General features: G+C 72.4%; 54 protein-coding genes and 2 tRNA genes (1 of these 56 running past the window's edge). 28 read left to right on the forward strand and 28 right to left on the reverse strand.

Annotation, left to right across the window (positions count from 1 at the left end; genetic code table 11):
* The 5 genes from ribA to G567_RS0120290 all read left to right on the forward strand — a co-directional run.
* Nucleotides 1-757, forward strand: a 757-nt coding sequence (ribA, locus tag G567_RS0120270; protein WP_028931421.1) for a GTP cyclohydrolase II RibA, incomplete at its 5' end; no start/stop codon positions are given.
* Nucleotides 754-1239, forward strand: coding sequence for a flavin reductase family protein (locus tag G567_RS0120275; protein WP_028931422.1), 486 nt, complete (start codon nucleotides 754-756; stop codon nucleotides 1237-1239). The genes ribA and G567_RS0120275, both read left to right, overlap by 4 nt.
* A gap of 80 nt (nucleotides 1240-1319) precedes the next feature.
* Nucleotides 1320-3308: a 3-oxoacyl-[acyl-carrier-protein] synthase III C-terminal domain-containing protein gene (locus G567_RS0120280; RefSeq protein WP_028931423.1), complete on the forward strand. Its 1989-nt coding sequence runs from the start codon at nucleotides 1320-1322 to the stop codon at nucleotides 3306-3308.
* Nucleotides 3309-3359: 51 nt separating this feature from the next.
* Nucleotides 3360-9050 (forward strand): ATP-binding protein, encoded by a 5691-nt coding sequence (locus G567_RS30145; RefSeq protein ID WP_051233341.1) that lies wholly within the window; start codon nucleotides 3360-3362, stop codon nucleotides 9048-9050.
* Entirely contained in the window at nucleotides 9043-9795 is a 753-nt protein-coding gene (locus G567_RS0120290; RefSeq protein ID WP_028931424.1) for a beta-ketoacyl-ACP reductase, read from the forward strand. Before G567_RS30145 ends, G567_RS0120290 begins: the two co-directional genes overlap by 8 nt.
* A 71-nt stretch (nucleotides 9796-9866) precedes the next feature.
* Here G567_RS0120290 and G567_RS0120295 read toward each other — a convergent pair whose 3' ends face one another.
* Nucleotides 9867-11066 carry a glycoside hydrolase family 3 N-terminal domain-containing protein gene (locus G567_RS0120295; protein WP_028931425.1) on the reverse strand — a complete coding sequence of 400 codons (1200 nt, stop codon included), beginning with the start codon at nucleotides 11064-11066 and terminating at the stop codon, nucleotides 9867-9869.
* A 321-nt stretch (nucleotides 11067-11387) separates the two neighbouring features.
* Here G567_RS0120295 and G567_RS0120300 point away from each other — a divergent pair, with 321 nt between their 5' ends.
* Nucleotides 11388-12239 (forward strand): mycofactocin-coupled SDR family oxidoreductase, encoded by an 852-nt coding sequence (locus G567_RS0120300; protein ID WP_028931426.1) that lies wholly within the window; start codon nucleotides 11388-11390, stop codon nucleotides 12237-12239.
* Between the two features lie 11 nt (nucleotides 12240-12250).
* Here the strand turns inward: G567_RS0120300 and pcaG are convergent, their stop codons facing one another.
* The 3 genes from pcaG to G567_RS0120315 are packed head-to-tail and all read right to left on the reverse strand — an operon-like array spanning nucleotide 12251 to nucleotide 14733.
* The gene (pcaG, locus tag G567_RS0120305) at nucleotides 12251-12814 is read right to left on the reverse strand and encodes a protocatechuate 3,4-dioxygenase subunit alpha (protein WP_028931427.1); all 564 of its coding nucleotides are present in this window, start codon (nucleotides 12812-12814) and stop codon (nucleotides 12251-12253) included.
* Entirely contained in the window at nucleotides 12807-13526 is a 720-nt protein-coding gene (pcaH, locus tag G567_RS0120310) for a protocatechuate 3,4-dioxygenase subunit beta (RefSeq protein WP_028931428.1), read from the reverse strand. Before pcaH ends, pcaG begins: the two co-directional genes overlap by 8 nt.
* 19 nt (nucleotides 13527-13545) lie before the next feature.
* Nucleotides 13546-14733 (reverse strand): 4-hydroxybenzoate 3-monooxygenase, encoded by a 1188-nt coding sequence (locus tag G567_RS0120315; RefSeq protein ID WP_028931429.1) that lies wholly within the window; start codon nucleotides 14731-14733, stop codon nucleotides 13546-13548.
* Between the two features lie 67 nt (nucleotides 14734-14800).
* Between G567_RS0120315 and G567_RS0120320 the strand changes: the two genes are divergently transcribed.
* From G567_RS0120320 to G567_RS0120340, 5 genes are all read left to right on the forward strand, one after another.
* Complete coding sequence (locus G567_RS0120320; RefSeq protein ID WP_028931430.1) at nucleotides 14801-15556, forward strand: IclR family transcriptional regulator; 756 nt, start codon at nucleotides 14801-14803, stop codon at nucleotides 15554-15556.
* A gap of 214 nt (nucleotides 15557-15770) precedes the next feature.
* The gene (locus G567_RS0120325; protein ID WP_028931431.1) at nucleotides 15771-16769 is read left to right on the forward strand and encodes an acetamidase/formamidase family protein; all 999 of its coding nucleotides are present in this window, start codon (nucleotides 15771-15773) and stop codon (nucleotides 16767-16769) included.
* Nucleotides 16770-16780: 11 nt separating this feature from the next.
* Nucleotides 16781-17542 carry an SDR family NAD(P)-dependent oxidoreductase gene (locus G567_RS0120330; RefSeq protein ID WP_028931432.1) on the forward strand — a complete coding sequence of 254 codons (762 nt, stop codon included), beginning with the start codon at nucleotides 16781-16783 and terminating at the stop codon, nucleotides 17540-17542.
* Nucleotides 17542-18669, forward strand: coding sequence for an epoxide hydrolase family protein (locus G567_RS0120335; protein WP_028931433.1), 1128 nt, complete (start codon nucleotides 17542-17544; stop codon nucleotides 18667-18669). Before G567_RS0120330 ends, G567_RS0120335 begins: the two co-directional genes overlap by 1 nt.
* 301 nt (nucleotides 18670-18970) lie before the next feature.
* Nucleotides 18971-19609, forward strand: a complete 639-nt coding sequence (locus tag G567_RS0120340) for a hypothetical protein (protein WP_147201094.1) — start codon at nucleotides 18971-18973, stop codon at nucleotides 19607-19609.
* Nucleotides 19610-19683: 74 nt separating this feature from the next.
* Here G567_RS0120340 and G567_RS0120345 read toward each other — a convergent pair whose 3' ends face one another.
* From G567_RS0120345 to G567_RS0120375, 7 genes are all read right to left on the reverse strand, one after another.
* Nucleotides 19684-20880 carry an FIST signal transduction protein gene (locus G567_RS0120345; RefSeq protein ID WP_051233348.1) on the reverse strand — a complete coding sequence of 399 codons (1197 nt, stop codon included), beginning with the start codon at nucleotides 20878-20880 and terminating at the stop codon, nucleotides 19684-19686.
* An 82-nt stretch (nucleotides 20881-20962) separates the two neighbouring features.
* On the reverse strand, nucleotides 20963-21616 hold the full coding sequence (locus G567_RS0120350) for an ABC transporter ATP-binding protein (protein WP_028931436.1): 654 nt from the start codon (nucleotides 21614-21616) through the stop codon (nucleotides 20963-20965).
* Nucleotides 21610-22596: an ABC transporter ATP-binding protein gene (locus G567_RS0120355; RefSeq protein WP_245585725.1), complete on the reverse strand. Its 987-nt coding sequence runs from the start codon at nucleotides 22594-22596 to the stop codon at nucleotides 21610-21612. Before G567_RS0120355 ends, G567_RS0120350 begins: the two co-directional genes overlap by 7 nt.
* Nucleotides 22593-23543, reverse strand: a complete 951-nt coding sequence (locus G567_RS0120360; RefSeq protein ID WP_084796302.1) for an ABC transporter permease — start codon at nucleotides 23541-23543, stop codon at nucleotides 22593-22595. Before G567_RS0120360 ends, G567_RS0120355 begins: the two co-directional genes overlap by 4 nt.
* Nucleotides 23536-24534 (reverse strand): ABC transporter permease, encoded by a 999-nt coding sequence (locus G567_RS0120365; protein WP_028931439.1) that lies wholly within the window; start codon nucleotides 24532-24534, stop codon nucleotides 23536-23538. The genes G567_RS0120360 and G567_RS0120365 overlap by 8 nt, the downstream gene beginning before the upstream one ends.
* Entirely contained in the window at nucleotides 24531-26120 is a 1590-nt protein-coding gene (locus tag G567_RS0120370) for an ABC transporter substrate-binding protein (protein ID WP_028931440.1), read from the reverse strand. Before G567_RS0120370 ends, G567_RS0120365 begins: the two co-directional genes overlap by 4 nt.
* A gap of 200 nt (nucleotides 26121-26320) precedes the next feature.
* On the reverse strand, nucleotides 26321-27613 hold the full coding sequence (locus tag G567_RS0120375) for a competence/damage-inducible protein A (protein WP_028931441.1): 1293 nt from the start codon (nucleotides 27611-27613) through the stop codon (nucleotides 26321-26323).
* A gap of 154 nt (nucleotides 27614-27767) precedes the next feature.
* Between G567_RS0120375 and G567_RS0120380 the strand changes: the two genes are divergently transcribed.
* The 3 genes from G567_RS0120380 to G567_RS0120390 all read left to right on the forward strand — a co-directional run bounded on the left by G567_RS0120380 (nucleotide 27768) and on the right by G567_RS0120390 (nucleotide 28851).
* On the forward strand, nucleotides 27768-28154 hold the full coding sequence (locus tag G567_RS0120380; RefSeq protein ID WP_028931442.1) for an STAS domain-containing protein: 387 nt from the start codon (nucleotides 27768-27770) through the stop codon (nucleotides 28152-28154).
* A 24-nt stretch (nucleotides 28155-28178) separates the two neighbouring features.
* Nucleotides 28179-28274: transfer RNA gene (locus G567_RS0120385), tRNA-Sec, on the forward strand.
* 52 nt (nucleotides 28275-28326) lie between these two features.
* Entirely contained in the window at nucleotides 28327-28851 is a 525-nt protein-coding gene (locus G567_RS0120390) for a CvpA family protein (RefSeq protein WP_028931443.1), read from the forward strand.
* Between the two features lie 65 nt (nucleotides 28852-28916).
* Here the strand turns inward: G567_RS0120390 and G567_RS0120395 are convergent, their stop codons facing one another.
* The 6 genes from G567_RS0120395 to G567_RS0120420 all read right to left on the reverse strand — a co-directional run bounded on the left by G567_RS0120395 (nucleotide 28917) and on the right by G567_RS0120420 (nucleotide 34135).
* Nucleotides 28917-30410, reverse strand: a complete 1494-nt coding sequence (locus G567_RS0120395; protein ID WP_028931444.1) for a glutamine synthetase family protein — start codon at nucleotides 30408-30410, stop codon at nucleotides 28917-28919.
* A complete protein-coding gene (locus tag G567_RS30150) occupies nucleotides 30407-31150 on the reverse strand; it encodes a type 1 glutamine amidotransferase (RefSeq protein ID WP_051233342.1) in 744 nt (247 codons plus the stop codon). Before G567_RS30150 ends, G567_RS0120395 begins: the two co-directional genes overlap by 4 nt.
* Nucleotides 31147-31461 (reverse strand): hypothetical protein, encoded by a 315-nt coding sequence (locus tag G567_RS30155; RefSeq protein ID WP_037057766.1) that lies wholly within the window; start codon nucleotides 31459-31461, stop codon nucleotides 31147-31149. The genes G567_RS30150 and G567_RS30155 overlap by 4 nt, the downstream gene beginning before the upstream one ends.
* Nucleotides 31462-31471: 10 nt before the next feature.
* A complete protein-coding gene (locus G567_RS0120410) occupies nucleotides 31472-32062 on the reverse strand; it encodes an aromatic-ring-hydroxylating dioxygenase subunit beta (RefSeq protein WP_037057767.1) in 591 nt (196 codons plus the stop codon).
* The gene (locus G567_RS30160) at nucleotides 32062-33366 is read right to left on the reverse strand and encodes an aromatic ring-hydroxylating oxygenase subunit alpha (protein WP_037057768.1); all 1305 of its coding nucleotides are present in this window, start codon (nucleotides 33364-33366) and stop codon (nucleotides 32062-32064) included. The genes G567_RS0120410 and G567_RS30160 overlap by 1 nt, the downstream gene beginning before the upstream one ends.
* A 118-nt stretch (nucleotides 33367-33484) precedes the next feature.
* Nucleotides 33485-34135, reverse strand: coding sequence for a GntR family transcriptional regulator (locus G567_RS0120420; protein WP_051233343.1), 651 nt, complete (start codon nucleotides 34133-34135; stop codon nucleotides 33485-33487).
* Between the two features lie 523 nt (nucleotides 34136-34658).
* Here G567_RS0120420 and G567_RS0120425 point away from each other — a divergent pair.
* Both G567_RS0120425 and G567_RS0120430 read left to right on the forward strand, forming a co-directional pair.
* Nucleotides 34659-35390, forward strand: a complete 732-nt coding sequence (locus G567_RS0120425) for a hypothetical protein (protein ID WP_147201093.1) — start codon at nucleotides 34659-34661, stop codon at nucleotides 35388-35390.
* Entirely contained in the window at nucleotides 35387-38620 is a 3234-nt protein-coding gene (locus G567_RS0120430) for a bifunctional cytochrome P450/NADPH--P450 reductase (protein ID WP_028931449.1), read from the forward strand. The genes G567_RS0120425 and G567_RS0120430 overlap by 4 nt, the downstream gene beginning before the upstream one ends.
* A gap of 11 nt (nucleotides 38621-38631) precedes the next feature.
* On the opposite strand, the gene selD is transcribed toward G567_RS0120430, so the two are convergent.
* Nucleotides 38632-39675: a selenide, water dikinase SelD gene (gene selD / locus G567_RS30165; protein ID WP_084796299.1), complete on the reverse strand. Its 1044-nt coding sequence runs from the start codon at nucleotides 39673-39675 to the stop codon at nucleotides 38632-38634.
* Between the two features lie 154 nt (nucleotides 39676-39829).
* On the opposite strand from selD, the gene G567_RS0120440 reads away from it, so the two are divergent.
* From G567_RS0120440 to G567_RS0120465, 5 genes are all read left to right on the forward strand, one after another.
* Complete coding sequence (locus G567_RS0120440; RefSeq protein ID WP_028931450.1) at nucleotides 39830-40543, forward strand: hypothetical protein; 714 nt, start codon at nucleotides 39830-39832, stop codon at nucleotides 40541-40543.
* Nucleotides 40544-40705: 162 nt separating this feature from the next.
* Nucleotides 40706-42028 (forward strand): L-seryl-tRNA(Sec) selenium transferase, encoded by a 1323-nt coding sequence (gene selA / locus G567_RS0120445; RefSeq protein WP_028931451.1) that lies wholly within the window; start codon nucleotides 40706-40708, stop codon nucleotides 42026-42028.
* Between the two features lie 51 nt (nucleotides 42029-42079).
* The gene (gene selB / locus G567_RS0120450; protein WP_245585726.1) at nucleotides 42080-43891 is read left to right on the forward strand and encodes a selenocysteine-specific translation elongation factor; all 1812 of its coding nucleotides are present in this window, start codon (nucleotides 42080-42082) and stop codon (nucleotides 43889-43891) included.
* A gap of 51 nt (nucleotides 43892-43942) precedes the next feature.
* The gene (locus G567_RS30170) at nucleotides 43943-44356 is read left to right on the forward strand and encodes an STAS domain-containing protein (RefSeq protein ID WP_051233344.1); all 414 of its coding nucleotides are present in this window, start codon (nucleotides 43943-43945) and stop codon (nucleotides 44354-44356) included.
* Nucleotides 44357-44498: 142 nt separating this feature from the next.
* Nucleotides 44499-44792: a WhiB family transcriptional regulator gene (locus tag G567_RS0120465; protein WP_028931453.1), complete on the forward strand. Its 294-nt coding sequence runs from the start codon at nucleotides 44499-44501 to the stop codon at nucleotides 44790-44792.
* Between the two features lie 28 nt (nucleotides 44793-44820).
* Here the strand turns inward: G567_RS0120465 and G567_RS0120470 are convergent, their stop codons facing one another.
* Nucleotides 44821-45402, reverse strand: a complete 582-nt coding sequence (locus tag G567_RS0120470; RefSeq protein WP_028931454.1) for a hypothetical protein — start codon at nucleotides 45400-45402, stop codon at nucleotides 44821-44823.
* Between the two features lie 325 nt (nucleotides 45403-45727).
* On the opposite strand from G567_RS0120470, the gene G567_RS30175 reads away from it, so the two are divergent.
* The 3 genes from G567_RS30175 (at nucleotide 45728) to G567_RS0120485 (ending at nucleotide 48311) form a co-directional block, all read left to right on the forward strand.
* Nucleotides 45728-46165, forward strand: a complete 438-nt coding sequence (locus G567_RS30175) for an ATP-binding protein (RefSeq protein WP_037057769.1) — start codon at nucleotides 45728-45730, stop codon at nucleotides 46163-46165.
* Entirely contained in the window at nucleotides 46162-46941 is a 780-nt protein-coding gene (locus G567_RS0120480; RefSeq protein ID WP_028931455.1) for a SigB/SigF/SigG family RNA polymerase sigma factor, read from the forward strand. Before G567_RS30175 ends, G567_RS0120480 begins: the two co-directional genes overlap by 4 nt.
* A gap of 86 nt (nucleotides 46942-47027) precedes the next feature.
* Nucleotides 47028-48311 (forward strand): NAD(P)/FAD-dependent oxidoreductase, encoded by a 1284-nt coding sequence (locus tag G567_RS0120485; protein ID WP_245585727.1) that lies wholly within the window; start codon nucleotides 47028-47030, stop codon nucleotides 48309-48311.
* Between the two features lie 44 nt (nucleotides 48312-48355).
* On the opposite strand, the gene G567_RS0120490 is transcribed toward G567_RS0120485, so the two are convergent.
* Complete coding sequence (locus G567_RS0120490; protein WP_028931457.1) at nucleotides 48356-48577, reverse strand: DUF3618 domain-containing protein; 222 nt, start codon at nucleotides 48575-48577, stop codon at nucleotides 48356-48358.
* Nucleotides 48578-48698: 121 nt separating this feature from the next.
* Here G567_RS0120490 and bcp point away from each other — a divergent pair, with 121 nt between their 5' ends.
* The gene (gene bcp / locus G567_RS0120495) at nucleotides 48699-49166 is read left to right on the forward strand and encodes a thioredoxin-dependent thiol peroxidase (protein WP_028931458.1); all 468 of its coding nucleotides are present in this window, start codon (nucleotides 48699-48701) and stop codon (nucleotides 49164-49166) included.
* A gap of 400 nt (nucleotides 49167-49566) precedes the next feature.
* Nucleotides 49567-49640 (forward strand) — tRNA-Leu (locus G567_RS0120500).
* Between the two features lie 42 nt (nucleotides 49641-49682).
* On the opposite strand, the gene G567_RS0120505 is transcribed toward G567_RS0120500, so the two are convergent.
* The gene (locus tag G567_RS0120505; protein ID WP_051233350.1) at nucleotides 49683-50354 is read right to left on the reverse strand and encodes a TVP38/TMEM64 family protein; all 672 of its coding nucleotides are present in this window, start codon (nucleotides 50352-50354) and stop codon (nucleotides 49683-49685) included.
* Between the two features lie 121 nt (nucleotides 50355-50475).
* Between G567_RS0120505 and G567_RS0120510 the strand changes: the two genes are divergently transcribed.
* Nucleotides 50476-50886 carry a carboxymuconolactone decarboxylase family protein gene (locus tag G567_RS0120510; RefSeq protein WP_028931460.1) on the forward strand — a complete coding sequence of 137 codons (411 nt, stop codon included), beginning with the start codon at nucleotides 50476-50478 and terminating at the stop codon, nucleotides 50884-50886.
* A gap of 144 nt (nucleotides 50887-51030) precedes the next feature.
* Here the strand turns inward: G567_RS0120510 and rdgB are convergent, their stop codons facing one another.
* From rdgB to G567_RS0120540, 6 genes are read right to left on the reverse strand one after another with little or no spacing between them, the layout of a single operon-like run.
* On the reverse strand, nucleotides 51031-51639 hold the full coding sequence (gene rdgB / locus G567_RS0120515; RefSeq protein ID WP_028931461.1) for an RdgB/HAM1 family non-canonical purine NTP pyrophosphatase: 609 nt from the start codon (nucleotides 51637-51639) through the stop codon (nucleotides 51031-51033).
* Nucleotides 51636-52391 carry a ribonuclease PH gene (rph, locus tag G567_RS0120520; protein WP_028931462.1) on the reverse strand — a complete coding sequence of 252 codons (756 nt, stop codon included), beginning with the start codon at nucleotides 52389-52391 and terminating at the stop codon, nucleotides 51636-51638. The genes rdgB and rph overlap by 4 nt, the downstream gene beginning before the upstream one ends.
* A gap of 53 nt (nucleotides 52392-52444) precedes the next feature.
* Nucleotides 52445-53230: an MBL fold metallo-hydrolase gene (locus G567_RS0120525; protein ID WP_028931463.1), complete on the reverse strand. Its 786-nt coding sequence runs from the start codon at nucleotides 53228-53230 to the stop codon at nucleotides 52445-52447.
* Between the two features lie 10 nt (nucleotides 53231-53240).
* The gene (locus tag G567_RS0120530) at nucleotides 53241-53648 is read right to left on the reverse strand and encodes a hypothetical protein (RefSeq protein WP_028931464.1); all 408 of its coding nucleotides are present in this window, start codon (nucleotides 53646-53648) and stop codon (nucleotides 53241-53243) included.
* Nucleotides 53641-54006 (reverse strand): hypothetical protein, encoded by a 366-nt coding sequence (locus G567_RS0120535; protein ID WP_037057771.1) that lies wholly within the window; start codon nucleotides 54004-54006, stop codon nucleotides 53641-53643. The genes G567_RS0120530 and G567_RS0120535 overlap by 8 nt, the downstream gene beginning before the upstream one ends.
* The gene (locus G567_RS0120540; protein ID WP_028931466.1) at nucleotides 54003-55196 is read right to left on the reverse strand and encodes an MFS transporter; all 1194 of its coding nucleotides are present in this window, start codon (nucleotides 55194-55196) and stop codon (nucleotides 54003-54005) included. Before G567_RS0120540 ends, G567_RS0120535 begins: the two co-directional genes overlap by 4 nt.
* 90 nt (nucleotides 55197-55286) lie before the next feature.
* On the opposite strand from G567_RS0120540, the gene G567_RS0120545 reads away from it, so the two are divergent.
* Nucleotides 55287-55610 (forward strand): ArsR/SmtB family transcription factor, encoded by a 324-nt coding sequence (locus tag G567_RS0120545; protein ID WP_028931467.1) that lies wholly within the window; start codon nucleotides 55287-55289, stop codon nucleotides 55608-55610.
* On the opposite strand, the gene murI is transcribed toward G567_RS0120545, so the two are convergent.
* A protein-coding gene (gene murI / locus G567_RS30180; protein WP_051233345.1) for a glutamate racemase crosses the window boundary here: on the reverse strand, nucleotides 55568-55853 show its end. Its footprint extends 569 nt past the window's final position; 286 of the gene's 855 nt are visible here — the last part of the coding sequence; its start codon lies beyond the right edge, outside the window; the stop codon is at nucleotides 55568-55570. The genes G567_RS0120545 and murI overlap by 43 nt on opposite strands.

The raw sequence follows: 55853 nt of genomic DNA on the forward strand, positions 1-55853 counted from the left end.
CGACGAGGACCGGGAGAACGAGGGCGACCTGATCATGGCCGCGGAGAAGGTCACCCCGGAGGCGATGGCCTTCCTGATCCGCCACACCAGCGGGGTGGTGTGCGTCGGGCTGTCCGCCGAGCGCGCCGAGGCGCTGCGTCTGCCGCCGATGGTGGCCGAGGGCGAGGACCCGCGGGGGACCGCGCTCACCTACCGCACCCTGCCCGAGGGCCCCGCCCCCGGCACCGAGCACGTGGCGCTGGTGCGCGGGCAGGTCGACCAGGCCGGCGACCCGGCCGCCGCCCCGGTGCTGGTGCGGGTGCATTCGGAATGCCTGACCGGCGACGTGTTCGGCTCCCGGCGCTGCGACTGCGGCCCGCAGCTGGCCACCGCGCTGGCCCGGATCGCCGCCGCCGGCCGCGGCGTGCTGGTCTACCTGCGCGGGCACGAGGGCCGCGGCATCGGGCTGTCGCCCAAGCTGCGCGCCTACACCCTGCAGGACGCCGGGCTGGACACCGTGGACGCCAACCTGGCCCAGGGCCTGCCCGTGGACCGCCGCGAGTACGGCCTCGGCGCCCAGATCCTGCGCGAGCTGGGGGTGCGCAGCATCCGGCTGATGACCAACAACCCGGTCAAGTACCGCGGCCTGGCCGGCCACGGCCTCCACCTCGCCGCCCGCGAACCGTTGATCATCCCGGCGAACCCGGACAACCTGGCCTACCTGACCACCAAACGCACCCGGCTGCACCACGCCCTGAGCGCCGGCGAGGTCTCATGAGCCCCGCATCGGAGCAGCCCCGGCTGTTCCGCGAGGCGATGGCCTCCTTCCCCAGCGGGGTCACCCTCGTCACCACCACCGACCCGGGCGGGCGCTGGTGGGGCTTCACCGCCACCTCGTTCTGCTCGGTCTCCCTCGACCCGCCGCTGGTCCTGGTCTGCCTGGCCCGCACCGCCGAATGCCACCCGGTGTTCGCCGCGGCCCGGCGCTGGATCGTGCACATGCTGCATCCCGACCACGCCGAGCTGGCGATCCGGTTCGCCACCCGCGGCGCGGACAAGTTCACCGACGCCGGCTTCGCCGCCGACCCCCGCGGCCTGCCGGTGCTGCCCCGCGCCTGCGCCACCCTGGCCTGCACCACCCACGCCAGCTATCCCGGCGGGGACCACACCATCCTGCTCGGCCAGGTCGAGCACACCCGCCTCGGCGAGGCCCAACCGGCGATCTATTTCCGCCGCAACTTCCACACCGTGAGTGCGTAACAGTGTTCTAACACTGTTACGCACTCACGAGGGATCTACATTGGCGGGGACAGTGGCGGATCCCATTCCGAAGGCGGACGATGAAACCCTTCGTGATCAACCGGAATGGCCGGCTGGTCTTCCCGGCCAACGTCCTCACCGAGCTCGACTTCTCGGTCCTCGACACCCTGGAGCAGTTCACCGAGGTCATCGCGCGGGATTTCGAGGCCAAGGCCCCGACCGGCTCGGACATCCTGGCCAGGGTCGAGTCGAACGCCTACCCCAGCCGCTACGAGCTGCTGCGCGACCTCGGCCAGAACCTGTACTGGGTCAACCGGTACTCGATGACGATGTTCGACAAGCGCCCGACCCGCTGGCGCGACCTCCCGCGCTCGAACCCGCACGTCTTCCTCCCCGTCCTGACCCCGTGGGAGGACAGCGTGCGCAAGGTCGCCGCCGTCGCCGACGCCTACCACCGGCTGCCGGCGACCTGGGACCCCGGGACCGAGGATCGGATCTTCGGGCTGCTGTTCGATGTGTTCCGGCACCGGCGCCACCAGGCCACCGAGCTTTCCGCGGTCAAGCCGACGGTCGCCCAGTTCCTCGCCGCCCCCGGGGCGCTGACCGTCGTGCTGCCCGGGCACGACCCCGACTACCCGATCTTCGGCATCGACGAGATCCTCGAGTGCCACGAGGACGTCCCCGAGCTCGAGGCGCTGATGCGGTGGGCGATGGTGCTGCACGACCAGTACCCGTGGGACCGCTCGAAAGCCGAGCTACGCCCGGCCACCCAGATCGGCGACGACGACTTCGTCGTCGCGCTCCATCCCCGCAACCGCGAGGTCGCCGCGTTCATCGACCGGGTCACGGGACGCCGGGGGCCGGGCACCCCGCGACTCGCCGGGTTCCGGCCGGCACCCGCCCGCAAGCCCGTCCGACCCTACCCCCCGGTGCGGGTCCGGGAGGCGTTCCCGATCCGGCCGAAGCTGGAGGCGCTCGCGATCGTGCGCGGCGAGCACGTGTGCGACAACGTCGATGTCATCCGCAACGCGAGTTTCTCCTGGTCCCCGATGACCGCTGCGGAGATCGCGGCCAAGACCGGCATCGAGCGGCGCCGCTACACCGGCCGGGACCTCGCCGATCTCGCCCTCGACGCCGCCCGCGCCGCCCTCGACCATTCCGGTCGGACGCCGGAGGAGATCGGCGCGGTGCTGGTCAGCACGTGCACCAGCGACCAGCTCATCCCCTCGATCGCCTGCTGGCTCTCCGGCCAGCTCGGCCTGTGGCAGACCCACGCGTCGTTCGACCTGGTGGCCGCCTGCGCCGGGCTGCCCTACGGCCTCGCCGAAGCCGTCCGGCTCCTGCAGGAGGTCAACCGGCCCGTCCTGTTGATCTGTGCCGAGAAGTTCTCTGACAAGATCGGCAGCGTCCGCACCTCACGGATGATCTTCGGTGACGGCGCGGCGGCACTGCTCGTCACGCCCGCCGGGCCCGGTGCGGCCTGCGACGTCGACGTCGTCCAGACCTATGCGAGCGGACCGTGGAGCGAGGTGAGCTCGATCATCTGGCCCAACCCGGCGTTCGACAACGACGTCACGGTCTACGGGCCGGAGGTCAGGGCCCTTGTCCAGCGCTATCTGGCCCAGATGCTCGACGAGCTGCGCACCCAGACCGACCCCGACGACCCCGGCCGCTCGCTGCTGGACGGCATCGAGCTGATCGTCCCGCACCAGGCCAACAAGACGATGGTCGTCGACCTCGCCCGCGAGGCCGGCTTCTCGGTCGATCAGCTGTACTTCAACATCAGCAGGATGGGCAACGTGTCCGCGGCGAGCATCCCGATCGCGCTGTTCGACGCGATCCGCGACGGCGTCCTCGATCGCCCGATGCGGGTCTTCGCGCCGGGTTTCGGTGCCGGCGCGGTCGGCGGGTACGCCGTCCTGCGCGTCGATCCGGCGATCGCCGCCCCCGAGGTGATCGGTTCGGACGTTCTTCCCGCCGTGTCGAGTGCCGCCGGTGACGATTCCGTAGCAGCATCCCGGTCGATGACGACAACGACAGAGGATATGCGGGTCGCCTTCGGTGAGTGATCCCGCCGATGCACCGCGTCGACCGACGACGAGCTCAAGGATGATCCCTGCATGAACCCCGTGGCCCAACCCTTTCGGCGTCTGGTGATCGTGAACCGCGGCGAACCCGCGATGCGGCTGATCAACGCTGTGCGCGAGTGGAACGCCGAGATCCGCTCGCCGGGATCGAGCGTCGGCGCAGCGGGTCGCCCGCCGCTGCGCACGATCGCCGTGTACACCGCGGTCGACCGGCAGGCGATGTTCGTCCGCGAGGCCGACGAGGCCGTGCTGATCGGACCGGACGACCCCGACCATCTGGGGGCCAGCCCGTACCTCGACCACGCCGAGCTGGAGCGGGCGCTGCGGCACTGCCGGGCCGACGCCGTGTGGCCGGGCTGGGGGTTCGTCTCGGAGAAGGCCGAGTTCGCGCAGCTGTGCGAACGGCTGGGAATCACCTTCGTCGGGCCGTCCGCCGAGGTGATGCGGCGGCTCGGAGACAAGATCGAGTCGAAGCGCATCGCCGAGCAGGTCGGGGTGCCGATGGCCGCCTGGAGCGGTGGCCCGGTGGCCGGGATCGAGGACGCGCGCGCCCACGCCGCGGCGATCGGCTACCCGCTGATGGTCAAGGCCACCGCAGGCGGGGGCGGGCGCGGCATCCGGCTGGTCACCCGGCCCGAGGAGCTGGACGAGGCGTTCGAGCGGGCGAGCTCGGAGGCGTCGAAGACGGCCGGGGACGCGACGGTGTTCCTGGAGCGCGCGGTGTCCGGCGGCCGGCACGTCGAGGTCCAGGTCGTCGCCGATGCCTCCGGTGAGGTGTGGACGCTGGGGGTGCGCGACTGCAGCGTGCAGCGACGCAACCAGAAAGTGATCGAGGAGTCGGCCTCGACCGCGCTGGACGCCGAGCAGGAGGAGCTGCTGCGCAGCTCGGCCGCGCGGCTGGTCAAGGCCGTCGGCTACGTCAACGCGGGGACCGTGGAGTTCCTCTACGAGCCCAAGGAGCGACTGCTGTCGTTCCTGGAGGTCAACACCCGGCTGCAGGTCGAGCACCCGGTCACCGAGGCCACCACGGGTGTGGACATCGTCAAGCTGCAGCTGCACGTCGCCGCGGGAGGCAAGCTCGCCGAGATCGCGCCGGCCGCACCGCCCCCATCGGGGCACGCCATCGAGGCCCGGCTCACGGCCGAGGACCCGGAGCGCGGCTTCGCCCCCGCGCCGGGGCGGATCGAGCACCTTTCGCTGCCCAGCGGCCCCGGCATCCGCGTCGACACCGGGGTGGCCGCGGGCGATCTCATCCCGCCGCAGTACGACTCGATGATCGCCAAGGTCATCGCGTGGGGCCGGGACCGCGCCGAGGCCCGCGCCCGGCTCACCCGCGCGCTGCGCCAGACCTCCGCGGTGATCGACGGCGGCACCACGAACAAGGCGTTTCTGCTCAACCTGCTCGGCCGGCCCGAGATCGTCACCGGCGAGGCGGACACCGGCTGGCTCGACGCGATGATGGCCGAGGGCTACAGCCCGCCCCGACGCCTGGACGTCGCGCTGGTGGCCACCGCGGTCGAGGCCCACGACGCGCATGTCGCCCGGCAGCAGAGGCGGCTGTTCGGCTCCGCCGAGCGCGGCCGCCCCGAGGTCGGGCACGAGACGTGGCATCAGGTCGACGTGCGCGCCGCGGGCCGGCCCTACCGGCTGCGGGTCGCCCGGTCCCGGCCCCGGCGCTACCGGGTGGAGCTGGATCTGCCCGGCGGCGCGACGCAGGACGTCGACGTCGACGTCGAGCGCTCGGGCCGGTTCGAGCGCAGGCTCAGCGTGGGCGGTGGGGACGCCTTCGCCGTCCTGTCCGTCGCGCAGGGCCCCGATTATCTGGTCGAGGTCGACGGCGCGGTGCACCGGATCTCCGGCGGCGAGGCCGGGATGGTCCGGGCACCCGCGCCCGCGATGGTCGTCGCGATCCCGGTCAGCGCCGGCGACACGGTCGCCGAGGGCGACGTCGTTGCGGTCGTGGAGAGCATGAAGCTGGAGACCGCGTTGCGCGCCCCGGTCTCCGGGCAGGTCGCCGAGGTGCTTGTCGCGGCGAACACCCAGGTCGAGGGCGGAACCCGGATCGTCCGGCTGGAGCCCGCGCCGGAGTCCGGGGAGGACGGGGCGGCGGCGGATCGCGCCGACTTCGCCCAGCTCACCCGGCCCCGGACGGGCACCGGTGACCCCGTCACCCCGGCCGCGGACGCGCTGGCCACGCTGCGCTCGCTGGTTCTCGGTTTCGACGTCGACGAACGGGAAGCGCGTCCGATGCTGGCGCAGCTGGCCGCCGCCCGCGCCGAGCTGCCCGACGATGCCGGGCGGCTCGCCGCCGAGATCGCCGTGCTGCAGATCTTCGCCGACCTGTGCGCGCTGTCCCGCAACCGCCGCGTGGAGAACGGAACGCTCGACGACGCGTCGGCCGTCGACGCCGAGGCCGCCCGCAACCCGCAGGAGTACCTCTACGCCTACCTGCGCTCCCGGGACGCCGACGCCGAGGGCCTGCCCGAGTCGTTCCGGATCAGACTGCGCCGGGCGCTGGCCCACTACGGTGTCACCGACCTGGAGCCCTCGGCCGAGCTCGGCCCGGCGCTCTACCGGATCTTCCTCGCGCACCGCAGGGCGGCCGCGCATGTGCCGGTGGTCTCCGACCTGCTGCAATGGCGGCTCGGCCATCCCGACTCGTTGCCCGAGCACGTCCGCGAGGACTACCGGAAGGTCCTCGACCACCTCGTCGCCGCGACCCAGCTGCGCCATCCCGTCGTCGGCGACCTGGCCCGGCAGGTGCGGTACCGGCTGTTCGACGCCCGGCTGATCGCGCAGGGACGGGCCCGGGTGCAGCAGCACGTCCGCGATCGGCTCGACCACCTGGCCACCGGCCCCGCCGAGCGGGCCGCCCAGATCGACGAGATCGTGGCCGCGGGCGAGCCGATTCTCGAGGTGTTCGCCGAGCGGCACCACGCCGCGATGCTCGAGGTGATGACGCGACGCTACTACCGGATCCGGCCGGTGGGGCCGGCCCAGGTCCTCGACCACGGCGGGCGGCCCCTGTTGCGGGCCGGCTACCGGCACGACGGCAAGGAGTACACGATCCTCGCCACCGTCGCGAGCGGCCGAGCCGATATCAACGATCCGCGGGCCGACGCCCCCGCCGCGGTGTCGACCGACCTGCACCGGATGGTCGATGCGCTGCCACCGCGGCACACCGCGCTCATCGACCTCTACGTCACCTCTGACGACTCCGCGGGCGCCGAGCCGAACGCCCGCGCCGAGCGGATCCGCGGCAAGCTCGGCACCATTCCGCCGTCGGTCGGCAGGGTCGCCGTCGCGGTGCGCCGCGCGGACGGCGACGGCGACGGCACGACGATGTGGTTCACCTTCCGTGGCGGCCGCGACGGCGAACCGGTGGAGGACCGCATGCTGCGCGGGCTGCACCCTATGGTGGCCGAGCGGCTGGGGCTGTGGCGGCTGTCGAACTTCGAGCTGACCCGGCTGCCCGCCGCCGTCGACGTCCACCTGTTCCGGGCTCAGGGCCGCACCCTGCCGGACGACCAGCGGCTGTTCGCGCTCGCCGACGTCCGCCAGCTCACCACCGTGCGCGACGACCGCGGCAGGCTCACCGGCCTGCCCGAGATCGAGCATGTCCTCGACGCCTGTCTGGACAGCCTGCGGGCCGCTCGCTCGGCTGATCGCAGCATGGCCAAGCCGGAGTGGAACAGGGTGCTGCTCTACGTCTGGCCGGTGGTCGACGTGCCCCTGACCGAGCTCGACGAGGTCGTCCGGGCGCTGGCCCCACGCAGCGAGGGCCTCGGGCTGGAGCAGGTGCTCGTGCAGTTCCGCACCGTGGTCCCGGGCGGCGAGCCGCGCGAGCGCATGCTGCGGTTGTCCCGGCCACCCGGCGCCGGGCTGACGCTGCGGATCACCGATCCCCCGGTCCATCCGCTGCGCGAGCTGGACGGCTACGCGCAGAAGGTGATCCGGGCGCGGCGGCGCGGGGCCGTGTACCCCTACGAGCTGGTCGCCCTGCTCACCCGATCGCCCGATGAGGGTGGCGCACCGGGGACGTTCACCGAATACGACCTCGACGAGACCGGTGCGCCGTTACCGGTCGACCGGGCACCCGGCGGCAACACCGCCAACCTGGTCCTCGGCGTCGTGACCACCCCGACGGCGCGCTACCCCGAGGGGATGACCAGGGTCGTGCTGCTGGGCGACCCGACCAAGGCGTTGGGCGCCCTCGCGGAGCCGGAATGCGCCCGGGTGCTCGCCGCGATCGAGCTGGCCCGCAGGCTCGGCGCGCCGATCGAGTGGTTCGCCGTCTCGGCCGGCGCCAAGATCGCGATGGACAGCGGCACCGAGAACATGGACTGGATCTCCCGGGTGCTGCGCGGGATCATCGAGTTCACCCAGGACGGCGGCGAGATCAACATCGTGGTCGCCGGGATCAATGTCGGCGCCCAGCCGTACTGGAACGCCGAGGCCACGATGCTCATGCACACCAAGGGCATCCTGGTGATGACGCCCGATTCGGCGATGGTCCTCACCGGCAAGCAGTCGCTGGACTACTCCGGCGGCGTCTCGGCCGAGGACAACTTCGGGATCGGCGGCTACGACCGGATCATGGGCCCGAACGGGCAGGCGCAGTACTGGGCGCCCGATCTGTCCGGCGCGGTCGACGTGCTGCTCGCCCACTACGCGCACACCTACACCGCGGCCGGGGAGCGGTTCCCGCGCCCGGCGCCGACCACCGACCCGATCGACCGCGACATCAGCTCGGCGCCGCACTCCGGGCCGGGCACCGAGTTCACCCGGCTCGGCGAGGTCTTCTCCGCCGAGACGAACCGGGAGCGCAAGAAGCCGTTCGACATCCGGTCGCTGCTGCGTGGGGTCGCCGACGCCGACCACCCGCCCCTGGAACGCTGGGCCGACTGGCGCGACGCGGAGTCCGTCGTCGTCTTCGACGCCCACCTCGGGGGACAGCCGATCGCACTGCTGGGCATCGAGTCGCGCCCGCTCCCGCGGCGGGGCCGCTCGCCCGTCGACGGACCGTCACAGTGGACGGCGGGGACCTTGTTCCCGCGCTCGTCGAAGAAGACCGCACGGGCCATCAACGCGGCCAGCGGCAACCGCCCGCTGGTGGTGCTGGCCAACCTGTCGGGCTTCGACGGTTCGCCGGAGTCGCTGCGGGAGCTGCAACTGGAGTACGGCGCCGAGATCGGGCGGGCCATCGTCAACTTCGATGGGCCGATCGTGTTCTGCGTGGTGTCGCGCTACCACGGCGGCGCGTTCGTGGTGTTCTCCCAGACCCTGAACGACAACATGGAGATCGCCGCCCTGGAGGGTTCCTACGCCTCGGTCATCGGTGGCGCACCCGCCGCGGCCGTCGTGTTCTCGGGGGAGGTCAACAAGCGCATCGCCGCGGACGCACGGGTCGCCGGTCTCGAGGCCCGGCTCGCCGAGGCTGTGGAGGACGGGGCCGAGACCGATCTGGCCCGGCTGCGCTCGGAGCTCGTGACGGTCCAGGCGGCCGTGCGCGCGGAGAAGCTCGGCGAGGTCGCCGACGAGTTCGACAGCAGGCACAGCATCGAGCGCGCGCGCCGCGTCGGTTCGGTGCACGAGATCGTCCCGGCCGCGAAGCTGCGGGCCTACCTGGCCGACGCCGTGCGGCGGGGGATGGCCCGCACCCTCGCCGGGGGGCGACACGAGGGAGCCGAGGAGAACGGGGAGAACGGGGAGCGACATGAATGACCGAACGAGCAGCCGACGGGTGGCGATCGTGACCGGTGGCGCGCGAGGCATCGGGGCCGCGATCACGACGTCGCTCTCCCGATCCGGGGTGCACGTCGCCGCCGGGTACAGCCGCAGCGGGACCACGGCCGAAGAGCTTGCGGCAAAGCTCACCTCCGAGGGCGCGTCGGTCTCGGTGCACCAGGGCAACGTCGGGAACCCGGAGGACTGCAACCGGGTGGTGGACGAGGTGCTCGACGCGTATGGTCGCGTCGACATTCTGGTCAACAACGCCGGGATCACGGTGGACAAGACGGTCCGGAAGATGACCGTCGACGACTGGCACGCGGTGCTACGGATCAACCTGTCGGGCGCGTTCTACATGACCAAGGCCGTGCTGGAGAACATGATCGCCAACGGCTTCGGCCGGATCGTCAACATCAGCTCGGTGATCGGGCAGACCGGCAGCGTCGGGCAGGCCAACTACGCAGCGTCCAAGGCGGGGCTGTTCGGGATGAGCCAGAGCCTGGCCCGCGAGGTCGCGCGCAAGGGGATCACGGTCAACTGCGTGGCGCCGGGCTATATCGAGACCGAGATGGTGGCGATGGTCCCGGAGCAGGTGCTGGAGAAGCTGCTCGCCGGAGTGCCGGTCGGGCGCCTCGGGCAGGCCAGCGAGATCGCCCGCGCGGTACAGTTCCTCGTCGACGACGACGCGGGCTATATCACCGGCAGCGTGCTCGCCGTGAACGGCGGCCTCGACATGTAGCCCTGTGAGTGCGTAACAATGTTAGAACACTGTTACGCACTCACAACCCTGTCTGATCTGCAGATTCGTGCTCAGGAGCGATCAACACAGACGCCCTTGGCGGCGAGGACGCGGGCAACGGCGCGATCGTTGTCCGCCGCGCTCAGCGTGCCGTCCGCCAGCGCCCGCTCCAACGCGTCCAGCACGGGGCCCGCCGGGGCGACGTTGGACGACAGGGCGACGTCCGCGCCGGCCTGCAGCGCCGTGACCGTCGCCCGCGGCAGCGTGAACCGGTTGCTGATCGCTTTCATCGCGCCGAGGTCGTCGGTGATGACCAGGCCGTCGAAGCCGTACTCGCCGCGCAGCAGCCGGTAGACCGCGGGGGTGAGCGAAGCGGGCAGCCCGTCGGTGAGGCCCGGGACGTCGAGGTGCCCGACCATGACGCCGCTGCCGTCGGCCAGTGGTCCCCCGGGGCCGACGAGCGCGGAGTAGGGGCGCAGGTCGTCGCGTTCGAGCCGGTCCTGTGGCGGCGTGCTGACCCGGCCCTTGTGGGAGTCGCCGCTCGCGTGGCCGTGGCCGGGGAAGTGCTTGAGCACCACGGTCACGCCGGCCTCCCGCTGCCCCTCGGCGAAGGCCCGCGCGTACCGGATGACGACGTCTGGGTCGTCGGAGAAGGCGCGGTCCCCGATCACCGAGCCCGCGGGCCGGGCGCCGACGTCGACCGTCGGGGCGAAGTTCATCGTCACCCCGCGGGCGCGCAGCTGCCGGCCGCGCTCGAACCCGATGGCCCGAACCTGCTCCGGGGTCATGCTCGCGGCCATCCTGCGGGCGCTGGGCATCGAGCCGTCGAGCTTGTCGATGCGCTGCACCCGTCCGCCCTCGTCGTCGACGGCGACGGTGACGGGCAGCGCGGCCGCGGACTGTACCGCGGCGAGCTTGTCGTTCCGCAGCAGCGCGGTGGCCTTCCCGCCCACGAAGATCCCGCCGACGTGCGCGGTGCGGACGATCTCGGCAGCGCCGACCGGGTCGGCCGCATCGACGCCGACCATCAGCCGCTGGGCCAGCCGATCTCGCTCCGAGAGGCCGGCGACGACAGCGGCGCAGGCCGGCGGGCCCGGGGGCGCGGATGGCTCGGCCACCGGTTGCGTTGCCGCACCGCCGGTGGCGCGGGCGTGGGACGACGTCGGGGTCGCGGTGGCCGCCCAGACTCCCCCCACGATCGCGGCCACCACCAGGCCGGCGAGGAGAGGCACGACGGCACGGGGGCGGCGGCGCTGCTGGTGGGACGGCATCGGCACCGATTGTCCCTGACGCCGCGGCATTCCCCCTGCTCACCCCCACCCGTGAGTGCGTAACAGTGTTCTAACACTGTTACGCACTCACGGGTGGGGGTGAGCGAGAGATGATCCCTGGACCTCCTCGTCCGAGAGCGATCCGGCACCGGGAAGGTCACGTTCGATCACGTATTTCGGCCTGTGGCGACGGTAACGACAGGAGGCCGACGGTGAACCTCTCCGAACGGACGGGAGCGCCACCCCGTCGCTGCATTGACCTCGGCGGCGGTTCGCAGAACGGTGGAGCACGGATCGCCAACGACGAGGTTGGAGGAACCCATGGGTCGTGTGGAGGGAAAGGTCGCGCTGGTCACCGGCGCCGCACGTGGACAGGGCCGGTCGCACGCGGTACGGCTGGCGCAGGAGGGCGCCGACGTCATCGCCGTCGACCTGTGCCATCAGCTCGACAGCGTCCCCTATCCGATGGCGACGCCCGCCGACCTCGACGAGACCGTCAAACGCGTCGAAGAGCTGGATCGCCGGATCCTGGCCCGGCAGGCCGATGTGCGCGACCTCGCGGCGATCGAGGCAGTGGTCGCGGAGGGCGTGGCCGAGCTCGGGCATCTGGACGTCGTCGTCGCGAACGCGGGCATTGCCAGTTTCGCGCCGACCTGGGAGCTCACCGAGGACGTCTGGCAGGAGATGATCGACGTCAACCTGACCGGCGTGTGGAAGACCGTCAAGGCGACGGTGCCACGGCTGCTGGAGCAGGACACGGGTGGATCGATCATCCTCACCAGCTCGATCGCCGGCCTCGTCGCGTTCGCCAACCTCGCGCACTACACCTCGGCCAAGCACGGAGTCACCGGGCTGATGCGCACGCTGGCGGTCGAGCTTGCGCCGCACCGGATCCGGGTCAATTCCGTACACCCCACGACCGTGGACACCGATATGGTCAACAACCCGGCGGCGTACTCGCTGTTCCTCGGCGGCATGGAGGGCGCCACCCGGGCCGACGCCGAGGCCGGGATGAAGGCGCTCAACGCCATGCCGATCCCGTGGGTGGATCCGATCGACATCAGCAACGCCGTGCTGTGGCTCGCCTCGGAGGAGTCGCGCTACGTGACCGGCACCACCCAGGTGATCGACGCCGGGGCGACCGCACCGTTCCGGCTCCCGCACGAGGGCTGATCGGACGGCCCTCAGATCTGGAAGAAGACCGTCTCCCCCTCGCCGCGCAGCCGGATGTCGAAGCGCAGCTCACCGAGGCCGGTGGGCCGGGCGATCAGGGCCGGCACGCGGGCGGCCGGCACCTCGGCGAGCAGCGGGTCGCGGGCGTTGGCCACCTCCTCGTCCGGGAAGTAGATCCGGGTGACGACCCGATCGAGCAGGCCGCGGGCGAACACCGAGACGTCGATGTGCGGGGCTTGCTCCGCAACCGCGCCGGGCTTGACGGTGCGCACCTCCCACCGGCCGTCGGCGCCGGTGGCGCAGCGGCCGAACCCGCGGAAGCCCGGCACCAGGGGCGCGCCGCGCGACGCCTCGCCGTCGGGGTGATCGAACCGGCCCTCGGGGTCGGCCTGCCAGGTCTCGACCAGCCCATCGGGCACCGGATCGCCGTTGCCGTCGTAGAGCACGCCGCCGATCCGGATCGCGCCCGGCGTCCCCTCGGGCACGACGTCGGCGCCGTCGGGCCACGTCAACCCGATGTGCAGGAACGGGCCGACGGTCTGCGAGGGGGTCGGGCCGAGCTGTGTCTCAGTCATGGGGCTCCTCGAACGGGGTCTGCTCGCGGCCCCGCAGCACGATGTCGAACCGGTAGGCCAGCGCCCAGCCGGGGCGGGTGGCCGCCAGGTCGAAGGTGGAGATCAACCGCTGCCGCGCCTTGGGGTCGGGAACCGAGTTGAAGATCGGGTCCTGGGCGAACAGCGGATCGTCCGGGAAGTACATCTGGGTGACGAGACGCTGGGTGAAGGCCCGGCCGAACAGCGAGAAGTGGATATGCGAGGGCCGCCATGCGTTGTGGTGGTTGCTCCACGGATAGGCGCCCGGCTTGATCGTGGTGAACGAGTAGTTGCCCGCCGAATCCGTGACCACCCGGCCGCCGCCGGTGAAGTTCGGGTCCAGCGGCGCGGACCAGTTGTCGCCTGGGTGGGCGTACCGGCCCGCCGCATTGGCCTGCCAGATCTCGACGAGGGTGTCGGGCACCGCGCGGCCGTCGGAGTCGCACACCCGGCCGAACACCACGATGCGCTGGCCCAGCGCCTCGCCGTCGTGCTGGGTGGTGAGGTCGTGGTCGCGCTCCCCGATCCGCTCCCCCGCCAGCAGTGGTCCGGTCACCTCGGTGAGCCGGTGCGGCAGCACGATCGGGGGCTGCGACGGCGCCCGCGGCGCGGTGCTGCGGTAGTCCGGGTGGTCCAGCGGCGGATGGGTACCGTCCGGCGCGGATCGGTAGCCGACGGGACGCGACAGGGTCATGTACTCACTCCGTGGGGGGTCAAACCTTCGCTCCGAAGGGCAGTCCGACGTAGTTCTCGGCGAGGCTGGTCGCCGCCGCGCGCGACGACACGGTGTAGCGCAGCTGGGACAGCTGCAGCCGGCGTCCGAACGCGTCCCCGCTCTCCGTGCCGGGGTCGAACCGGTGCAACATCGAGGTCATCCACCAGGAGAAATGCTCGGCCCGCCATACCCGGCGCAGACAGGTGGCCGAGTACTCGTCGAGCCCGGTCTCGAAGCCGCGGGCGAAGAACCCGTCGAGCGCGTCGGCGAGCACCCGCACGTCGGCGACGGCGAGGTTCATCCCCTTGGCCCCGGTGGGCGGGACGATGTGCGCGGCGTCCCCGGCGAGGAACAGCCGGCCGTGCCGCATCGGCTCGACGACCATGCTGCGCATCCCGGTGACCGACGGCCGTTCCAGGAACGGGCCCTCGTTGAGGGTGAACCCGTCGGCGGCGAGGCGGGCGGCGAGCTCGTCCCAGATCGCGGCGTCCGACCAGGCCGAGGCGTCCTCGTCGGGCGGTACCTGCAGGTAGAGGCGGGTCACCTCGGGGCTGCGCATCGAGTAGAGGGCGAACCCGCGGTCGGCGGCCGAGTAGATCAGCTCGTCGTGCGTGGGCGCGGCCTTGGCCAGCACGCCGAGCCAGCCGAACGGATAGCTCCGCTCGAACACCTGTGGACGGTAGGCCTGCCTGCTGACGCCGTGGTAGCCGTCGCAACCGGCGATGACGTCGCAGTGCAGGTCTCGCGCCACGCCGGTCGCGTCGGTGTAGGAGATCAACGGCGAGGTCGTCTCGATCCCGTGCAGCGCGACGTCGGCGACCTCGAACTCGATCACCCCGCTGTCGCGCAGCCGCGCCGCGATGAGGTCCTTGACGACCTCCTGCTGCCCGTAGACGACGATTCCCGTGCCGACGAGGTCGACGAAGTCGATCCGGTGGTCCTCGTCACCGAACCGCAGCGAGATGCCCTCGTGCCGCAGGCCCTGGGCGTCCATCCGCTCCCCGACGCCGACCTCGCGTAGCAGCTGCGCGGTCGGGTGCTCCAGGACGCCCGCCCGCACCCGCTGCTCGACGTAGCCGCGGCTGCGCGCCTCCAGCACGACCGAGTCGACGCCCCGGCGGGCGAGCAGATGGGACAGCAGGAGACCGGCGGGCCCGGCCCCGACGATACCGACCTGGGTACGCATGCCCCCAGGCTTGCGCACCGGCCCGCCCGCGCTCGACGGCCCTTCCGCTGAGCGGAAGGATGGTGCCATGACGGCCAGGTTCACAGTGACCGCTCGGGTGCTCGCCGTCCTCGCCGCGTTCAGCGCGACGAACCCGCGTCTCACGCTCACCGAGATCAGCCGTCGCACCGGGCTGCCGCTCACCACGACGCACCGCCTCGTCGGCGAGCTGGCCGCGTGGGGCGCCCTGGAGCGCGCCGGGGACGGGCGTTACCGAATCGGGCTGCGGCTGTGGGAGGTCGGCTCGCTCGCACCCCGCAGCCTTGGCCTGCGCGAGTCGGCGATGCCCTTCCTCGAGGACCTCTACGAGGTGACCAGGGAGAATGTGCAGCTCGCTGTTCTCGACGGCACCGAGGTGGTCTACGTCGAGCGGCTCTCGGCGCGCTCGGCGGTCAGCGTGATCACCCGGGTCGGGGGCAGGCTGCCGCTGCACGCGACCGGGGTGGGGCTGGTGCTGCTCGCCCATTCGCCGCCCGAACTGCAGGAGCGGGTGCTGGCCGGGCCGCTGCGCCGCTATACCCGCAAGACGATCTGCCGGCCCGACGAGCTGCGTCGGATGCTGGCCGACGTCCGGCGCACCGGCGTCGCGATCAGCGACGGGCAGATCGAGCTGGTGTCGCTCTCGGTCGCGGCACCGGTCCGTGGGCCCGGCGGTGAGGTCGTCGCGGCGGTGTCGGTGGTCGTGCCCGCCCCGGAGACACACCCGGCAACGAACCCGCTGTCCTATGTGCCGGCGGTCCGCGCCGCGGCGCGGGGGATCTCCCGGGCCCTCGGCCACTCCTGAGCCTCCGGCCCCGGGCTGCGTGGACCTCCATGATCGGCGAGAACGGGACATCCGCCGCACCCCTCGGCGCATGTCCCGGTTTCGGTGACCACCGGACGGGCAGAGCCGCGCAGCGGCGGGACCGGATCCGACGCCTCGAGTAGCAGCCCGGCCTGCCAAGCCCGCCCGACGATCGGGCCTTGCGCGCCAGCAGGGCCGGGTCGACGATCTCCAGGTGGACGTCGTGGAGTATCGGCCCGAGCGTCACCAGTACGTCTGGACCTTCGGTGGGGTCGCCCCCAGCCACCGGATCACCCCCGGCACCCTGCTGCGGCTGTGGACCGAGGACGCCTTCTCCGGGCGGCTGACCCGCAGTTCCGACTGGCCGAGCCAGGTACTCGACATGACCGAGGTCAACCCGCAGACCGGCCCGTTCTACGTCGAGGGCGCCGAGCCGGGAGACACCCTTGCGCTGCACATCGTCGAGCTGACCCCCGCGCGGGACTGGGCGGCGTCGACGACGATCCCGTTCTTCGGCGCGTTGACCGGAACCGACCGCACCGCGCTGCTGAATGACCCGCTGCCTGAGCGGACCTGGATCTACCAGCTCGACCGGGCCAAGGGAACGGTGCTGTTCGAGGCCACCAGCGCCGAGCTCCGCCTGGAGCTGCCCATCGCCCCGATGCTCGGCACGGTCGGGCTGGCCCCGGCCGGGCGCGAGGTGCGTTCGAGCCTGGTCCCGGACAAGTTCGGCGGCAATATGGACACCCCGGAGATGCGCGCGGGCGTGACCTGCTATCTCGGCATCAACGTCGAGGGCGCGCTGTTCTCCGTCGGCGACGGGCACTATCGGCAGGGCGAGGGCGAGAGCTGCGGCACCGCCGTCGAGGGCGCGATGGAGGTGACGCTGCTCGCCGAGCTGATCAAGGGTGGCGCCCCGGAGTGGCCGCGGATCGAGAGCGACACCCATTACGTCGTCGTCGGGTCGGCCCGGCCGCTGGAGGACGCCTGGCGAGCCAGCCAGGTCGGCATGATCACCTGGCTGGGCGAGCTGTACGGGCTCGACCGGCTCGACTCCTACCAGCTGCTCACCCAGATCAGCGAGTCGCCGCTGGCGAACGTCTGCGACACCAACTACAGCGCGACCACCAAACTGGCCAAGAACCTGCTTCCGGCCGGGGACGCGTTCGGCGGGATGCACCGCCATCTGCGCGAACGGGCCCGGGACCGATAGGAGGACGCACCGTGGATCTGCAGCTCACCGGCCGAAAGGCCCTGGTCACCGGGGGGACCAGAGGCATCGGGCGAGCGATCGTCGAGGCACTGGCCGCCGAGGGGACCTCGGTCGCCTTCTGTGCCCGCACCGAGACCGACGTCAAGGAGGCCGAGCAGGCGCTCCGCGTGGACGGGGCGCAGGTCAGCGGGACCGCGCTGGACGTGGCCGACGGGGCGGCGCTCGCCGCGTGGGTCGGCACTGCGGCCGAGCAGCTGGGTGGGGTCGACATCGTGGTGGCCAACGTCAGCGCGCTGGCGATCGGGCCGGGTGAGCAGAACTGGCGGTCGAGCTTCGAGGTCGACCTGATGCACACCGTGCGGATGGTCGACGCCGCCATGCCGCATCTCGAGCGCAGCGACGCGGCCTCGATCATCGCCGTGTCCAGCGTGTCCGGCCGGGAGATCGACTTCGCGGACGGCTCCTACGGGGTGATGAAGGGAGCGCTGGTCCACTACATCTCCGGGCTCGCCTTCGACCTGGCGGCCACGGGCATCCGGGCCAACGCGGTCTCCCCCGGGAACGTCTACTTCGACGGCGGGGTCTGGCAGAACATCGAGCAGCACAACCGCGGGCTGTACGACCACGCGCTCGGGCTCAATCCCACCGGCCGGATGGGCACCCCCGAGGAGACCGCCTATGCGGTGGTCATGCTCGCCAGCCCCCGGGCGAGCCGCATCAGCGGCACCAACCTGGTGGTGGACGGCGCCCTGACCCGCGGGGTGCAGCTGTAGTGCGCGAGTTCCGCATCAAGACCCCGCAGCCTGATCTGGACGATCTGCGCGAGCGACTCGCGCGCACCCGCTGGCCCGAGCCGGCCACCGTGGACGGCTGGGGCCAGGGCATGCCGGTGGACTACGTACGCGAGCTGTGCCGGTACTGGGAGCAGAAGTACGACTGGCGCGCCACCGAAGCCGAGATCAACGGCTACCCGCAGTTCATCACGGGCCTCGACGGGGGCGGCGACGACATCGTCAACGTGCACTTCCTGCATGTCCGGTCGCCGCACCAGAAGGCGCTGCCGTTGCTGCTCACCCACGGCTGGCCGGGTTCGCTGGTGGAGTTCCTCGATGTGCTCGACGCGCTGACCGACCCACCCGATCCGGCCGACGCGTTCCATGTCGTCTGCCCGTCGCTGCCGGGCTTCGGATTCAGCGGCAAGCCGACCCGCCCCGGCTGGGGCGTCGAACGGATCGCCACCGCATGGGCCCAGCTGATGGACCGGCTCGGTTACCGTCGCTACGGCGCGCAGGGCGGCGACTGGGGATCGATGATCACCGCGGCGCTGGGTATCGGCGCCCCCGAACACGTGATCGGGATCCACCTGACGATGCCGCTGGCCCCGCGGCCGGACGACGACCGCAGGCTGACCGAGGCGGAGCGGTCGGCCGCGGCCGACCGAAAGTCGTTCTGGCGCACCGGAAGCGGCTACGCCGCGGTCCAGGCCACGCGCCCCCAGACGCTCGGGTACGGCCTCCTCGACTCGCCCGCCGGGCAGTGCGCCTGGATTCTCGAGAAGCTCTGGGAATGGACGGACTGCGCCGACCATCTGGAGAACGTCATCTCCCGGGACCGGCTGCTGGACAACGTGATGCTCTACTGGCTGCCCGGGACCGGCGCATCGTCGGCGCGGCTGTACTGGGAGAGCTACGCCACCCGTCGCTTCGACACGGTCGAGGTCCCCACCGGAGTGACCCAGTTCCCCAAGGAGATCATCCGGTTGCCCCGGCACTGGCTCGAGCGCCGGTTCGTCGATGTGCGGTACTTCTCGACGCCGGACACCGGCGGGCACTTCGCGGCGCTGGAGCAGCCGGAGGAGTTCGTGGAGGAGCTGAGGACGTTCTTCCGGCTGGTCCGCTGAGGACGATCGGTACCGCTTCTCCCGGGCGCGGCGACCACCCCATCACGATCCGTGTGTGAGTGCCCGCTCGGATGTAACTGTCCGTACCGAACTCTTGGCTTTTTGCCCGAGTTTCGGGCGATATTAGTGACCTATCTCATATAGAGCCGATTCGCGTAACCCTATCGAGTGGGACTCGTTGGAGTGATCAGTTGCAGCGCTGCGAACTGTCCCGCCCCCAGCCACCGTCCACTGCACACAACGCCAGGACAACTGTCCACAGTAGACGGATTGGCCCGAACGAGGAGCCACTCCCATGCAGATGAGCAAGACCGCACGCCGAGTTGTCGCGGCCTCCGCCCTGGCCCTGCCGCTCGCGATGGCGGGACCGGGCCTGGCCAGCGCCGGGACCGGTCACGACGACCACGGCCACCGCGGTCACGGCTGCGGCGGCGACCAGACGGCCGTCCAGGGCGGGAGCCTGATCGACCTGCTGGCGCAGGTGAACCCGGCCGCCAACGTCGGCGGCATCCTCAGCTTTGCGCCCGTCGAGCAGAACGCCGTGGCCGGCAGCGACGCCAACTCCGGCATCCAGCAGTTCGGCGGCCCCTGCGGGGGCGGCCAGGAGTCCTTCCAGGCCGGCGACCTCGTCGCCGGGCTGCTGCAGGTGAACCCGGCCGCCAACGTCGGCGGCATCGCCAACTTCGCCCCCGTCGAGCAGAACGCCGTGGCCGACAGCGACGCCAACTCCGGCATCCAGCAATTCGGCGGCAACAGCGGGAGCCATCACGGTCACCACCACGGCGGCGACCAGACGGCCGTCCAGGGCGGCGACCTGCTCGGGCTCGACCTGCAGGTCAACCCGGCGCTCAACGTCGGCGGCATCGCCAACTTCGCCCCCGTGGAACAGAACACCGCCGCGAACGGCACTCAGAACTCGGGCATTCAGCAGCATCGCTGAGGCCTCCGGGAAGCCGGCCGCGAACGGCACTGTCGCCGGCAGTGCCGTTGGCGGCCGGCGCCGACCAGCGCCGATCAGCGGAAGGCGAGCAGCGACGCGGTGAAGCCGTGCAGCTGGTTGCGGCCGCCGACCGGCCCGATCTCACCGGCGGCGAAGAACCCGGCCACCCCGTCGATACCCAGCCCGACGCGGACCGCCTCGACATCATGGTCCGCCGTCGGGAACAGGATCGTTCCGCGCCCGTTGCAGGAGAACAGCAGCGCTCCCCCGGTGGGGCCCTCGGCCGCCGCCGCGGCGAGCAGCTCCGCCAGGTCCTCGTCGGCGGCATCGGCGTCACGGACCTGGAACCGGACGGTCTGCCCGACCTCGACGACCTCGCCGACCGCGACCGCACCGCTGCCCGGGTCGGCCCCCAGAACGCCACGAATGAGAAAGTCGCCGCGGCCATGGTCATTGGCGTACTCGTTCATCGCGACGCCAAGATGGAGGCCGCGACCGGCCAGCTCCCGCTCGGCGGGTGACAGCGACTGTAGGACCTCGCGGAGCCGCGCGTAGGCCGGAACCCCGGCCAACTCGATGAGCAGGTTCTGCTCGGCGCGGGTGACGGTCATCGTCGGTCCGATCGGGCGACAGCCCTGGCTGACGACGGCGCGGACCGCCACGTCACCCCCGAGCATCATCCCGACCCCGCCGTCGCGGTAGACCTCACCGTCGAGGAACAGCAGATTGCCGTTCACCCCTGCCCCGCTGGCCAGCCCGCCGACCAGCGGGAAGTTCGGGTATGCGGTATTGCACCGGTCCAGGAAGCCGGTGATGGGGAACGAGTAGGGGTCGACCAGCAGCACCGCGACGCGATCGTCCGCGCACGGCGGCGGAAACCCGGCCAGACCGATCTCCTCGCCACCCCGGTCCGCCTCGAGGCGGACCGGCCGGGCCGTGACACCCGGGAGCGCGGCCGCCCAGACGGCGACCGCGGGCCCGCCCTCGACACCCCGGCCGTCGCCGATCACCCCGCCGGCGGTGGCGCCGATCGCCGCCCGGGCACCCGCGAGTTCCATGGCCCGCAGGCCCGCGGCCGCGGCGCCACCCGCGCCGGAGACGAACACGCACAGCAGGTCCGGCCTGGCCCCGCCGAGCGGTCCGAGGGCCTGGGTGACGGCGACCTCTGCCGCGCCGCGCAGGTCGGGGCCGGTGGCCAGGCCGTCGCCGAAGCGGCGACCGGAGGGCGGCGCCGGAGCCTCGTCCCGGATGGGGCCGTACCCAGAGGTCATGGGGATCACCTCCCGCGCGACCGATGCCGCGTGCCCCATCCTCCCAGCCCACCCGCGCCCGGCCAACCGGTCCGCCCGGCTTTCAGGCCGCCGAACCCGCCCACGGACGTTCCACCCGGTCCGCCCACACCTCCAGCAGCTCCTCGTCGTGGGAGACCGCGAGCACCCCGGTGCCGGCCCTGGCCTGCTCGGCGACGACGCCGGCCAGCGCCGCGGTCGTCGACGCGTCCAGCATCGCGGTCATCTCGTCGCAGACGAGGTAGCGCGGGCGCAGCACCAGCGCGCGGGCCAGGCAGGCGCGCTGCAGCTGGCCGTCGCTGACCTCATGCGGCCGGCGGCCGAGCAGCTCCCGGGTCAGCCCCACCCGGTCGTGCAGCTCGTCCTCCCAGGCGGGGTCGCGGCCGCGACCGGTCGCGAGCAGCGGCTCGGCGACGATCTCGCCCAGCGTCAGCCGGGGGTCGGTCGCCAGCCGCGGCTGCTGGAACACGACGCCGATCGCGGTGCGCTGGGCCCGGGGCGCCCGGTAGCGCGCCCCGCCCGCGGGCGTGCCGTCGATCTCCACCCGTCCGGCCCACGGCGCCATCAGCAGGCTCAACACCCGCGCCAGCGTCGACTTCCCGCAGCCGCTCGGCCCGGCCAGCCCGACGACCCGGCCCGGCTCCACCGCGAGGTCGACGCCGTCGAGCACCGGTGTTCCGCGCCGGTATCCCGCCACGATCCCGACGGCGCTCAGCACGGCAGCGGCTCGCAGGCCAGGGCGCGCTCGCCGCGGGACACTAGACGCGGGTTCGGCCGGCAGGTGTGCAGATCCGGGCGCCTGCGGTCGAAACCGCATCCGCGAGACGCCCCGGCCGGCGCGGTCAGGTCGGGCGGATGGCCGGGGATCGCAGTGAACCCGCGACCGGGAAGCGCCCCGAACAGCCCTCGGGTGTAGGGATGCCACGGCTCGCTGAACACCTGCTCGGCGGGGCCCGTCTCGATCAGCCTGCTCGCGTACATGACCGCGACGTCGGTGGCGACGCGGCGGACCGCCCGCAGATCGTGGGTGATGAGCAGGACGGCGTGCCCATCGGCGGCCATCCCGGCCAGCAGGTCGACGACGCGGTCGACCAGCGGACGGTCCAGCCCGGCGGTCGGCTCGTCGGCCAGCAGCACGGGCGGGCGACCGGCCAGCGCGGCGGCCACCCCGACCCGCTGCGCGGTGCCCCCGGACAGCTCGTAGGGGTAGCGCCGCAACATCTCCGCCGGCAGACCCACCCGCTGCGCCAGCTCGGCGACGACCGCCTCCGGGTCGGGCGCCTGCGGCCGCAGCCTGCGCACCGTCTCGACGAGCTGCGGACCGGCCCGGCGGACCGGGGTCAGGTGGGTGGCCGCCGACTGCGGCACCAGCCCGATCCGGCGGCCCCGGACCTGGTCGCACAGCACTCGTTCCGAGGCGGCCAGCAGGTCGAGGTCGCGGCCGTCGGCCCGCAGCAGCACCCGCCCGGCGACCTCGGCGTTGGCCGGGAGCAAACCGGTGATCGCCGCGGCGAGCACCGACTTGCCGCAGCCGCTCTCGCCGACCAGCGCCAGCAGCCGCCCCGGGCGCAGCGCGAAGTCGGCTCCGGTCACGGCGTGCACGGTCCCGGCCCGCCCGCGCGCCCCCAGCCGGAACCGCACCGACAGCTCCTCGACGCGTAGCTCGGCGTTCCCCGGCCGGCCCACCGGCGGGTTCACAGGCCCAGCTCCGACCGTCGCCGCGGCAGGGTGCGGTCCCGCCACCAGGCCGCGACACCGGCCACCGCCAGCGCGGCGGCCACCAGCAGCACCGCCGGGAACGCCACGATCCACCAGGATCCGAGCAGCACCGCGGCCCGTCCCTCCCCCAGGATGTTGCCGATCGAGGCCAGGTGCGGCGGCAGGCCGAGGCCCAGGAAGCTCAGCGCGGTCTCGTGCCAGACCGCGTGCGGCAGCAGCAGCACGGTCGATAGCGCCGCCTGCGGCACGATCGCCGGCAGCAGGTGCCTGCGCAGCACCCGGCCGCGCGAGGCGCCGCCCGAGATCGCCGCGTCGATGAACGGCCGGTCGCGCAGCGAGAGCACCTCCGACCGCACGATCCGCGCCACCCCGGTCCAATGGGTGAGCGCGATCGAGGCGATCACCGCGAGCACCGAGCCCCGGTAGAGGGCGACGATCACGATGCCCAGCAGCAGATGCGGCACCGAGTTCACCGTGTCGACGACCCGCATCAGCAACCGGTCGGGCCAGCCGCCGAGCACCCCCGACGCCGCCCCGACGGCAGCGCCCAGGACGGTCGACACCACCGCGCAGACCGCCGCGACCAGCAGCGAGACCCGAAGCCCCGCGAAGCTGCGCAACAGCAGGTCCCGACCCTGTGCGTCGGTGCCGAACGGGTGCGCGGGCGAGGGGGGCAGCCGGATCGCCCCGTAGTCCACCGCCCGCGGGTCCAGCCCGCCGAGCCACGGCACCAGCACCGCGGCCAGCGCCAGCGCCGCGAGCAGCCCACCGCCGGCCAGCAGCCGGGCCCGCGCCCGGCCCCCCGTCGCGCGCCCGCGCGGCGTGCCCGCCCTGGCCCGGGCCGCGGGGCGCCAGCGCGGGGCGGGCGATCTGGTTCCGTCGACCGGACGGGTCCCGGCGGTCGGGTCGGCGAGCAGCTCAGCCATCGGCACGCACCCTCGGATCGGCCAGCGCCACCGCGACGTCGGCGGCGAGTGAACCCAGCAGGACCGCGGCCGTCGCGAGCACCGACAGGGCCGCGAGCAGCGGAAAGTCGACGGCCAGCGCGGCGGTGACCACGGCCTCGGCGATGCCCGGCCAGGAGAACACCGTCTCCACCAGCACCGCCCCGGTCACCAGCTCGGGAACCCGGGTGCCCAGCAGCGTGACGAACGGCAACAGCGCGGTGGGCAGCGCGTGCCGCAGCACGACCGTCGCCTCGGTCAGCCCGCGGGCCCGCGCCCCGGCGACGTGATCCTCGCCGAGCGCGGCCAGCAACGAGCCGCGGACGTGCAGCACCAGCCACGGGGTCTGCGAGACGCCGAGCACCAGCGCGGGCAGCGCGAGGTGCCGCAGCACCTGCTCGGCCGAGGCGGGCGCCCCGGCGTCGGTCAGGCCGGCCACCGGGAACCAGCCCAGGCCGAGCGCGAAGATCGCGATCGCGACCAGGGCCAGCACGAACGGCGGGATGCCCTCCATGGCGTGCCCGATCGCGGTGACCATCCGGTCGAAGAGCCCGCCCTGGCACCAGGCCGCGACCACGCCCGCGACCAGCGACAGCACGATCGCGACGACGAGCGCCACGGTGACCAGCAGCAGCGTCCAGGGCAATCGCTCGGCGATCACCTGCGCGACCGGTTGCCGCAGCGACCGGCTCGTGCCCAGGTCGCCCGAGGCGATCCCGGCCAACCAGCGCCCGAGCTGGGTGAGCACACCGTCGTCGAGGCCGAGCCGGGCCCGGGTGGCGGCGAGGTCCTCGGCCGTCGCGGTGAACACATCGACGCCGTAGTACTGGTAGATCGGGTCGAACGGCGACGCCGCGGCGAGCAGGAACACCCCGACCGCGACGATCACCAGCACGGGAACCGCGAAGGCGAGCCTGCGCGCGACGAGCAGCGCCAACTCCCGGCAGCGGGACCCGACGACCGCGACGCTCACGACCGCAGAATCCAGTCCTCGACGTTCCACCAGGGACCCCAGGTGACGCCGTGGGTGTGCGGGTCGACCACCTGCCGGTAGCCGTCCCAGCGCTCCCGCACCAGGTAGGAGTGATCGAGGAAGACGAGGAACACGAAGCCCGGCGCGGCGGCGTAGGCCTTCTGCCAGTCCCGCACCGCGGCCGCCCGCTGGGCCGGATCGGTCGCGCGCCGGGCGGCGTCGAGCCCGGCGTCCACCGCGGGGTTGTGGTAGTGGGCGGGGTTGTTGAAGCCGTCGCCCGCATACGAGCTGTGCAGGAGCGGATAGCCGACCAGGTCGGGGTCGAACGGGTTGCCCCCGGCGAGGACCAGCGCATCGGTGGCCATTCGCGGCTCGATCGCCTCCCAGCCCAGGCCCTCCAACGCCACGTCGATGCCGACCGCCCGCGCGTCGGAGGTGAAGCCCTGGGCGAGGTCGCGACGCACCGTGTCGGTGGCGGGGTACATCAGGTTGAACCGCGCGGGGACGCCGTCGCGCGCCCGGGTGCCGTCCGGGCCGCGGACCCAGCCGGCCTCGTCCAGGATCCGCTCGGCCTGCGCCCGGTCGAACCGGAACTGCGCCGAGGGCTCGGCGTACTCCGCGAGGACCTGTGGGATCGGTGTCGAGGCGGGCGCGCCGCGACCGGCCAGCAGCGCGTCGATCATCCCCTGACGGTCGGCGGCGTGGTTGAGCGCCAGCCGGATCGCCGGGTCGCCGGTCACGGGGTGCGCGCTGGGCAGCGTGATCGTCCGGTAGTCCGCGCTGGAGTGGTGGTGCACGGTGAACCCGGACCCGTCGCCGTCGAACGTCGCGGCCAGCGCGGGCGGCAGGACCGTGCCGTCGAACTCGCCGGAGCGCATTCGCTGCGCGCGGGTGTTGTCGTCGGGGGCGAACACGATGATGATCGACTTCACCGCGGGCGGCCCGCCGAAGTACTCCTCGTTGGCGGCCAGTTCCATCGCGCTGCCGCGGCGCCATTCGACGAGCCGGTACGGGCCGGTGCCGATCGGGGCGGCGGCCGTCGGGTGCTGCTCGAGCGGGGCCGGGGTGGCCAGCGACTCGGCGGGCACGATGCCCAGCGTCAACCGGTGCGGGAAGGCCATGTCGGGGTTGCGCAGGCTGAACCGGACCGTCCGCGGGTCGATCCGGTCGACGCCGGCGAGCATCACGTAGTCCGAGCGAACCGACGAGACATGGGCGGGGTCGAGCAACGCGCGGTAGGTCGCGACGACGTCGTCGGCGTCGAAGGCCGATCCGTCGTGGAAGCGCACACCCTCGCGCAGCCGCACCGTCCACGAGAGGCCGTCGGCCGCGACCACCGGCAGCTCCGCGGCGAGCGCGGGCGCCAGATTGCGGTCGGCGTCGTGGGTGACCAGGCCGTCGAAGAACTTGGCGGCGCCCTCGACGCCGTAGCCGAGCAGCGGATGCAGGCTGTCGGGCTCGTAGCCGTCGGCGAGCACCATCCGGGTGGGGTCGCCGCCCGCCGCGCCGGAGGCGGTCGGGGCGGAGCATGCCGTGGCCAGCGCGAGGGATAGGACACCGAGGACGATCAGGACAGGACGGAGCACGAGCGGACGGTAGACGCAGTTGCCGCATTATTGCAATAACATTCGTCTTGCCAGAGGGGTTCGCCCGCCGCCCATCCCCGCCCCACCCAGCAGCGCGTTGTGGAGCCATGGTGCGCTCTCCGCCCCGCCCAGCTGCGCGTTATGGAGCCATAATGGAGCCCAGAGCCGCCGCCCGTGCGCGTTATGGAGCCATGACGCGTTTATGCCGGCAGCCCGCTCGCGGCCCGCAGGATCAGGTGCATCGCCACGTCCACCGAACGCTCCCGAATATCGCCGCGGCTGCCCGGCAGCACCGGGTCGCGGGCGATGACGGTGCCGTCGTCGGTCGTCACGCAAAAGCAGACATAGCCGATGGGCTTGGCCTCGGTGCCGCCGTCCGGGCCCGCGACCCCGGTGATCCCGACGCCGATGCCTGCGCCGAACCGTTCCCGGGCGCCGTCGGCCAATGCCCTGGCGACCTGCGGCGACACCGCGCCGTGCTCGGCGATCATCGCGGCGGGCACGCCGAGCAGCGCCGTCTTGGCCTCGTTCGAATAGGCGGCGACACCACCGGCCACATACGCCGACGAACCCGGCCGGTCGACAAGCCGTCCCACCAGCAGCCCGCCGGTGCACGACTCCCCCGTCGCGACGGTGCGCCCGGAGGCCAGCAAGGCGCGAGCCACCAGCTCGTCGGTGCTGGTGCCCTCCGCGCTGACCAGATGCTTCGCGTGCCGGCTCGCGAGCTCCTCGGCGAGCGCCGCCGCGACGGACTCGGCACCCGGCTGGGGGCGCAGATCGACCTCCAGCTCGGAACGGCGCAGGCAGGTCGTGATCTCGACGTCCGTGAGGTCGCGGCGCGACCCGATCTCTCGCAGCGTCGCCGCGATCTCCGACTCGGGCAGCCCGAAGTAGCGCAGCGACCGGGCCGCCGCGGGCGGCACCCGCTTCAGCAGCGCGGCGAACGGGGCCGCCTCGATCGCGGCGGGCCACATCCCCTGCAGCTCGCGCGGCGGGCCGGGAAGCACGACGACCAGCGGGCCGCCCGGTCGCTCGACGACCAGACCCGGCGCGGTGCCCACCGGAAGCAGCGGCGTGGCCCCGCGCGGGAGCATCGCCTGTTTGCGGTTGGCCGCCTCCAACGCGGGTCCGGCGAACCCGGTGCGCGCGGCCCAGCGGGTCAGGATGCCGCCGATATGGGCCTCCATCGCCGTATCCAGGACGAGGTCGGTCCCCGCGAAACGGGCCACCATCTCCACGGTCAGATCGTCCGCGGTGGGACCGAGGCCGCCGGCGGTGACGATCAGCTCGACGCCGGCGTCGGCGACGAACCGCAGCGCCTCGGCCAGGTCGTCGGGCCGGTCGCCCACCAGCAGCAGATGCGCCACCTCGAAGCCGCGATCGCTCAGCTCGCGAGCCAGCCACGGACCGTTCCGGTCGTCGATGGCGCCGGTCAGCAGCTCGCTGCCGGTGGCCACGATGCCGGCCCGTGGCCGGCCACCAGGACGCAACATGCGGCGACGGTATCCGCTCCGGTTCCGGCCGCGCGATCACGCGCCCGCGGTGACCTTTGTTGTGCGAGGTCGGCCGCTGTGCGTAGGGTGGGTTGCCGTTGAGATACGGTCCGCACCCAGGTCCGCGGAGAGGTGTCGAGGAGCAACGGTGCGCATGAATGGTGAGTCATCCGCCGGAGCCGGCGACGTCACCGCTGATCAGGTCGTCCGGTTCGAGGTCGTGGACCACGGTCGGGGTGCGCTCGTCGTCCGTGTCCTCGGCGAGATCGACACGCTGACCGCGCCGGTGTTGCGGGAACAACTCGACCAGCATCTGCCGGCGGCGCTCCTGGTCGTGCTCGACCTGTCGGCGGTGACGTTCCTCGGGTCGGCCGGGCTGGCCGTGCTCGTCTCGGCCAAGGACGAGGCGGAGCGGCGCGGCCACCGGCTGCGGCTGGTCTGCGGTTCCCGGATCGCCACCCGAGCGCTGGAGGCCACCGGCCTGCTCACCCTCTTCGACGTCGCCGACGGGGTTCCCGAGGCCCTGAGCGCCCCACGCTGACCGGCTTGTCCTAGGCTCGCGCCCGGAGGCGTCTGGGAGCCTGGTGGCCCTCGCGGTCTTCAAAACCGACGTGGCCGAGCATCTCGGCCAGGCGGGTTCGATTCCCGTCCGCCTCCGCCAACCCCGGGCGCTGTTCAGGTTTCTCTCAGCTGCGACGAGGACCCTGGGCCGTGTGGCCGGCCTGACCGTACTCGACCTGCTCCTCATCGCCCTCGTGCTGCTCGCCGCCGCCGGCGGGTTCCGCCGCTCCGGCGGCGCCGAGCGCACCGGAAGGCTCATCGGGCTGCTGTTCGGCGCCGCGATCGCGCTGCCGCTGGCCGCCCTGTTCGCCCCGGCCGGGGCGAGTCCGCTGACCCAGGGCCTGCTGCGGCTCGCCGGGCTGGCACTCGGCCTGCTGATCGGGGTCTGGGCGGGCGGGGTGGTCGGCAGGCTGGTCTCCCGCGGCCTGGTCCGTGGCAGGCTCGGCCTCGTCGACCGGGTACTGGGCGCCGTCGCCGCCGCGGGCACCACCGTGCTGGTGCTGTGGGTGCTGGCCACCGCGGTACCGCTCGTCGTGGGGGCCGACACGCTCGCGCCGGTGACCGCCGCGCTGCAACCGCTCGGCGGGCACAGCCAGCTGCTCGACGAGGTCGGCAACCGGCTGCCGCTACCCCAGCAGGCCCTCGACCAGGCCGCCAGCACCGTCGCCGCCACATGACCGTCGAGAACGAACCTATGGTGATCAACAGGGAATTTCGATCACCATAGGTTCGTTCTCGACGGTCAGTACAGCTCGAAGTACTCCCGGTGTTCCCACTCCGTGGTCTGCGCCGCGTACTGCTCCGGATCGGGCTGCTCGGCCAGATGCGCGCGGTAGCGATCGACCTCGCTGCACTTCATCCGGATGAGATAGTCGACGAACTGGGCGCCGAACTTCCGGCGGAAGAACTCATCGCCGTCGAGCGCGGTGAGAGCGTCGGCCAGGCTGGTGGGTAGCTGCGTGGCGTCGGCGGCGTAGGGATCATCGCTCAACGGACCGGGGTCGATCTTGTTCAGCACGCCGTCGAGCCCCGCGGCCGCCTGCGCGGCGATATAGAGGTAGGGGTTGGCCGACGGTTCGCCGATGCGGTTCTCGACGTGCGAGGCGGGGTCGTTCGGGGCGCTGATGACCCGCATCATCGCGGCCCGGTTGTCGAAGCCCCAGGTGAGCCGGTCGGGGGCCAGCGAGTACGGACGGCGGCGCCGGTATCCGTTGATGCTCTGGGTGGTGAAGGCCGAGGCGGCGACGCCGTGGGCGAGCGAACCGCCGACGTAGTGGCGGCCCAGCTCCGAGAGCGCCGCTCCGTCGTCGGGCACCATCAGGTTCTCCCCGGTGACCGCGTCCACCAGCGACGAATGCAGATGCCAGCCGCTGGCGTAGAAGCCCGGGATCGCCGGGCAGCACATGAACGACGCCAGATGCCCGCGCCGTCGCGCGATCTGCTTGATGGCGCTGCGCATCAGCAGTACCGCGTCGGCGGCGGCCATCCCCTCCATCACGTCGAAGGTGACCTCGACCTGGCTCGGCGCCCATTCGTCGTCGACCGAGCGCAGCGGCAGACCCAGACCCACCAGCGCCTTGCGGATCGGCCGCAGCACCTCGTCGATCTCGTCGAGATGGGATTCCAGCAGGTAGCTGTAGCCCCTGGCGACCGGGGCGACCTTCGGCGGGTCGCCGGGGATCCCGGGGGCGCCCAGCGAACCCGTCTCGAGCATGGTGTCGAGCACCCTGGTGAGGTACCACTCGATCTCGATGCCCGCGATGAACCGGTATCCGGCCTCGTGTACCCGGTGCAGGGTGTTGCGCAGGATGGTGCGCGGCGCGAACGGGAACGGCGAGCCGTCCCGCAGGTACAGGTCGCAGAGCACCCAGCCGGTCTGCGGCGCCCACGGCAGCACCCGGAACGTCACCGGGTCCGGCACCATCGTGACGTTGGGGCTACCGGACAGCTCCGGAATGTCGAAGCCGCCGCCCGGGGAGAACGGGTTGAACACGATGGCATTGGCGGTGTCGAAGAAGAACGGCGCCATCGTGATCTCCACGCCGTTCTTCAGGGCGGACAGATAGCCCTCCCTGGTCATCGTCTTGCCGCGGATGAGACCGTGCTGGTCCGGCCAGGCCAGCCGGACGACCTCGAGGTCGAGCTGTTCGATCATCGACCGGTTCTGCTCTGCTGCCTCGTGCTGCTGTGCCGTGAAGAGGTTGTGGCGGGCGGTGAAGCTGGTGGGACTCGTCATCGAGGTCCTCCGAGATGTTCGGTCGGGGGTATTGCCGGGGTCGCGACGGCCGCGCGTACCTCTCGGTCGATCCAGCCGCCCAGCAGCGCGTCGGCCTGCCGCCGCGACCGGGTCTCCCGGCGGACCGCCGCCGCGACCATGGCCTCGGCGTCGATCCCGGCGGCGCGCAACCGCTCGTGTTCCACCTCGGCCAGCAGTCGTACGCCGGCCGGGGAGATCTCCGGGTGGAACTGGATGCCCAGCGCGGTGCCGAGCCGGTACGCCTGTGGGTACCGGTCGGACCAGGCGAGCAGGGTGGCACCGGGCGGGAACCGGAAGCTGTCGGCGTGGAACGAGAAGTAGGTTCCGGAACGGCCCGCGAGCACGGGATCGTCGGTGCCCGGATCGACGGTCACCTCGATCTCGCCGCCCTCCAGGCCGTGCTCGCCCGGGACCGCGGCGCCCCCGAGGACTCCCGCGAGCAGCTGTGCGCCGAGGCAGATGCCCAGCACCGGTAGCCCGGCGGCCACCGCGCGGCCGAGGAACTCCTCCTCGGCCGCGAGGAACGGTGCGCGCCCGTCGCCGTACGCGCTCATCGGCCCGCCCATGCTGACGGCCGCGGCGACGTCGCCCGGGTCGGGCAGCGGGCCACCGGAGTACAGGCGGACCAGCCGGACCGGCACGTCCCGCTGTTCGAGCAGCCGCCGGACCCATTTGATGTCGGAGCGGGGCGAGTGCACGATGACGGCGACGGGCTTCATTCCGCGGGCCTCCGTTCGAGGGTGATCTGCCAGGGCCGCCAGTGGTCCACCCCGGCCAGCGCGGCGAACAGCCGCTCCACATCGGTGCGGTCGGCGGCCACCCACTCCGGCCCCGGCCACACGTCGTACGGGGCCGCATCCCAGAACCGGGCGGCCTTCAGCGCCGCCACGACCGGCGCGACGGCGCGCAACTCGATCTCGAGGCGGTGCACCCGCTCGCGGAGCAACCGCAGCTCGATGTGCAGCCGATCGAGCTCGGCCTCGTCGACGGGGGCGGCCTCGCCGGCCCCGCGGGATGCTGCGGGGGTCATAACCGTCCTTCTAGAAGACCAGCGTCAGGTTCTCGTGTCCATGCTCGGAGTCGATGAGGTTGACCTGCTTGAGCTGGATGCGCCAGCCCTGCTGCTCGCGGACGAGCACGTGTCCGTACCAGCCCACATAGGACTTGTGCTGGCCCGCGCGGAACTCCTGGATGTGGAAGTTCGAGCGGACCCGGCGGCGGTTCTCCGCGGGTTCGTCGATCACCTCGACGTTGGTGATCAGCCGCCGGGTGCGCGACTGCGGGATCTGGCAGAACGCCACCCCCGTGCGCAGCCAGTACACCCGGTCGGTGAGCCTGCGCCGGTCATCGAAGGCATGCGAGACCTCGCGCTCCGGGTCACCACCACCGGGCGTGATCGGAACCCAGTAGAGGCAGGTCGGGGTGTAGAGCTCGAGCCATTCGTTGAACCGGGCCTCGTCGAGCAGCCGCGCCTCGCGGTGGAGCAGAGCCTGGGTCTCGGCCAGCAGCTCGGCATCCGCGACAGGCCACGCGTCGCTCCATTCGCCCGCGATCGCGGCCAGTTCCCGGTAGTAGGCGGGATCGACGTGATAGGACCACGCGGCGGTGTCGGTGTGCTCGGCTTGTGTCATCACGGGTCCTCCAGCCTCATCAGGCGCAGCCACTCCTGGAAGTAGCCGCGCATATGCAGCTCGTCGGTGACCGGACCGGTGACGACGCCATCGGCGTCGACCTTCTGCCGGTCTGGCACGCCGTGGCCGCGGTTCATCAGCACCCACTCCATCTCCGGCACCGATAGCCCGCGCTGGGCCTCCTCGAAGTTGGCCTGGTCGTCGGGCTCGCCGAACGCGGGGAAGTCCTCCTGGGTGCGCATCCGCAGCACGTTCACCTCGTCCGGGACACCGCCGATCGCCGTCGCGTGCCAGGTGAGCTGGGTACGGTCCACCGCAAGCGGCTCGATCACCTGCACCTGGTTTCCGATGATCAGCAGGTTGGGGAAGATGTTGAGGTTGATCTGCGAGCCCACGGCCAGGTCGAGCAGCCGGTCGGCGTCGGCGCCGTGCCGGTCGCGGATGAGCCGCTCGAGCCCCTCGCGTCCCGGCTGGACGCGCTGGTTGCGCCAGAAGTCGCCCGCGGCGGCGTAGTTGGGGCGCTGGTCGATGAACGTGTGCCCGTTGCCGAGGTACTGCACATACATCGGCCCTTGGTCCGGGCTGCGGCCGAAATAGGCCATATCGCGCGTTTCGCCGAGGCGGGCGGCCATCTTCAGCAGCGACCGGTGGGAGAACGCCGGATGGTAACCGTCGCCGGCGTTGTCGTAGGCGAGCTTCCAGTTGCCCCGGTAGACCATGCGGTGGGCGGCGCTGCGCACCCGCACGTCACCGTCCGGCGCGCGGTCGATCCAGTAGTCCAGCAGTGGGCGGGCGGCCCCGAGGTGTTCGGTCAGCGACGGCGCGGCCTCGTCGAGAGTCCCGAAGACGAAGCCGCGGTAGCTCTCCACCCGGGGCACGCGGCCGAGGCCGAAGTCCTCCCGCCGGAAGTCCGGGCCGTAGCCGTCCGGCCACGGCACGCCGACCAGCTCACCGGTGTTGCGAAACGTCCAGCCGTGGTAGGGGCACTGGAAGCTGCGGGCCCGACCCGACTCCTCGCGGCAGACCGTGGCGGCCCGATGGGTGCAGCGGTTGAACAGCGCGTGCAGCCGGCCCTCCCCGTCCCGGGTCACGAGGATCGGGCGCCGCCCCAGGTGACCGGTCAGGAAGCCGTTGGGCTCGGACAGCTGGCTCTCGTGTGCCAGGTAGATCCACGTGTGGCCGAACACGAGCCGCATCTCCGCGGCGAAGATCTCCTCGTCGACGTAGAGCGACCGGTGCACCCGGTCGACGCGGACGAGGTCCTCCCAGCGTCGCCGTGATCCGTTCGTGGCGAAGGCGGACATACCGGCCGGCTCCCTCCGTCAGCGGCGATCAAATTTCGTGTTCCGTATACGAATGTCACGCATACTTCCCGGGTGGCCCGGATCACACAACCCCTCGAAGGAGGAACGCCCGGCGTGATCAGTGCTCGTGGTGCGCCTGCAGGCCCTCGCCGATATGGGCGCGCATCGCCGCCGCGGCCTGCTCCGGCCCCGCCCGCAGCGCGCGGACCAGCTCGTGGTGCTCCCGCAGCTGGTCGGCGCCGTCGGCAGCGAGGCGGTGGAACTGCTCGAAGATCTGCAACGCCCTGGCCCGGTTCCACACGTCGTCGAACAGCTCGACCAGCAAGGGATTACCGGTCGCCTCGACGACCGCGCGGTGCACCATCCGGTTGACGGCGAAGGCCTCGGCCGCGTCCGCGGCACCCTTCTCGACCGCCGCGATCACCGCGTCCTCCACGTGCCGGGTCGCCGCCGCACCGAGCTCGGCGACCCGGGTCGCCGCGTACACCTCGATCGCCAGCCGAGACTCGTAGAGGTGGGCGAGGTCGTCGTCGGCGACGGCACGGACGATGTAGCCCTTGCGCCCGGCCGATTCCACCAGGCCCTCGCGTTCCAGCCTGTGCAACGCGTCGCGAACCGGGGTCCGGCTGATGTCCAACCGCTCGGCCAGCGCGTCCATCACCAGCCGCGAGCCCGGCTGCAGATCCCCCCGCAACATCGCCCCGCTGATGCGCCGATAGGCCTCGTCGGCCAGCGAGGTCCCGCCCCGCCCGATGGGCTTGAGCACCATCGCCTCGACCTCCGCTCCGACCTCGCCGCGCCCATCGTAATGAACCCCTCGGCGACGAGCCGTCAGCCTGATCGCGGCGATGGTGCCCGCAAGCCGGCACCGTCAATGCTGATCAGCGTGCCGCTTCGCCGGGAAGTCTCGGCGGGAGAATCCGGTCATATCCGTCCTCGTTCCGTGGTCAGTTGACCCGAGTGAGTGGTGGCCGGTCCGGAAGGTTGCAGGATGTGATCGACTTACGGATGAACGGTACGTGATCATCGCCTGACCGTGCGTCAAGCCCTCAGAAGCTTGGCGGCAGGCCCGAGGCGTGCAGTCCGGACCGGCCAGCCGAGCCGCTGGTCCGTCCATCGCGCCGCTCTTCGACCGGGTGGCGCAACTTCGGTCAGCATCGGGCGGGTACGCATTGACCGCCGGACGCGGTCGGAGGACCGTGCCGCGAGGGGCTGTCCCGGGAGACGGGACGACGACCGAGCGTTCCGGCGGACGGGACGGCCGGGGCACGGCTGGGGTCCCGGGGGGCACAATGCGAGTCCCGATACGACGGCGAGGCGCCGGGATCACCCCTGCCGGGCAGGCCGCGCAGCACAACGACGACCGGCAGTCGAGCGGTTACGCCCGGATGGCGGGCTGGTCCGGCGTGGCGTTCGCGGTGCTGTTCACCCTCGGCCTCGCTCTCGTCCGGCAGAGCCCCGGGCTCGGCGCCACGGACGCGGACTACGCCGCGTTCTACGCCGCAGGCCCCGGCAACGTGCTGGTGACGCTCGGCCTCTACATCGTTCCCTTCGCCGGGATCGCGTGCCTCTGGCACATGAACGCGACCCGGACGCTGCTGCAGGTCCTGCGGCCGCGGTCGTGGTCGCAGATCCCGCACTGGCTGAACCTCGCCGCCGGAGTCGTGTTCGTCTGCATGCTGTTCGTCGGCGCGGCCGCCGTCGGCGCCGTCGCGCTGCTGACGCAGTTCTCCGACGCGCCGCTGCCGCCGCCCGACGTCGCCCGCACGCTGTCCGCGGTCGGCTACGCGGCCGTCTTCGTCTACGGCGTACGGGCCGCCGGGATGTACATGATCACGACAACCGGATTGGCCAGGTCGGCCGGGCTGCTGCCGCGAGCGGCCGCCGTCGTCAGCTATCTGGCGGCGACGTTTCTGCTGGTGAGCACCACCTTCCATCCCGCCATCCTGCTGGTGTTCCCGGCGTGGGTGTTGTTGTTCAGCATCCTGCTGCTGGTGCGCCGGCCGTCAGGAGTGACCTCATGAGCGCACCGATCGGTCTCGACGAGCTCCCCGGCCCCCGCGGCCTGCCGTTGGTCGGAAACGTCTTCGACATCGACATGACCAGCCCGATCGAGGGCTTCGTCCGGATGGCGCAGGAGTACGGACCGCTGTACAAGCTCACGACCCCGGCGGGAGTCCGGCTGATGGTCTCCGACCCCGACCTCGTCGAGCAGGTCTGCGACGACACCCGGTTCGACAAGGCCGTCGGCGGCGGGTTGTCGAGCCTGCGGGGCAGCGTGGTGAGCACCGGGCTGTTCACCGCGGAGACGGACGACCCCCTGTGGCACCGTGCCCACAATATCCTGATGCCGCCGTTCGGTCTGCAGGCGATGCGCGACTACGTGCCGAAGATGCTCGACATCGCCGAGCAGCTGATGGAGAAGTGGTCACGGCTCAACCCGGGCGAGGACGTCGACGTGCCCGCGGACATGACCCGCCTGACGCTCGACACCATCGCCCTGTGCGGCTTCGGCTACCGATTCAACTCGTTCTACCGCGAGACGCCGCACCCGTTCGTCGAGGCGATGGTGCGCTCCCTCCTCACGGCCCAGGCCCGGGTCCGCAGGCTGCCCATCCAGAACCGGCTGCACATCCGCGAGCAACGGCAGACGGAGGAGGACCAGATCTTCATGGTTGATCTGGTCGGCCGGCTCATCGCCGAACGCCGGGCGCAAGGAGACAAGGCCGACAACACCGACCTGCTCGGCCGCATGCTCACCGGCGTGGACAAGCAGACCGGCGAGAAGTTGCCGGACTCGAACATCCAGGCGCAGTGCATCACGTTCCTCATCGCCGGGCACGAGACGACGTCCGGACTGCTGTCGTTCGCCATCTACTTCCTGCTCGAGAACCCGGAGGCCATGCGGCGGGCACGCGCCGAGGCCGACGAGGTGCTCGGCAGCAGCGCAGCGCCGACGTTCGAGCAGGTGCACCGGCTGCGCTACGTCCGGCAGGTGCTCGACGAGGCGCTGCGGCTCTGGCCGACCGCACCCGCCTTCACCCGCGCCCCGTTCGAGGACATCGTGCTCGGCGACCGGTTCGCCATCCCCGCGGACACCCCGCTCACCGTGCTGATCCCGGCGCTGCACCGCGACAGCTCGGTCTGGGGCCCGGATGCGGCCGAGTTCAATCCGGACCACATGGACCCCGAGCGGCTGGCGCAGCTCCCGCCGAACGCCTACAAGCCCTTCGGGACCGGTCAGCGGGCGTGCATCGGGCGGCAGTTCGCGCTGCAGGAGGCCGCGCTCGTGCTCGGGATGCTGCTGCAGCGCTTCGAGCTCGTCGACCACCTCGACTACCGACTCAAGACGAAGACGACGCTCACCATCAAGCCGGACGACTTCCGCATCCAGGTCCGGCCGCGAGCCGATGTCCACGTCGATCGCTCCGGTCCCCCGGCCCGGACCGCCGCGACCACCAGGACCACAGCCGCCGCGGCCACACCCGCCCCGTTGGTGGCCCGGCACGGCACCCCGCTGTCGGTGCTGTTCGGTTCGAACCTCGGAACGGCCGAGTCGCTCGCCACCCGGCTGGCCCAGGAGGGCACCGAGCGCGGCTTCGACGTGACCCTCGGAGCCCTCGACGACCACGTCGAGGACCTGCCCGCGGACGGCGCGACGGTCATCGTGTGCTCGTCCTACAACGGAACCCCGCCCGACAACGCCGGCGAGTTCTGCCGGTGGATGAGCGCCGAGGACGGCCCCCGGCTCAGCGGTGCCTACACCGTGTTCGGCTGCGGCAACACCGAATGGGCCACCACCTACCAGGCCGTGCCGACGCTGCTCGACACCCGGCTCGACGCGCACGGCGCACACCGGGTGCACCGGCGCGGTGAGGGCAACGCCGCGGGCGACTTCGACGCCCAGTACCGCGACTGGCACGCCGACCTCTGGTCCGATATCGCCGCTGCGCTCGACCTGCCCGCGGAGGTGGCCGAGGCCGCCCCGGCCGGACCGCGGCTGTCGATCACGCTGACCAACCGCCAGCTGACCAACCCGGTGATCGTGTCCTACCAGGCACGTCTCGGCCGGGTGACGGCGAACCGGGAGCTGGTGCAGGGCGGCAACGGCAAGCCCCCCGACCGGTCCACCCGGCATGTCGAGATCGCGCTGCCGTCCGGTACGACCTACCGCGCCGGCGATCACCTCGGGGTCCTGCCGCGCAACAGCATCGACCAGATCCGCCGGGTGATGGCCCGCTTCGGGCTGGACGCCGGGCAGTACCTGACGATCATCCCGAACAGCGGGACGCACACCCATCTGCCGATCGACGAACCGGCGCCGTTGCTCGGCGTGCTGGGCAGCTGCGTCGAGCTACAGGACGTCGCGACCCGCAACGACATCGAGACGCTGGCGCGCTACACCGACGACCCCGAGCAGAGGGCCGCGTTGGAGTCGCTGACCGGCGACGACGAGGCATCGCAGGCCAGATACCGCGAGCAGGTGTTCGCGGTCAACCGGTCGCTACTCGACCTGCTCGAGGAGTTCCCGGCCTGTGCGGTGCCCTTCGAGGTCTACCTCGACATGCTGGCGCCGCTGCGCCCGCGCTACTACTCGATCTCGTCGTCCCCGCTGGTCAGCCCGGAGGTCTGCAGCATCACCGCCGGGGTGCTGCGCGGGCCCGCGCGATCGGGCGCAGGCACGTTCACCGGGGTCTGTTCGGGCCACCTTGCGGCGCTTCCGGAGGACGGGACGGTGTTCGCGTTCGTCCGGGAACCGACGATCGAGTTCCGGCCGCCGGAGAACCCCCACGTCCCGATGATCATGATCGGGAGCGGGACCGGGCTCGCGCCGTTCCGCGGGTTCCTGCAGGAGCGCGCCGCGCTGCGCGAGCAGGGCGTGCCGATCGCGGCGTCGCTGCTGTTCTTCGGCTGCCGCAGCCCGGAGTCCGATCTGCTCTACGCCGAGGAGCTGCGCGACTACGGGCGGCGCGGCGTGGTGCGGGTGGAGAACGCGTTCTCCCGGGCCCCCGGCGCGCCGCGCCGGTACGTGCAGGACGCGATGCTCGACTGCGCCGACGAGGTGTGGGGGCTGCTCCAGCAGGGCGCGGTGGTGCTCGTCTGCGGCAACGCCTCGACGATGGCGCCGGGCGTGCGCGCGGCGCTCACCCGGATCTTCCGGGACCGCACCGGGTCCGGCGAGGGTGATGCACTGGCCTGGCTGGCCGGGCTGCGTACCACGGACCGGTTCGTGGAGGACATCTGGGGCGGGTGATGCGACCGCGATCAGCGCAGGGTGATCCGGCCGGTGCCCGAGCGCACCGAGCCGATGACCGCCGCCGGCACACCCCGCGCGGCCAGCTCGGCCACCGCGGCCTGCGCCCGCCGCGGCTCGGCGCCGAACAGCAGCCCACCCGAGGTCTGCGCGTCCGCGAGCAGCAGCACGTCGATCTCGCGGTGGTGGCCTGCGTCGACCACGTCGGCGGTGTAGTCGCGGTTGCGGCGCGACCCGCCGGGCATGGTGCCGGCCTCGGCGAGCATGCGGACCCCGTCCAGCACCGGCACGGCGGCGACCTCGATCACCGCGTCCACCCCGGACGCCGCGGCCATCTTCGTCAGGTGCCCGAGCAGCCCGAACCCGGTGATATCGGTGCAGCCGGTGGCTCCCGCCGCGACGGCGGCGTCGGCGGCCGCGGCGTTGCTCGCGGTCATCGACGCCACGGCGTCGGCGATCAGCGACTCCGGCGCCGTCCCGGCCTTGATCGCGGTGGTCGCGATGCCGATGCCGAGCCGCTTGGTGAGCACCAGCGCGTCGCCGTCGCGCAGACCGGCGTTGGTCAACACCTTGTCCGGGTGTACCTCGCCGACGACGGCGAGGCCGTACTTGGGCTCCGGGTCGTCGATGGAATGCCCGCCGACCACCGCGAACCCGCATTCGGCGCCCACCTCCGAGCCGCCCGCGAGCACCTCGGCGAGCAGCGCGGTCGGCAACTCGGTCGACGGCCACGCGACCAGGTTGAGCGCGAACAGCGGCCGGGCTCCCATCGCGTAGACGTCGGAGACCGCGTTCATCGCCGCGATCCGGCCCCACGCGCGCGCGTCGTCGACGACGGGGGTGAGGAAATCGGCCGTGGCCACCAGCGCACGGGCAGCGTCCAGCCGCCAGACGGCCGCGTCGTCACCGGTCTCGGTGCCGACGAGGAGGTCCGGGTGGGTGGACGGGGTCAGCGTGCGCAGGACCTGCGCAAGCTCGCCGGGGGCGAGCTTGCACGCTCAACCCGCGCCGTGGCTGAATTGTGTCAGGCGGCGCACCGTGGGCTGGGGGGACATGGTCGTGAGCCTACGTTCCGGCGACGCCCACCGGGCACGCGCACCGGCGGGACCCGCCCAGCCCAGCACACCGGCCAGAGGGCGGAGGCATTCATGATCACCGAGGCGCAGCGGCCGGTCCCGCGCCTGCCGGGGCCCTGAACCGAGGACCTCGATGGAGATCCATCTTGTCGTCGAGCCCGGCCGCCTGGCACTCGGGTGGCTGCTGCTGGCCTTCCTCGTCACGTTCCTCGTCACCAGGGGGATCACCCGGCTCATCCGCGTCGGACGCGGACCGTTTCGCAACGCCCGGCTCGGCGGCGTGCACGTGCATCACCAGGTCCCCGGGATCTTCCTGATGATGGTCGCCGGGGCCGGGGAGTTCACCTACCGCCCGGACGCGCCGTGGCTGCACATCCTCGCCGCGGCGTTCGGGGTGGGCGCCGCGCTGACCCTCGACGAGTTCGCGCTGTGGCTGCATCTCGAGGACGTCTACTGGGCGGAGCAGGGGCGCAAGTCGATCGATGCGGTGCTGGCCGCGGCGGCGATCGGCGCGCTGCTGCTGCTCGGCGCCACGCCGTTCGTGGACGATCCCGGAGCCGGCGGCGAGGTCGTCGCCGCCACGATCGTGCTCGGCCTGCTGTGCTCGACCTTGGCGATCGCCAAGGGGAAGGCCATCTGTGCCCTGATCGGCATCCTCCTGCTGCCGGTGTCCCTGGTGGCCGCCGTGCGGCTGGCCAAGCCCGACTCGCCGTGGGCCCGCTGGCGCTATCCGGACGGTTCCCGGCGGCGCGCGCGCTCGCTGAGCCGCTACCCGCCCGACCACCGCACCCGCTGGGACGTCGTCAAGGACATCCTGGGCGGTGCGCCGAACGCGAAACAGCCATGAGCGGCCCCCGTCGCGCGGGCCTGCCGGTCTCGGTGTCGCCGTCGCCTCGTAGCCCGCTCATGATCGGCGATCCGGAAGCGTGAGCCGCGCTCCGCGCGGTCCCGGCCGCCCAAACGCCGATCACCGCGCGCGGACCCGGTGACCGCGTCGTAGGGTGCGGCTGTGACCGAGACCGCCGCGGACCCCCGGCGCCTGGTGCCGCGCACGGACACGGTCCTCGCCGATCCCCGGATCGCGGCGGCGGTCCGGCGGCTGGGCCGGGGCCTGGTCAAACGGACCGTCATCGCGACGCAGCAGCGAGCCCGGCGCGGGGAGATCGCGCCCGATACCGTCGCCGACGCCGCCGTCGCGGCGCTGCCCACGACCGCCACCGGGCTGCACCCGGTGCTCAACGCGACCGGGGTGCTCCTGCACACCAACCTCGGCCGGGCCCCGCTGTCGGCCGCCGCCCGCGACGCACTCGCGCTGGCCGCCGGCACCTGCGACGTCGAGCTCGACCTGGACACCGGCGGGCGCGGCCGCCGCGGCGCCGCGGCGATCGACGCGCTGCTCTCCGCGGTGCCCGCCGCGGGCGCCGCGCATCTGGTCAACAACGGCGCTGCCGCGCTGGCGCTCGTGGCCGGTACGCTGGCGGCCGGCCGCGAGATCGTCATCGCCCGGGGTGAACTGGTCGAGATCGGCGACGGCTTCCGCATCCCCGACCTGCTCACCGCGACCGGGGCCCGGCTGCGGGAGGTCGGCACGACCAACCGCGTCCATCCGGCCGACTACGCCGAGGCGATCACCGCCGAGACCGCGTTCGTCCTCAAGGTGCATCCGTCGAACTTCACGATCACGGGTTTCACCCGCTCGGTCGGGCTCCCGGAGCTGGCCGAGCTCGACGTCCCGGTCGTGGCCGACATCGGCTCCGGGCTGCTCGCGCCGCACCCGCTGCTGCCCGACGAGCCCGACGCCGCCACCGCGCTCGCGCAGGGCGCCACGCTGGTGACGGCATCGGGCGACAAGCTGCTCGGCGGGCCGCAGGCCGGGCTGCTGCTCGGCTCGCCGGGGGTCGGCGTCGAGCTGGTACAACGCGTCCGCCGGCATCCGCTCGCTCGGGCGATGCGAGTGGACAAGCTGACCCTGGCCGCGTTCGAGGCGACTCTGCGCGGTCCTGTTTCGCCGACGCGGCTCGCCCTCGACGCCGACGTCACCCGGTTGCGGGCCCGCGCCGAGGCACTCGCCGCGCGGCTGGTCGCGGCGGGCGTCGAGGCCGAGGCGATCGACTCCGCCTCGACCGTCGGCGGCGGCGGTGCGCCCGGGGTGGTGCTGCCCAGCGCGGCCGTCGCGCTGCCCGAGGAATTCGCCGCCATGCTGCGGGCCGGTGACCCGGCCGTGCTCGGGCGCCTGGAGAGCGGCCGCTGCCTGCTCGACCTTCACGCGTTGCCGCCCGAATCCGACGACGCGCTCGCTGGTGCCGTTCTCGCAGCTGAACGGAGCCCGTGAGTGCGCAACAGCGTTAGAACTCTGGTACGCACTCACGGGTCGCAGGCAGTAGTGGCGACGGCCGGACACGTCGACCACGGGAAGTCGACGCTGGTCCGCGCGCTCACCGGGATGGAGCCCGACCGCTGGGCCGAGGAGCGCCGACGCGGGATGACGATCGACCTCGGGTTCGTCTGGACCACGCTGGAGAACGGGCAGACGGTCGCGTTCGTCGATGTCCCGGGCCACGAGCGGTTCGTCAGCACGATGCTGGCCGGCGTCGGCCCCGTGCCCGCGGCGCTGTTCGTGGTGGCCGCCGACGAGGGCTGGATGCCGCAGTCCGCCGAGCACCTCGACGCGATCGAGGCCCTCGGCGTCCGGAACGGGCTGCTCGTGATCACCCGCAGCGATCTGCTCGATCCGCAGCTCGCCCGCGACGAGGCCGCGGAACACCTCGCCGGCACCGGACTGGCGCAGGTGCCCGCGGTCTGCGTCTCGGCGGTCACCGGCGAGGGGATGGACGAGCTGCGCGTTGCACTCGGCGAGCTCGTCGCCGCCCTGCCGGTGCCCGATCCCGAGGCGGACGTCCGGCTGTGGGTGGACCGCTCGTTCACCATCCGCGGCGCGGGCACCGTCGTCACCGGCACGCTTCCGGCCGGCCGCATCCGCGTCGACGACGACCTGGAGCTGGTCGCCGCCGACGGCAGCAGCCGCCGGGTCACCGTCCGCGGACTGCAGAGTCTCGGCCGCCAGGTCGACGAGGTTTGCGGTGTCGCCAGGGTCGCGGTCAACCTGCGCGGGGTGCCGCGCGAGGCGGTCGCCCGCGGGGACGTGCTGCTTCGCCCCGGCGCCTGGCTCATCACCGACCTGCTCGACGTGCGGCTGCGCGGGGGGCGCGGGACCGCGCCCGATCCCGCGGCGCTGCCCGTGGAGCTGACCCTGCACGCCGGGTCGGCGGCCGTCGCGGCCCGGGTACGTCCGCTCGGCGCCGACACCGTGCGGCTGCGGCTGCGCCACCCGGTACCGCTGCGGATCGGCGACCGAGCCGTGCTGCGCGACCCCGGTCGCCGCCAGGTCGCCGCCGGCGCCACCGTGCTGGACGTGCGGCCACCCCCGCTGCGCCACCGCGGCGCCGCGGGCAGGCGCGCGGCGGAGCTGGCCGGTATGGACGGCGTCCCGGACGCCGCGGCCGAGCTGGCGCGACGCGGGATCGCCCGGCACGCCGAGCTCATCGCGATGGGTGTCGCGGTCCGGGACGTCGACGCGCTCGTCCACACCGGACATCCCGCCGCGGCCGGTTGGCTGGTCGACGCCGGTCGGGCCGCCGAGCTCACCGCGCAGCTCACCAGCGCCGTCACCGCGCACGACGCCGCCGATCCGCTCGACCCCGGCCTGCCGATCGAGGCGGCCCGCCGCGCCGCCGGGCTGCCCGAGGCCCGCCTCGTCGAGGCGGTACTCCGGTGTGCCGCCCACACCGGCGGCACGGAGCTGCTGCTCCGCGAGGGCCGGGTCACTCGGTCCAGGGCAGCCGGGCTGCCCGAGGCCGTGTTAACCGCGCTGGAGACGCTGCGCGCGCAGCTGGGCCGCGATCCGTTCGCCGCCCCCGAGGCGGACCGGCTCGCCGAGCTGGGGCTCGGCCCGAAGCAGATCGCGTCCCTGGTCAGGGCCGGTGAGCTGCTCCGAATCGCCGACGGTGTGGTGCTGCTGCCCAGGGCCGACGACCGCGCGGTCGAGATGCTCGCCACGCTCGGTCCGGAGTTCACGCTCAGCGCCGCGCGCCAGGCGCTGGGCACCACCCGGCGGGTCGCGGTGCCGCTGCTGGAGCTGCTCGCGCGCACCGGACGGACGATCCGGACGCCGGATGGCGGTCACCGTCTGGTGTAGGGCGCACGCTCCGAGTGGCACGTCCAGCGCCGGAGGCTTACGGTCGTCGGAATGGCCGACACGAACCCGTCCTCCCCCAGCGACGCGGCATCGATTCACCGCAGCAGCGAGATGGACGACCAGCTCACCGTCGCGGAGACCGCGCCGGCCCCGGGGACAGCGGTCATCACCGTCGGCGGCGAGCTGGACATGCTCACCTCTCCGCAGCTGCGGGCCGTCATGCTCGACAGGCTGGGATCCGACGGTGCCATTGAGCTGATCGTGCTGGACCTGGACGAGGTGACCTTCCTCGGCACCAGCGGGCTCGCCGTACTGATCGAGGTCCGTGAGGCCGCGCTCAAGGCGGGGGTGGAACTGCGGCTCGCGTGTGCCGGCCGACGGGTGCTTCGGCCGCTGTCGATCGCCGGGCTGCTGCCGATGTTCGACGTCCACGACACCATCGAGGGGGCACTCAAACCCACCTGACCGCCCGTGTCGTGCCCCGATGGGCGATTCGGCTCACTTCTCTGGCGACGGCGCGTTTGACGACCCGGGCCTTGCGGGAACCACGCCTGCGATCACCCGGCACCCGAACGTCGGGCGCAGGAGGAGAACGAGGTGGCCCGCGATGACCGATGTTTCCCGACTTCCTGGACCCATGGACCACGCCTGGGAGTGGCAGCGACTCGGTGCGTGCCGCGGCATGGACAGCGCCGTGTTCTTCCACCCCGATGGCGAGCGCAACCCGTCCCGGGCGCGCCGAACGGCACAGGCCAAGCAGATCTGCAGCCGCTGCCCGGTCATCGAACAGTGCCGCGAGTTCGCGCTGCGGACCCGCGAGCCGTTCGGGGTGTGGGGCGGGCTCGCCGAGACCGAGCGGCGGATCATCCTGGAGCGCCGCGGGATGGCCGCGGCCAGCTGAGCCGCCCGGCCCGCCCGGCACCGAGGGTTCAGGCCGAGTCGGGGACGACCGAGAGCTCCAGGCAGCGGTAGCGCAACAGCGGCAGACCGTAGATCTGGGCGATTCGCTGGGCGGCGCGCACCACGGCGGCACGGCTCGGTTCGGCCGGAGCCGGAACCGGCGCGAGGCAGTAGACGCCCGGTTCGGGATCGAAGCCGACCAGTTCGCTCATCGCGGCCACGAGATCGGCCTCCGAGTCGGGCCCGAGCGGCGCGCGCAGCCCCAGCCGGTGCAGCCGTAGCCCGGGCAGGTCGAGCCGGTCGACGGCGGCCTGCACCTCGTCGAGCCCGCGCCGGTCCGGCTCGGTCGACTCGTCGTCCTCGTCCTCGTCGTCGTAGTCCGGGTAGTCGAAGTAGCTTGTGATCCGCGGGCCCGTGGACCCGTCCTCGGAGGCAACGAGCAGGTCGGTGACGCCGCCGGCGACGAGTCGGGCCAGCTCGGATTCGGGGCGCAACAGCTCCATCGGGCTCACGGCGATGGCGACCAGACGGGTCGGGGCGGGCCGTCGCGACGGTGCTGGAGGAATCGCGATCACGGCCCCGGACACCCCGATTCCCGGAACCGCGACCATGGGTCTTGTCCTTCCGATGTACACCGCCTCGCCGTTGCGGCAACCCCTCCGGAACGACCTAACCGGCCGGTGGGGCTCATCGTCCAGCCGAGGCGAGCCGATACGGCGAACGGCGGTCGATGGTCCGTGAGTGGCCGGGACCCGAGGACCGGCTGTTCGGCCGATCGGGTACGAATGGCATTGTCGAGCGGACGAACGGCATCGAGGCGCTCGACCTGGCTGCGTCCTGGGACCCGCCGCGCAGCCCGGCGATTGATCTCCTGCCGGACCGGGTAGCAAGATGGCGGCCTGCCCTCGCAAGCCCGAGAGAAGGAGAAGCGTCCGCGTGCCCGACAAGGACCCGGCCGGCTCCGCGACCGTCGCGGACGGCTCGTCCACCGTAGAGATCAGGACGGTGGCGACGGCCGCTCTGATCCCCACCATCAGAGCGGTCGCCTCCGATCTCGCGGCCAGGGCAGACTTCGATCTCGACGCCATCTCCGACCTGCGGATGGCCGTCGACGAGGCCTGCGCCACCCTCGTCGATGTCGCCGCGCCGGGTTCGGGGCTGCGCTGCACGTTCCGGGTCCTCCCGGAGCGGATCCAGGTCAGCGCCGAGGTCGAGGCAGCCGCGGCCGACACGATCGTGGCAACCGATACGTTCGGCTGGCGGGTCCTCGAGACGCTTGCCGACGGGGTCTCCGTCCAGCATTCGGCCAGTGCGGACGGCCGCGCCACCGTCGGCATCGTGCTCGGCAAGAGTTCCGGCGCACCAACGCTGTGACCAAGGCCGACCCCGAGTACGGTCACCTCATCCCGCTGCTCGAGGAGTATGCGGGGCTCGCGGCGGACGACCCCCGGCGGGAGCCGCTGCGCGACGAGTTGGTCACCGGATTCCTTCCCATCGCGCAGCACATCGCGCGCCGCTTCGCCCACCGCGGCGAGCCGCTCGACGATCTGGTGCAGGTGGCCACCGTCGGGCTCATCAACGCGGTCGACCGGTTCTCCCCGGAGAAGGGCTCGGACTTCTTCTCCTTCGCGGTGCCGACGATCAGCGGCGAGGTCCGGCGGCACTTCCGCGACCAGGGCTGGTCCATGCGGGTTCCGCGACGGCTCAAGGACCTGCACGTCTCGATCAACGGCGTGGTCTCCGACCTGTCCCAACGGCTCGGCCGCGCGCCGCGGCCCAGCGAGATCGCCGAGCAGCTCAACGTGCCGGTCTCCGAGGTGCTGGAGGGCCTGGAGGCCGCCGACGCCTATCGCAGCTCGTCGTTGGACGAGATGCTGTCCTCCGAGCAGGGCAGCGCGACCGTCGGGGAGCTGGTCGGGGCCGCCGACGCCGAACTGGACCGGGTGGACTACCGGCAGACCCTGCGCCCGGTGCTGGCCGAGCTGGCCCCCCGCGAGCGCACGATCGTGATGCTGCGGTTCTTCGGCAACATGACACAAACCCAGATCGCCGAGCAGGTCGGAATCTCCCAGATGCACGTGTCCCGGCTACTCGCCCAGACCCTTGACCGGCTGCGCTCCCGGCTGGACCTGGAGGCCCCGTCCGACTGACCCACGAGCGGTCCCCCGTACCGTGATCCAGGTCGCAGCAGTGGCCTGCCGGCCCTGCGCGGTGTCAGAATCCCCGATCCGTCAAGATGACCGCGGCCGAGCGAGCCCGGCGGGAGGGGGTCGGCGAGGGTATGCACTCGCGAGGGGGTGCGCTGCGCGGCCAGCCGGAGCATGTGCTGGTCATCGGCGCCGGGCTGGGTGGGCTACGCACGGTCGAGCAGCTGCGCGCCTCCGGTTACGAGGGTCGGATCAGCCTCGTCGGCGAGGAGCTGCACCCGCCCTATGACCGGCCGCCGCTGTCCAAGCAGCTGCTGGCCGGGGCCTGGGAGCCCGAACGCATCGTGCTGCGCGAGCCGGAGAAACTCGACGAGCTCGGGGTCCGGTACTACCTGGGGGTGCCGGCGGTCGCGCTACGTCCCGGCGAGGTGGAGCTCTCCGATGGTTCGACGCTGCACGCCGACGCGATCGTCATCGCCACCGGCGTGGTGGCCAGGAGGCTTCCGGGTCAACCGGAGCGCGTGCACACCCTGCGGACCCTCGACGACGCGCTCGCGCTGCGCGCGGCCCTGGAGCAGGCCCGATCGCTGCTCGTCATCGGCGGCGGGTTCATCGGTGCCGAGGTGGCCAGCACGGCGAAGGACCGCGGCCTGGAGGTCACGGTGCTCGAGGCACTGGCCGTGCCGTTCTCGCGTGCCCTCGGCGACGAGGTCGGCGCGATGTGCGGACGCCTGGCCACCGAGGCCGGGATCACGCTGCGGACCGCGGCCCGGCTGGAGGGTTTCCTCGAGCCCGACGGCGACGGCGCGGTGGCTGTCGAGCTCGCCGACGGAACCCGGTTCAGCGCGGACGTCGCGATCGTCGGCGTCGGTGGCACCCCGCAGCTGGACTGGCTGGCCGACACCGGACTCGACGTGCGCAACGGGCTGGTCTGCGACGCGTCCGGACGGGTGCGGGGGCTCCCGGGGGTCTGGGCGGTCGGCGACGTCGCGGCCTGGGAGAACGTCGAACACGGCCGCCCGCACCGCAGCGAGCACTGGGCCAACGCGGGCGACCAGGCGGCCGTGGTCGCCGCGGCCATCGCCGTGGCCGATGCCCCACCCCCGGCCGTGCCCTACTTCTGGTCCGACCAGTTCGGCCTCAAGATTCAGCTCATCGGGCGACCCGAACTGGCGGATGCGACGCTCCCGCTGCACGGCGATGGCCTGTCCGGCGGGGACGTGAAGGGCACGGTCGTCGGCTACCTCGCCGGCGACCGGCTCGTCGCCGTGGCCGGATTCGGTGCAGCACGGCGCGTAGCCCGATATCGCGCGCTGCTCGGTAACGGCGCGGACCGCACGGCGGCACAGGAGTTCGCGCGGTCGCTGGGGTGAGCGCCCGCCGCCGCCAGCGCCGATGTTCGCTCCGCACGCTGCGCTCAGCGGAAGATCTTGCGCAGGACCGCGAGCGCCAGCAACGCACCCACGCCGTACAGCGCGTACTTGATCCTCGGGTCGGCCATCCTGGCCTGGAGTTGCTGCTTGCCGCTGTCGACGAACTTCCTGGGGTGGGCCCGATCGGCCAGTTCGTTCAGGCTCTCGGCGAGCGCGTCCCGAGTCTTCTCGATCTCGCGCTGGATGGTCTCGGGGTCGCGCGCCACGACGCCTCCTCGGTGCCGGTCCTCGGTTCTGGAAAGTCCACACGGTAGATCACCGAGGCCCATTGCGCCTCGGCGGCCGCGCCTGAGCGGTCGTCGAAGCTCCGCCTGGAAGGATCGTGTCATGACCGACCGACTCTCCGTGGGCGACCCCGCGCCCGGCTTCACCCTCCCCGACGCGGACGGCAAGCCGGTCTCCCTGGCCGACTACCGGGGCCGCGAGGTGATCGTCTACTTCTACCCCGCCGCGAGCACACCCGGCTGCACGAAGCAGGCCTGCGACTTCCGCGACAACCTGGCCGAGCTGGCCGACCAGGGCATCGACGTCATCGGGATCTCTCCCGACAAGCCCGCCAAGCTCGCGAAGTTCCGGGACAAGGAAGGGCTGACCTTTCCGCTGCTCTCCGATCCCGACCGCGAGGTCCTCACCGCATGGGGGGCGTTCGGTGAGAAGCGGATGTACGGCAGGACAGTCACCGGGGTGATCCGCTCGACATTCCTCGTCGACGCCGACGGGAAGATCGAGCAGGCGCTGTACAACGTGCGGGCCACCGGGCATGTGGCGAAGCTGCGCAAGGACCTGCAGATCTGACCCCGACTGGACCATATCGAACAGGCATTCGATATGGTTCAGTCATGCCGCGCGCGCGAAGCTGGACCGACGAACAGCTGGTGGCCGCCGTCGCGGCGAGCCGGACTTCACCCGGACGCGGTGGTGCAGGAGCGCAGGCCGGCATCCACCGCGATTCCACTCGAGAAGATCCTCGTCGAGAACTCCACCTACCTGGCGAACAGCAAGCTCCGGCGACGGCTGATCGCGGAGGGACTGGAGGCCGGCCATTGTGAGGAATGCGGGCTGACGGAGTGGCGCGGGAAGCCGCTACCGCTTGCCCTCGACCACATCAACGGCGACCACACCGACAACCGGCTGGAGAACCTCCGTATCCTGTGCCCGAACTGCCATGCGATCACCGAGACCTGGTGTCGCAGCAGCCGGCGTACTCCAACTGGCAGAGAGACTCGGCTTAGGACCGAGCCAGTGCGGGTTCGAATCCCGCCGCCGGCACCCTCCGACCAGCGAAAACACGGAATAGCCGAGAGCAGAGACTCAGGGTAGTGGCCGCGCAGCCCCCGCCTCGCTCGGCAGCGGACGCCGCGCGGCGAGCACCGTCCCGCCCACCCCGACGAGCCCGCACACCGCCGACACCGCCAGCAGCGCGGGCGAGGGCCGGCCGGTGACCGCGTCCCCCAGTACCACGAGCGCGACGGTCCCGGGCAGGATCCCGATCACCGTTCCGAGCAGGTAGGGCACGAACCGTACCGTCGAGAGCCCGGCCAGGTAGTTGAGCACGGAGAACGGCAGCAGCGGGATGAGGCGCAGCGAGGTCACCGCCAGCGTGCCGTGGTGGTCGAGCCGGGACCGGACCCAATGCAGGGCGGGGCCGCGGGCGTAGCGCGCCACCAGCCGTCCCCCGGTCGCCCGGACCAGCACGAACGCGATGACGGCCGCCAGTGCGGAGGCCAGCAGGGTCAGCACGAGACCGGGGAGCGAACCGAACAGCAAGCCGGCGCCGAGGGTGAACACGGTGCGCGGGATCGGCGCGACGGTCAGACCGGCCTGCAGCGCGACGAACAGCGCGGGCGCCCAGATCCCGGCCGCGGCCATGGTGGCCTGCAGCTCGCCGACCCCCGGCACGCCGTTCGCGCTCGCGAGCAGCACCAGCGCCGCCACGGCGGCCACCGTGCCCACTCCGGCGACCAGCGGACGCCACCATCTCACGGCAACGACGGTACCGGCGACGCCCACCGCGGCCGCGCCGGACGCCGCGATCGGCGCCTGCGGGCCTGCCGGTCCGGTGGGGCAACGGCGCCGCCGGCCGACCGCACTAACGTGATCGGCCGTGAGCGCTTCCCCGGACCCCGAACACCGCGACCTCGATCTCGATCTCGACGGCCTCGCCGTCCGCCGCGAGGTGCTCGGCGCCCGGCATGTCGACGCGTCGCTCGAGCGCGCCGACGAGATCACCGCCGAGTTCCAGGAGATGATCACCCGTTACGCCTGGGGCGGGATCTGGACCCGGCCCGGCCTCGACCGCCGGATGCGCAGCGCGATCACGCTGACCGCGCTCGTCGCGCACGGGCATTTCGCCGAGCTGGAACTGCACCTGCGCGGTGCCCTGCGCAACGGGCTCAGCCGCGACGAGATCGTCGAGGTGCTTCTGCAAAGCTCGATCTACTGCGGGGTGCCCGCCGCGAACTCGGCATTCGCGGTGGCCCGCCGGGTGCTGGCCGAGGAGGACCCGACCGACTGATCTCCGGTTCGCCGCACCCGGCCCGCCCCCGAGCGACGCTTGGGCGGTACCCGCCGCCGCTCCCAAGATCGGCGTTTGGGCGGTCCGAACCGCGAAAACCGCAGCTCCCGGCTCCCAACCGACGATCTTGCCCGCGGGTTTGCCTCAGCCGGCCAGCGCCTTCAGATGGGGCAGCAGGGCGCGCAGCGCTCGGCCGCGGTGCGACACCGCGTCCTTCTCCGCAGGCGGCAGCTCGGCGGAGGTCCGCTCGTCCCCCTCCGGGACGAAGATCGGGTCGTAGCCGAAGCCGTTGGTCCCTCGCGGGGCCCGGACCAGCCGCCCGCGCCACTCGCCGTGCACCACGATCTCCTCGGTCGCGCCCGGCACCACCAGCGCCGCCGCACAGACGAATGCGGCGCTACGCCGAGCGTCGGGCACGTCGTGGAGCTGGGCGAGCAGCAGCTCCAGGTTGCTCACGTCGTCGCCGTGCCTGCCCGACCACCGGGCCGAGAACACTCCGGGCATTCCGGAAAGCGCGTCGACGGTGAGGCCGGAGTCATCGGCGATCGAGGGCAGTCCGGTGGTGGCGGCGGCGTCGCGGGCCTTGGCCACCGCGTTCTCGGCGAACGTCGCACCGGTCTCCGGCGCCTCCGGGAACGCGGGAACCTCGGCGAGCCCGAGTATCTCGATGCCGCGCAGGCCGGCCGCCTCGAGCATGCGCCGCAACTCGGCGAGCTTGCCCGCATTGCGGGTGGCCAGCAGAACCTTGGTCATGACGCCGCGGCCGGCAGCTCGCCGGGATAGGGCGCGGCCAGCGCGGCGGCCTGGATCTCGACGAGCTGTCGGATGCCGGCCATCGAGACGTCGAGCATCGCGTCGAGGGTGCGACGGGTGAAGGTGGCGCCCTCCCCGGTGCCCTGCACCTCGATGAGCGTCCCGGCGTCGGTGGCGACCACGTTCGCGTCGACCTCCGCCCGCGAGTCCTCGGCGTAGGGCAGGTCGAGCCGCACCCGCCCGTCGACGACGCCGACGCTCACCGCCGCGACCGCGCACGACAGCGGCTTGGGATCGGAGAGGCGCCGGTGCGCGCCCAGCCAGGTGACCGCGTCGGCGAGCGCGACATACGCCCCGGTGATCGCGGCCGTGCGGGTGCCGCCGTCGGCCTGCAGGACGTCGCAGTCGAGCGCGATCGTGTTCTCGCCGAGCGCCGCGAGGTCGATGCACGCCCGCAGCGAGCGTCCGATGAGCCTGCTGATCTCGTGGGTGCGGCCGCCGATCCGGCCCTTCACCGACTCCCGCTCACCGCGTGTGTCGGTGGCCGAGGGCAGCATCGCGTACTCCGCGGTGAGCCAGCCCAGGCCCGATCCCTTGCGCCAGCGGGGCACGCCCTCGGTGGCGCTCGCCGCGCACAGCACCTTGGTGTCCCCGAACTCGACGAGCACCGAGCCCGCGGGATGCTTCTGGAAACCCCGGGTGATCGTCACCGGGCGGAGTTCGTCGTCGGATCTGCCGTCTGCGCGCGTCACCGCGCCAGCTTAGGCAGCGCCGCGGCGCCGACCGCACGGCGCCCGCGGACCGGTCAGATGGCGTAGCCCGCGTCGGCCCGCACGAGCTCCACCGGGCCGTCGAAGGCCTCCTTGGCCTCCGCCAGCAGCGCCGCGCCGTCGAACCATGGCGGGACGTGGGTCAACAGCAACCGGCCGACCCCGGCCGCGGCGGCGTGCTCGCCGGCCTGCCGCCCGCTCATGTGCAGACCCGGCGGCGGTTCGTCCCAGACCTCGGTGACATGCGGCCAGCTCGCTTCGCAGAGCAGCACGTCGGCGCCGCGGGCCAGTTCGACGAGCGCGGCGCACGGGCCGGTGTCCCCGCTGTAGACCAGGCTGCGGCCCCCATGCTCGACGCGCAGCGCGTACGCCTCGCACGGATGCTCGACGCGCCGGGCACGCACCAGTGCTCCCGCGACCTCGGCAGGGTCGTCCTCGCGCAGGACGTGGAAGTCGAGGACGTCGCTCAGGTCGGTCTCCGCCCGCTCGGCCGCCGACGGCGCATACGCGGCGGTGAGCCGGTCGGGGGCTTCGGCCGGGGCGTGCACCGGCAGCCGACGGGTGGTCGGGTCGAACGGCGGCCACGGGCGGAAGCGGCGGTGGACCACCAGGCCGGGCATGTCGGCGCAGTGGTCGGGGTGCAGGTGGGTCAGCACCACCCCGTCGAGCTCCCACGGATCGAGGTGGCGCTGCAATGCGCCGAGGGTGCCGTTGCCGAGGTCGAGGACCAGGCGGGCCTCGCCCGCCTCGACGAGATAGCCCGACGCCGGCGCCGCCGGCCCCGGTCCGCTGCCGGTGCAGCCGAGCACGATGAGCCGCATGGTTCGGAGGCTATCGGGGCGCCCGGGTCCAGTGCAGCCACGCCAGCCCGACGATCGGCAGGACCAGCGGCACGAACCCGTAGCCGCGCCCGAACACCGACCACACCGTGTCGTCGGGGAAGTCGGCGGTGTCGAGCACGGTCAAGGTCCCGACGACCAGCACGCCGACGAGCTCGAACCCGACCGCCGCCCACGCCAGGCGGCGGTATCCCGGCCCGTGGCCGGCCAGCCCGATGGTGGCCACGATGTAGACGACGCCGGCGAGCGCGGAGAGCAGGTAGGCCAGCGGCGCCTCGGTGAACTTCGTGGCGATCTGGACCGTGGCCCGCGCCGTCGCGGACAGCGCGAAGATTGCGTAGACGGCGATCAGCACCCGGCCGGGGCCGCTGGAGGTCGCCCGTGCAGCGGTCTCACGCACCGCCCACCACCCACAGGTCCTGCAACCGCCACACCACCACCCCGGTCGCGATGGCGGCGACGGCGAGGACGGCACCGCCCCAGCGCGTCGGCTCGGCGGTGGCGAACTGCAGCCCGATCGGCAGCACGCACACCGAGACGACGAGGTAGATCAGGAACGTCGTGGACTCGGGCAGTTGCACACCACCGAACACCCGCACCGCGGCGATCATCGCCTGAACCAGCAGCAGCGCGACCACCACGCTCGTAACGATCTTGTGCGGCCGACCGGGTGGGCGGTTCGACGCCGTGGTGGCGATGCCGAACACCGCCAACGCGGCCAGCGCTATCCACACCACGACCACCAGGGCCTGGATCATTCGGCGGACGCTACTCCAGCGGGTTGGGGCGCGACCGGGGTGGCCCGGTCCGTCGGGCCGCGGCGGCTGGCCCGAAGCAACAGCACCACGGCGACGACGCCCACCGCGGCGGCGACCGGCGGCAGCGCCAGTACCCCGGCCGTGTCGATCACGATCGCGCCGAACACCCCGGACAGGCCCGCGCCGAGGTAGATCGCCGAGGCGTTGAGCGACAGCAACAGCCCGCTGCCCGCCGGGGCGAGCTCGATCAGCCAGCTCTGGATCGGCGGATTCACCGACCAGGTGATGCCCCCCCAGACGAACAGGGCGACAGCCGCGCCCGGGACGGTCGTGAGCGTCAACGGCAGCGTGGCCACGACGAGCACGAACAGCACGAAACTCAGCCGCAGCGGCCGCCTGCTGCCGAACCGGTCGGCCAGCCGTCCGCCGAGGGCGTTGCCCACCATGGCGCCCATCCCGTAGACCAGCAGCAGCACGCTGACCACGGCGCCGTGCACGTGAGTCGCGGCGGCGAGCAGCGGGGCGATGTAGGTGAACACGGTCATCGCCGCGAGCACGCCGAGCACGCTCATGGACAGCACCGTGAGCACCTTGCGGTCGGCGGCCACCGCGAACCGGGCCCGCAGGCCGACGACGGGCGGCGCGGCCACCCTCGGGACCGCGAGCCGGACCGCGACCGCCGCCATCAGCGACGCCACCGCGACCAGCGCGAACACCCCCCGGTAGCCGAGGACGCCGCCGAGCAGGTTGCCCGTGGGGACCCCGAGCACGAGGGCGAACGTGAGCCCCCCGAAGACGATCGCCACGGCGCGTCCGCGCCGCTGCGGTGGGCTCAGCTGGGTGGCGACGAGCGTGGCCGCCGGGGTGTAGACGGCCGCGCCGAGCGCGCTGAGCACGCGGGTGCCCACCAGCAGGGGAAAGGTTGGCGCGAGCGCGGCCAGCGCGTTGCCCAGCGCCGCGACGAGCAGTGCCGCGACCAGCAGCCTGCGCCGCTCCCAGCGGCCGGTCACCGCTGCCAGCAGCGGCGCGCCGATCGCGTAGGCGATGGCGAAGGCGGTGACGAGTTGACCCGCGGTCCCCACCGAGACGTCGAGTTCGCTGCTGACCTCCGGAAGGACTCCGGAGACGATATAGGCGCTCGTCCCCACGGCGAAGGCACCGCCGGCGAGCAGGTACGTGCGAGCGGTCATGGTGCTCCGGTCACGAGTCGGACAAGTGGTTCGACCAAGACCGTACTACGAGATTAGTCGAACTTCGATGCCCGCCGTAATATGGATCTCATGACCTCGGTGCCGTCCGACCTCGCCCTGCCGCATCCGCAGCGGGCCGAGATGCGGATCGAAGCCGTGCTGCACGCGCTGGCCGATCCGGTGCGCCTGACGATCGTCCGCGCCCTCGCCCGCGCTCCGCAGGGCATCTCCTGTGGCGCGGTGAACCTCCCGGTCAGCAAGTCGACGGTGACCCACCACATGCGGATCCTGCGCGAGGCCGGGGTGATCCGCACCCAGCCGGTGGGCACCTCGCGGATCAGCACGCTGCGTCGCGACGACCTCGACGCGCTCTACCCCGGACTGCTCGACGGGGTGCTCGCCGCCGAGCGCTGAAGGTCGAGCGCGCCCACCACCGGCCCGATGTCCGGGCCGAGGAAGCGCCGGCCGAGACGGCGGAACGGCTCCGGGTCGCCCGTGGCGAGAAACTCGTGCGGGCCGGGCGGCGGATCCTCGAGCGGGTCCCGGGCCAGGTCGCTCGCCATCAGCGTGCGGACGACGTCCTTGGCGGTCTCGTCGGCGCTGGAGACCAGCGTCACCTCCGGTCCCAGCACGATCTGCAGCACCCCGGTGAGCAGC

Origin of the sequence: Pseudonocardia asaccharolytica DSM 44247 = NBRC 16224 (genome assembly GCF_000423625.1) — a bacterium.
GTDB classification, from domain to species: Bacteria; Actinomycetota; Actinomycetes; order Mycobacteriales; family Pseudonocardiaceae; genus Pseudonocardia; species Pseudonocardia asaccharolytica.

What these genes read in the sequence shown, in the direction of transcription:
- pcaH (WP_028931428.1), bottom strand. Translation starts at nt 13,526, where the DNA reads ATGACCCTGTCGCGTCCCGTCGGCTACCGATCCGCGCCGGACGGTACC.
- G567_RS0120470 (WP_028931454.1), bottom strand. Translation starts at nt 45,402, where the DNA reads ATGGTCGCGGTTCCGGGAATCGGGGTGTCCGGGGCCGTGATCGCGATT.
- pcaG (WP_028931427.1), bottom strand. Translation starts at nt 12,814, where the DNA reads ATGACTGAGACACAGCTCGGCCCGACCCCCTCGCAGACCGTCGGCCCG.
- G567_RS0120375 (WP_028931441.1), bottom strand. Translation starts at nt 27,613, where the DNA reads ATGTTGCGTCCTGGTGGCCGGCCACGGGCCGGCATCGTGGCCACCGGC.
- G567_RS0120280 (WP_028931423.1), top strand. Translation starts at nt 1,320, where the DNA reads ATGAAACCCTTCGTGATCAACCGGAATGGCCGGCTGGTCTTCCCGGCC.
- G567_RS0120275 (WP_028931422.1), top strand. Translation starts at nt 754, where the DNA reads ATGAGCCCCGCATCGGAGCAGCCCCGGCTGTTCCGCGAGGCGATGGCC.
- G567_RS0120540 (WP_028931466.1), bottom strand. Translation starts at nt 55,196, where the DNA reads ATGACCGCTCGCACGTACCTGCTCGCCGGCGGTGCCTTCGCCGTGGGG.
- G567_RS0120360 (WP_084796302.1), bottom strand. Translation starts at nt 23,543, where the DNA reads ATGGCTGAGCTGCTCGCCGACCCGACCGCCGGGACCCGTCCGGTCGAC.
- G567_RS0120420 (WP_051233343.1), bottom strand. Translation starts at nt 34,135, where the DNA reads ATGGTGCTCAAGCCCATCGGGCGGGGCGGGACCTCGCTGGCCGACGAG.
- G567_RS30155 (WP_037057766.1), bottom strand. Translation starts at nt 31,461, where the DNA reads ATGACCCCCGCAGCATCCCGCGGGGCCGGCGAGGCCGCCCCCGTCGAC.
- G567_RS0120425 (WP_147201093.1), top strand. Translation starts at nt 34,659, where the DNA reads ATGCGAGTCCCGATACGACGGCGAGGCGCCGGGATCACCCCTGCCGGG.
- G567_RS0120345 (WP_051233348.1), bottom strand. Translation starts at nt 20,880, where the DNA reads ATGACCTCTGGGTACGGCCCCATCCGGGACGAGGCTCCGGCGCCGCCC.
- G567_RS0120315 (WP_028931429.1), bottom strand. Translation starts at nt 14,733, where the DNA reads ATGCGTACCCAGGTCGGTATCGTCGGGGCCGGGCCCGCCGGTCTCCTG.
- G567_RS30150 (WP_051233342.1), bottom strand. Translation starts at nt 31,150, where the DNA reads ATGAAGCCCGTCGCCGTCATCGTGCACTCGCCCCGCTCCGACATCAAA.
- G567_RS0120320 (WP_028931430.1), top strand. Translation starts at nt 14,801, where the DNA reads ATGACGGCCAGGTTCACAGTGACCGCTCGGGTGCTCGCCGTCCTCGCC.
- rdgB (WP_028931461.1), bottom strand. Translation starts at nt 51,639, where the DNA reads ATGACCAAGGTTCTGCTGGCCACCCGCAATGCGGGCAAGCTCGCCGAG.
- G567_RS0120290 (WP_028931424.1), top strand. Translation starts at nt 9,043, where the DNA reads ATGAATGACCGAACGAGCAGCCGACGGGTGGCGATCGTGACCGGTGGC.
- G567_RS0120440 (WP_028931450.1), top strand. Translation starts at nt 39,830, where the DNA reads ATGGAGATCCATCTTGTCGTCGAGCCCGGCCGCCTGGCACTCGGGTGG.
- G567_RS0120410 (WP_037057767.1), bottom strand. Translation starts at nt 32,062, where the DNA reads ATGACACAAGCCGAGCACACCGACACCGCCGCGTGGTCCTATCACGTC.
- G567_RS0120465 (WP_028931453.1), top strand. Translation starts at nt 44,499, where the DNA reads ATGACCGATGTTTCCCGACTTCCTGGACCCATGGACCACGCCTGGGAG.
- G567_RS0120300 (WP_028931426.1), top strand. Translation starts at nt 11,388, where the DNA reads ATGGGTCGTGTGGAGGGAAAGGTCGCGCTGGTCACCGGCGCCGCACGT.
- G567_RS0120380 (WP_028931442.1), top strand. Translation starts at nt 27,768, where the DNA reads ATGAATGGTGAGTCATCCGCCGGAGCCGGCGACGTCACCGCTGATCAG.
- bcp (WP_028931458.1), top strand. Translation starts at nt 48,699, where the DNA reads ATGACCGACCGACTCTCCGTGGGCGACCCCGCGCCCGGCTTCACCCTC.
- G567_RS0120430 (WP_028931449.1), top strand. Translation starts at nt 35,387, where the DNA reads ATGAGCGCACCGATCGGTCTCGACGAGCTCCCCGGCCCCCGCGGCCTG.
- G567_RS0120340 (WP_147201094.1), top strand. Translation starts at nt 18,971, where the DNA reads ATGAGCAAGACCGCACGCCGAGTTGTCGCGGCCTCCGCCCTGGCCCTG.
- G567_RS30170 (WP_051233344.1), top strand. Translation starts at nt 43,943, where the DNA reads ATGGCCGACACGAACCCGTCCTCCCCCAGCGACGCGGCATCGATTCAC.
- G567_RS0120485 (WP_245585727.1), top strand. Translation starts at nt 47,028, where the DNA reads ATGACCGCGGCCGAGCGAGCCCGGCGGGAGGGGGTCGGCGAGGGTATG.
- G567_RS0120295 (WP_028931425.1), bottom strand. Translation starts at nt 11,066, where the DNA reads ATGCCGTCCCACCAGCAGCGCCGCCGCCCCCGTGCCGTCGTGCCTCTC.
- G567_RS0120525 (WP_028931463.1), bottom strand. Translation starts at nt 53,230, where the DNA reads ATGCGGCTCATCGTGCTCGGCTGCACCGGCAGCGGACCGGGGCCGGCG.
- G567_RS30145 (WP_051233341.1), top strand. Translation starts at nt 3,360, where the DNA reads ATGAACCCCGTGGCCCAACCCTTTCGGCGTCTGGTGATCGTGAACCGC.
- G567_RS0120395 (WP_028931444.1), bottom strand. Translation starts at nt 30,410, where the DNA reads ATGACGAGTCCCACCAGCTTCACCGCCCGCCACAACCTCTTCACGGCA.
- G567_RS30160 (WP_037057768.1), bottom strand. Translation starts at nt 33,366, where the DNA reads ATGTCCGCCTTCGCCACGAACGGATCACGGCGACGCTGGGAGGACCTC.
- G567_RS0120535 (WP_037057771.1), bottom strand. Translation starts at nt 54,006, where the DNA reads ATGATCCAGGCCCTGGTGGTCGTGGTGTGGATAGCGCTGGCCGCGTTG.
- G567_RS0120545 (WP_028931467.1), top strand. Translation starts at nt 55,287, where the DNA reads ATGACCTCGGTGCCGTCCGACCTCGCCCTGCCGCATCCGCAGCGGGCC.